This window comes from Nocardioides hankookensis, from assembly GCF_042658885.1.
Taxonomy (GTDB): domain Bacteria; phylum Actinomycetota; class Actinomycetes; order Propionibacteriales; family Nocardioidaceae; genus Nocardioides; species Nocardioides hankookensis.
This window is the reverse complement of sequence record NZ_JBHSRJ010000002.1, coordinates 336907-393078: the sequence shown is the minus strand read 5'-3', so window position 1 is coordinate 393078 and position 56172 is coordinate 336907. Positions and strand designations below refer to the sequence as shown.

The 56172-nt window shown below is 70.1% G+C and carries 54 protein-coding genes and 3 tRNA genes (2 of these 57 cut by a window edge); 16 read left to right on the top strand and 41 right to left on the bottom strand.

Annotation, left to right across the window (positions count from 1 at the left end; all coding sequences use genetic code 11):
- Positions 1-329, bottom strand: the 5' portion of a protein-coding gene (locus tag ACFPYL_RS04800) for a YciI family protein (protein ID WP_379150965.1). 91 nt of this gene lie to the left of the window's left edge; 329 of the gene's 420 nt are visible here — the first part of the coding sequence; its start codon is at positions 327-329; the stop codon falls past the left edge of the window.
- 149 nt (positions 330-478) lie between these two features.
- Here ACFPYL_RS04800 and ACFPYL_RS04795 point away from each other — a divergent pair, with 149 nt between their 5' ends.
- Together ACFPYL_RS04795 and ACFPYL_RS04790 are read left to right on the top strand one after the other, a co-directional pair.
- A complete protein-coding gene (locus tag ACFPYL_RS04795) occupies positions 479-958 on the top strand; it encodes a DUF2975 domain-containing protein (RefSeq protein WP_379150962.1) in 480 nt (159 codons plus the stop codon).
- Positions 958-1164 carry a helix-turn-helix domain-containing protein gene (locus ACFPYL_RS04790; RefSeq protein ID WP_379150959.1) on the top strand — a complete coding sequence of 69 codons (207 nt, stop codon included), beginning with the start codon at positions 958-960 and terminating at the stop codon, positions 1162-1164. The genes ACFPYL_RS04795 and ACFPYL_RS04790 overlap by 1 nt, the downstream gene beginning before the upstream one ends.
- Here ACFPYL_RS04790 and ACFPYL_RS04785 read toward each other — a convergent pair.
- The 7 genes from ACFPYL_RS04785 to ACFPYL_RS04755 form a co-directional block, all read right to left on the bottom strand.
- On the bottom strand, positions 1161-1658 hold the full coding sequence (locus ACFPYL_RS04785; RefSeq protein ID WP_379151173.1) for an O-acetyl-ADP-ribose deacetylase: 498 nt from the start codon (positions 1656-1658) through the stop codon (positions 1161-1163). The genes ACFPYL_RS04790 and ACFPYL_RS04785 overlap by 4 nt on opposite strands.
- Positions 1655-2659, bottom strand: a complete 1005-nt coding sequence (locus ACFPYL_RS04780; RefSeq protein WP_379150956.1) for a DNA topoisomerase IB — start codon at positions 2657-2659, stop codon at positions 1655-1657. Before ACFPYL_RS04780 ends, ACFPYL_RS04785 begins: the two co-directional genes overlap by 4 nt.
- Positions 2643-3590: a hypothetical protein gene (locus ACFPYL_RS04775; RefSeq protein WP_379150953.1), complete on the bottom strand. Its 948-nt coding sequence runs from the start codon at positions 3588-3590 to the stop codon at positions 2643-2645. Before ACFPYL_RS04775 ends, ACFPYL_RS04780 begins: the two co-directional genes overlap by 17 nt.
- On the bottom strand, positions 3590-4801 hold the full coding sequence (locus ACFPYL_RS04770) for a class I SAM-dependent methyltransferase (RefSeq protein WP_379150950.1): 1212 nt from the start codon (positions 4799-4801) through the stop codon (positions 3590-3592). The genes ACFPYL_RS04775 and ACFPYL_RS04770 overlap by 1 nt, the downstream gene beginning before the upstream one ends.
- A 153-nt stretch (positions 4802-4954) precedes the next feature.
- Entirely contained in the window at positions 4955-5950 is a 996-nt protein-coding gene (locus ACFPYL_RS04765) for a hypothetical protein (RefSeq protein WP_379150948.1), read from the bottom strand.
- 170 nt (positions 5951-6120) lie between these two features.
- Positions 6121-8847: an FAD-binding and (Fe-S)-binding domain-containing protein gene (locus ACFPYL_RS04760; RefSeq protein ID WP_379150945.1), complete on the bottom strand. Its 2727-nt coding sequence runs from the start codon at positions 8845-8847 to the stop codon at positions 6121-6123.
- Position 8848: 1 nt separating this feature from the next.
- Positions 8849-10105 (bottom strand): hydroxyacid-oxoacid transhydrogenase, encoded by a 1257-nt coding sequence (locus ACFPYL_RS04755; RefSeq protein ID WP_379150942.1) that lies wholly within the window; start codon positions 10103-10105, stop codon positions 8849-8851.
- A 59-nt stretch (positions 10106-10164) separates the two neighbouring features.
- Between ACFPYL_RS04755 and ACFPYL_RS04750 the strand changes: the two genes are divergently transcribed.
- From ACFPYL_RS04750 to ACFPYL_RS04715, 8 genes are all read left to right on the top strand, one after another.
- Positions 10165-11337, top strand: a complete 1173-nt coding sequence (locus ACFPYL_RS04750) for a glycoside hydrolase family 5 protein (RefSeq protein WP_379150939.1) — start codon at positions 10165-10167, stop codon at positions 11335-11337.
- A 165-nt stretch (positions 11338-11502) separates the two neighbouring features.
- Complete coding sequence (locus tag ACFPYL_RS04745; RefSeq protein WP_379150936.1) at positions 11503-11751, top strand: hypothetical protein; 249 nt, start codon at positions 11503-11505, stop codon at positions 11749-11751.
- The gene (locus ACFPYL_RS04740; protein WP_379150933.1) at positions 11748-13916 is read left to right on the top strand and encodes a glycosyltransferase; all 2169 of its coding nucleotides are present in this window, start codon (positions 11748-11750) and stop codon (positions 13914-13916) included. Before ACFPYL_RS04745 ends, ACFPYL_RS04740 begins: the two co-directional genes overlap by 4 nt.
- Positions 13913-15652 carry a hypothetical protein gene (locus ACFPYL_RS04735; protein ID WP_379150930.1) on the top strand — a complete coding sequence of 580 codons (1740 nt, stop codon included), beginning with the start codon at positions 13913-13915 and terminating at the stop codon, positions 15650-15652. Before ACFPYL_RS04740 ends, ACFPYL_RS04735 begins: the two co-directional genes overlap by 4 nt.
- A complete protein-coding gene (locus ACFPYL_RS04730) occupies positions 15652-16674 on the top strand; it encodes a hypothetical protein (protein WP_379150928.1) in 1023 nt (340 codons plus the stop codon). Before ACFPYL_RS04735 ends, ACFPYL_RS04730 begins: the two co-directional genes overlap by 1 nt.
- On the top strand, positions 16671-17810 hold the full coding sequence (locus ACFPYL_RS04725; RefSeq protein WP_379150926.1) for a hypothetical protein: 1140 nt from the start codon (positions 16671-16673) through the stop codon (positions 17808-17810). The genes ACFPYL_RS04730 and ACFPYL_RS04725 overlap by 4 nt, the downstream gene beginning before the upstream one ends.
- Positions 17810-19267: a substrate-binding domain-containing protein gene (locus ACFPYL_RS04720; protein ID WP_379150923.1), complete on the top strand. Its 1458-nt coding sequence runs from the start codon at positions 17810-17812 to the stop codon at positions 19265-19267. Before ACFPYL_RS04725 ends, ACFPYL_RS04720 begins: the two co-directional genes overlap by 1 nt.
- Positions 19264-20313, top strand: coding sequence for a hypothetical protein (locus tag ACFPYL_RS04715; RefSeq protein ID WP_379150920.1), 1050 nt, complete (start codon positions 19264-19266; stop codon positions 20311-20313). Before ACFPYL_RS04720 ends, ACFPYL_RS04715 begins: the two co-directional genes overlap by 4 nt.
- A gap of 246 nt (positions 20314-20559) precedes the next feature.
- On the opposite strand, the gene ACFPYL_RS04710 is transcribed toward ACFPYL_RS04715, so the two are convergent.
- The 27 genes from ACFPYL_RS04710 to ACFPYL_RS04580 all read right to left on the bottom strand — a co-directional run bounded on the left by ACFPYL_RS04710 (position 20560) and on the right by ACFPYL_RS04580 (position 48837).
- A complete protein-coding gene (locus ACFPYL_RS04710) occupies positions 20560-20775 on the bottom strand; it encodes a hypothetical protein (protein WP_379150917.1) in 216 nt (71 codons plus the stop codon).
- 63 nt (positions 20776-20838) lie between these two features.
- A complete protein-coding gene (locus tag ACFPYL_RS04705; protein ID WP_379150914.1) occupies positions 20839-21060 on the bottom strand; it encodes a hypothetical protein in 222 nt (73 codons plus the stop codon).
- Between the two features lie 39 nt (positions 21061-21099).
- Complete coding sequence (locus ACFPYL_RS04700) at positions 21100-21975, bottom strand: NUDIX hydrolase (RefSeq protein ID WP_379150911.1); 876 nt, start codon at positions 21973-21975, stop codon at positions 21100-21102.
- Positions 21976-21985: 10 nt separating this feature from the next.
- A complete protein-coding gene (locus ACFPYL_RS04695; protein ID WP_379150908.1) occupies positions 21986-23221 on the bottom strand; it encodes a geranylgeranyl reductase family protein in 1236 nt (411 codons plus the stop codon).
- A gap of 12 nt (positions 23222-23233) precedes the next feature.
- Positions 23234-24268: a hypothetical protein gene (locus tag ACFPYL_RS04690; protein WP_379150905.1), complete on the bottom strand. Its 1035-nt coding sequence runs from the start codon at positions 24266-24268 to the stop codon at positions 23234-23236.
- 14 nt (positions 24269-24282) lie between these two features.
- Positions 24283-24777 (bottom strand): DUF4232 domain-containing protein, encoded by a 495-nt coding sequence (locus tag ACFPYL_RS04685; protein ID WP_379150902.1) that lies wholly within the window; start codon positions 24775-24777, stop codon positions 24283-24285.
- Positions 24778-24867: 90 nt separating this feature from the next.
- Positions 24868-28752: a DNA-directed RNA polymerase subunit beta' gene (locus ACFPYL_RS04680; protein ID WP_379150899.1), complete on the bottom strand. Its 3885-nt coding sequence runs from the start codon at positions 28750-28752 to the stop codon at positions 24868-24870.
- An 81-nt stretch (positions 28753-28833) separates the two neighbouring features.
- Positions 28834-32322 (bottom strand): DNA-directed RNA polymerase subunit beta, encoded by a 3489-nt coding sequence (gene rpoB / locus ACFPYL_RS04675; protein WP_379150896.1) that lies wholly within the window; start codon positions 32320-32322, stop codon positions 28834-28836.
- A gap of 212 nt (positions 32323-32534) precedes the next feature.
- Positions 32535-33305, bottom strand: a complete 771-nt coding sequence (locus ACFPYL_RS04670) for a J domain-containing protein (protein ID WP_379150893.1) — start codon at positions 33303-33305, stop codon at positions 32535-32537.
- Positions 33302-33898 carry a hypothetical protein gene (locus ACFPYL_RS04665; protein WP_379150890.1) on the bottom strand — a complete coding sequence of 199 codons (597 nt, stop codon included), beginning with the start codon at positions 33896-33898 and terminating at the stop codon, positions 33302-33304. The genes ACFPYL_RS04670 and ACFPYL_RS04665 overlap by 4 nt, the downstream gene beginning before the upstream one ends.
- The gene (locus tag ACFPYL_RS04660) at positions 33895-35181 is read right to left on the bottom strand and encodes an MCE family protein (RefSeq protein ID WP_379150887.1); all 1287 of its coding nucleotides are present in this window, start codon (positions 35179-35181) and stop codon (positions 33895-33897) included. The genes ACFPYL_RS04665 and ACFPYL_RS04660 overlap by 4 nt, the downstream gene beginning before the upstream one ends.
- The gene (locus ACFPYL_RS04655) at positions 35178-36608 is read right to left on the bottom strand and encodes an MCE family protein (protein WP_379150884.1); all 1431 of its coding nucleotides are present in this window, start codon (positions 36606-36608) and stop codon (positions 35178-35180) included. The genes ACFPYL_RS04660 and ACFPYL_RS04655 overlap by 4 nt, the downstream gene beginning before the upstream one ends.
- Entirely contained in the window at positions 36605-37729 is a 1125-nt protein-coding gene (locus ACFPYL_RS04650) for an MCE family protein (protein WP_379150881.1), read from the bottom strand. The genes ACFPYL_RS04655 and ACFPYL_RS04650 overlap by 4 nt, the downstream gene beginning before the upstream one ends.
- A gap of 1 nt (position 37730) precedes the next feature.
- The gene (locus tag ACFPYL_RS04645) at positions 37731-38696 is read right to left on the bottom strand and encodes an MCE family protein (RefSeq protein ID WP_379150878.1); all 966 of its coding nucleotides are present in this window, start codon (positions 38694-38696) and stop codon (positions 37731-37733) included.
- Positions 38693-39727: an MCE family protein gene (locus tag ACFPYL_RS04640; RefSeq protein ID WP_379150876.1), complete on the bottom strand. Its 1035-nt coding sequence runs from the start codon at positions 39725-39727 to the stop codon at positions 38693-38695. The genes ACFPYL_RS04645 and ACFPYL_RS04640 overlap by 4 nt, the downstream gene beginning before the upstream one ends.
- Positions 39724-41025 (bottom strand): MCE family protein, encoded by a 1302-nt coding sequence (locus ACFPYL_RS04635; RefSeq protein WP_379150873.1) that lies wholly within the window; start codon positions 41023-41025, stop codon positions 39724-39726. Before ACFPYL_RS04635 ends, ACFPYL_RS04640 begins: the two co-directional genes overlap by 4 nt.
- A gap of 5 nt (positions 41026-41030) precedes the next feature.
- Positions 41031-41858 (bottom strand): MlaE family ABC transporter permease, encoded by an 828-nt coding sequence (locus ACFPYL_RS04630; protein WP_379150870.1) that lies wholly within the window; start codon positions 41856-41858, stop codon positions 41031-41033.
- A gap of 5 nt (positions 41859-41863) precedes the next feature.
- Complete coding sequence (locus ACFPYL_RS04625) at positions 41864-42649, bottom strand: MlaE family ABC transporter permease (RefSeq protein ID WP_056156678.1); 786 nt, start codon at positions 42647-42649, stop codon at positions 41864-41866.
- Positions 42650-42664: 15 nt separating this feature from the next.
- Positions 42665-43618 (bottom strand): ABC transporter ATP-binding protein, encoded by a 954-nt coding sequence (locus ACFPYL_RS04620; RefSeq protein WP_379150866.1) that lies wholly within the window; start codon positions 43616-43618, stop codon positions 42665-42667.
- 250 nt (positions 43619-43868) lie between these two features.
- The gene (gene rplL / locus ACFPYL_RS04615) at positions 43869-44264 is read right to left on the bottom strand and encodes a 50S ribosomal protein L7/L12 (protein ID WP_379150863.1); all 396 of its coding nucleotides are present in this window, start codon (positions 44262-44264) and stop codon (positions 43869-43871) included.
- A 78-nt stretch (positions 44265-44342) separates the two neighbouring features.
- Positions 44343-44996 (bottom strand): 50S ribosomal protein L10, encoded by a 654-nt coding sequence (gene rplJ, locus ACFPYL_RS04610; RefSeq protein WP_379150860.1) that lies wholly within the window; start codon positions 44994-44996, stop codon positions 44343-44345.
- A gap of 206 nt (positions 44997-45202) precedes the next feature.
- Positions 45203-46162 carry a D-2-hydroxyacid dehydrogenase family protein gene (locus ACFPYL_RS04605; protein ID WP_379150857.1) on the bottom strand — a complete coding sequence of 320 codons (960 nt, stop codon included), beginning with the start codon at positions 46160-46162 and terminating at the stop codon, positions 45203-45205.
- A gap of 72 nt (positions 46163-46234) precedes the next feature.
- On the bottom strand, positions 46235-46960 hold the full coding sequence (rplA, locus tag ACFPYL_RS04600) for a 50S ribosomal protein L1 (RefSeq protein ID WP_379150854.1): 726 nt from the start codon (positions 46958-46960) through the stop codon (positions 46235-46237).
- Between the two features lie 59 nt (positions 46961-47019).
- On the bottom strand, positions 47020-47448 hold the full coding sequence (gene rplK / locus ACFPYL_RS04595) for a 50S ribosomal protein L11 (RefSeq protein WP_379150851.1): 429 nt from the start codon (positions 47446-47448) through the stop codon (positions 47020-47022).
- Positions 47449-47576: 128 nt separating this feature from the next.
- Complete coding sequence (nusG, locus tag ACFPYL_RS04590) at positions 47577-48428, bottom strand: transcription termination/antitermination protein NusG (RefSeq protein ID WP_379150849.1); 852 nt, start codon at positions 48426-48428, stop codon at positions 47577-47579.
- 48 nt (positions 48429-48476) lie between these two features.
- Positions 48477-48725 carry a preprotein translocase subunit SecE gene (gene secE / locus ACFPYL_RS04585; RefSeq protein ID WP_379150846.1) on the bottom strand — a complete coding sequence of 83 codons (249 nt, stop codon included), beginning with the start codon at positions 48723-48725 and terminating at the stop codon, positions 48477-48479.
- A gap of 39 nt (positions 48726-48764) precedes the next feature.
- A tRNA-Trp gene (locus ACFPYL_RS04580) sits at positions 48765-48837 on the bottom strand.
- 160 nt (positions 48838-48997) lie between these two features.
- Between ACFPYL_RS04580 and ACFPYL_RS04575 the strand changes: the two genes are divergently transcribed.
- Genes ACFPYL_RS04575 through ACFPYL_RS04560 form a run of 4 tightly spaced genes read left to right on the top strand, consistent with a single transcriptional unit; the run spans position 48998 to position 52272 of the window.
- Complete coding sequence (locus ACFPYL_RS04575) at positions 48998-50290, top strand: aminotransferase class I/II-fold pyridoxal phosphate-dependent enzyme (RefSeq protein WP_379150843.1); 1293 nt, start codon at positions 48998-49000, stop codon at positions 50288-50290.
- An 11-nt stretch (positions 50291-50301) separates the two neighbouring features.
- Positions 50302-51318: an adenosine deaminase gene (locus ACFPYL_RS04570; protein WP_379150841.1), complete on the top strand. Its 1017-nt coding sequence runs from the start codon at positions 50302-50304 to the stop codon at positions 51316-51318.
- A gap of 13 nt (positions 51319-51331) precedes the next feature.
- Positions 51332-51859 (top strand): DUF4190 domain-containing protein, encoded by a 528-nt coding sequence (locus ACFPYL_RS04565; RefSeq protein WP_379150838.1) that lies wholly within the window; start codon positions 51332-51334, stop codon positions 51857-51859.
- On the top strand, positions 51856-52272 hold the full coding sequence (locus tag ACFPYL_RS04560) for a DUF4190 domain-containing protein (RefSeq protein WP_379150835.1): 417 nt from the start codon (positions 51856-51858) through the stop codon (positions 52270-52272). The genes ACFPYL_RS04565 and ACFPYL_RS04560 overlap by 4 nt, the downstream gene beginning before the upstream one ends.
- Here ACFPYL_RS04560 and ACFPYL_RS04555 read toward each other — a convergent pair.
- From ACFPYL_RS04555 to ACFPYL_RS04545, 3 genes are read right to left on the bottom strand one after another with little or no spacing between them, the layout of a single operon-like run.
- Positions 52269-53291 (bottom strand): UDP-N-acetylmuramate dehydrogenase, encoded by a 1023-nt coding sequence (locus ACFPYL_RS04555; protein ID WP_379150832.1) that lies wholly within the window; start codon positions 53289-53291, stop codon positions 52269-52271. The genes ACFPYL_RS04560 and ACFPYL_RS04555 overlap by 4 nt on opposite strands.
- Positions 53284-53664: a MaoC/PaaZ C-terminal domain-containing protein gene (locus ACFPYL_RS04550; protein ID WP_379150829.1), complete on the bottom strand. Its 381-nt coding sequence runs from the start codon at positions 53662-53664 to the stop codon at positions 53284-53286. The genes ACFPYL_RS04555 and ACFPYL_RS04550 overlap by 8 nt, the downstream gene beginning before the upstream one ends.
- A complete protein-coding gene (locus ACFPYL_RS04545; protein ID WP_379150826.1) occupies positions 53661-54059 on the bottom strand; it encodes an FAS1-like dehydratase domain-containing protein in 399 nt (132 codons plus the stop codon). The genes ACFPYL_RS04550 and ACFPYL_RS04545 overlap by 4 nt, the downstream gene beginning before the upstream one ends.
- Before the next feature lie 17 nt (positions 54060-54076).
- On the opposite strand from ACFPYL_RS04545, the gene ACFPYL_RS04540 reads away from it, so the two are divergent.
- On the top strand, positions 54077-55039 hold the full coding sequence (locus ACFPYL_RS04540; protein ID WP_379150823.1) for a hypothetical protein: 963 nt from the start codon (positions 54077-54079) through the stop codon (positions 55037-55039).
- A gap of 66 nt (positions 55040-55105) precedes the next feature.
- On the opposite strand, the gene rpmG is transcribed toward ACFPYL_RS04540, so the two are convergent.
- From rpmG to ACFPYL_RS04525, 3 genes are all read right to left on the bottom strand, one after another.
- The gene (rpmG, locus tag ACFPYL_RS04535) at positions 55106-55276 is read right to left on the bottom strand and encodes a 50S ribosomal protein L33 (RefSeq protein ID WP_379150820.1); all 171 of its coding nucleotides are present in this window, start codon (positions 55274-55276) and stop codon (positions 55106-55108) included.
- Positions 55277-55319: 43 nt separating this feature from the next.
- Positions 55320-55396, bottom strand: a tRNA-Met gene (locus ACFPYL_RS04530).
- A gap of 57 nt (positions 55397-55453) precedes the next feature.
- A tRNA-Thr gene (locus tag ACFPYL_RS04525) sits at positions 55454-55526 on the bottom strand.
- A gap of 30 nt (positions 55527-55556) precedes the next feature.
- On the opposite strand from ACFPYL_RS04525, the gene ACFPYL_RS04520 reads away from it, so the two are divergent.
- Positions 55557-56172 carry the 5' portion of a thioesterase family protein gene (locus ACFPYL_RS04520; protein WP_379150817.1) on the top strand. The gene runs 224 nt beyond the window's last position, so the window shows 616 of its 840 coding nt (coding positions 1-616); its start codon is at positions 55557-55559; its stop codon lies off the right edge, out of view.

The following is a 56172-nucleotide window of genomic DNA, read 5'->3' as shown; positions in this document are numbered from 1 at the left end:
ATCTCCGTCTTGATGCCCGGCCGGGTCATCGGCAGCCGCTTCGCCCACTCGACCGCCTCCTCCTTGGAGGCGACATCGAGGATGTAGTAGCCGCCGAACAGCTCCTTCGTCTCGCCGTACGGCCCGTCGGTGACGACCGGTGGCGTCGACGAGTAGTCCACGACGACGCCCTGCTCGGCGTCGTCCAGGCCCTCGGCCGCCACCAGCACCCCGGAGGACGCGAGCTCGTCGTTGAAGCGACCCATCGCCTCGAGCATCTCCTCGAAGTCGACGTCCGCGAAGGACGCCACGGCCTCGTCGTTGCCCCGCATGATCAGCATGTATTTCATAGCTCCGCCTTCATCGGTCTGACTTTCGGAGGGATCGCCGTCCGACCCTCTCACCCAGCAGACGAACGGCGCGGGCCGCAGATCGACGCGGTCCGACGAGACTCTTGAAATCTATTGATTTTCGATAGATATCGAGCGACCATCGATCCATGACATGGGAGAAGCGGGCCGTCCTGCCCCTCCGGATCTGCCTCGTCGTCCTCTTCGGGGTGCTGCTGGTCTTCCAGACCCTGTCCCTGCCGGGACAGTTCCGCTACCAGGCCGAGCAGCACCCCGAGGACGCTGACGCGCGCTGGGTCCTGACCGGCATCGCGGTGTTCCTGGTGCTCTGCGTGCAGGTCGTCGTGGTCGCGACCTGGAAGCTCCTCAGCCTGGTGTCCGCGGACCGGATCTTCACGCCGGACGCGCTGCGCTGGGTCGACGTCATCCTCGGCGCCATCGGGGCCGCCTGGCTGGTGGTGCTCGCGATGTTCCTCTGGGTCGGATTCCACGCCGACGACCCCGGTGCGCCGATGCTCCTCCTGCTGGTGCTGGTCAGCGGCACCGTGCTCGGGCTGCTCATGGTGGTGATGCGGGCCCTGCTGCGCCAGGCGACCACGCTGCGCACCGACATGGACGCGGTCATCTGATGGCGATCGTCGTCCGCATCGACGTGCAGCTGGCCAAGCAGAAGATGAGCGTCGGCGAGTTCGCCGAGCGGGTCGGCCTCACCCCCGCCAACGTCGCCGTCCTCAAGAACGGCCGCGCCAAGGCGGTGCGCTTCAGCACCCTGGAGGCGATGTGTCGCGTGCTCGAGTGCCAGCCCGGCGACCTGCTCGAGTGGGTCGAGGACTAGCCCAGCGCCGCGCGCACCAGCTCGTACGTCGCGGCATCGAAGGCGACGATCCGCGCCTCGGTGACCGAGGTCGTCGCCGAGCGGAAGACCTCGAGCGCGCAGGCGATCGCGTCGTCCTTGGGCCAGCCGTAGACGCCGGCGGAGACGAGCGGGAAGGCCACGGACCCGGCGCCCAGCTCGTCGGCGACGGCGAGCGCGCGCGAGTAGCAGGAGAGCAGCAGGGCACGGTCGGTCTCGCCGGCGTTGCGGTTGGGGCCGACGACGTGGATCACCCACTGCGCGGGCAGGTCACCGGCGGTCGTCCAGCCGGCGTCGCCGGTCGCGAGGCCGGCGGGGAATCGGCGTACACAGTCCTCGAGGATCGCCGGCCCGCCCGCCCGGTGGATCGCGCCGTCGACACCACCACCGCCGCGCATCGCGTTGTTGGCGGCGTTGACCACCGCGTCGACGTCCTGCCGGGTGATGTCGCCCTGGACCGCGGTGACCTCCATCAGCTCTCCTTGATCAGCCTCAGCGTCGCCCGCTCCAGCGCGGCCTGCCGCTCGTCCACCGTGTCATACCGGCGCGACGTCGCGCGCTCGATGGTGCGGCCCTCCTCGTAGGCGTCGATGACGCGCGGGTCGACGTACGACGAGCGCGCCAGCGTCGGCGTGTTCCCGAGGAACGACGCGACCTCCTTCATCGCGCCGGCGACGGCACGCTTGCGCGAGGCCTTGGTCTCGCCGGGCTCGGGCGTCTCGGCCAGCGCGGCTGCCGCGAGCACGGTGGCGTGCCAGGTGCGGAAGTCCTTGGCGGTCGCCTCGAGACCCGTCGACTGCCGCACGTACTCGTTGACCAGCGCCGGCAGCACCGAGCGCCACGACCGACCGTCCTTGTAGGACAGCAGCCGCAGGTCGGAGCCGCGCCGGCGCCGCATGATCTCGACCGCGGCGATGACGACGGCGTCGTCGATCTCGATCTCGTGCTCGACCCCGGACTTGCCGACGAAGGCGAAGACCAGCCGGTCCTGACGCCGGCGCACGTGCCGCCGCTCCAGGGTGGTCAGCCCGAACGAACCGTTCTCGTCGGCGTACACGTCGTTGCCGATCCGGAAGTAGCCCAGGTCGAGCAGTCGTACGGCGACGGCGCACGCCCGTTCGAGCGGCATCCCCTCGCGGCCGAGGTCGGCGATGACGAGCTCGCGCGCCTTGGTCAACGCCTTGCCGAACTCCAGCATCCGGTCGAACTTCTCCGCGTCCCGCCGGGTGCGCCAGTCCGGGTGGTAGAGGTACTGGCGCCGCCCCGCGTCGTCGGTGCCGACGGCCTGCAGGTGGCCGTTCTCGTACGGCGTGACCCAGACGTCCGTCCACGCCGGTGGGATCACGAGGTCGCGGACGCGCTGCGCGTCCTCCTCGGGCAGCCGGTCGCCCTGCTCGTCGAGGTAGACGAAGCCGCGGCCGGCCCGGCGACGGGTCCAGCCGGGCTGGTCGGGAGACGTCCTACGAAGCCTGACCACGACGGAGCAGTAGCCACCCGCCACCGACGACAAACGCGATCCCGCCGCCGACCAACCAGGGCCAGACCGGCTGCTGCTGCTCCTGGGGCGTCGGCTCGCTCTCGACGGCGGCAGCCGGCTGAGGCGGCTTCATCGCCGCGGCGACGTCCTTCGGGAGCCGCATCCGCAGCACGTCGGTGAACTGGCCCTCGGTGCTCAGGTAGAGCTGGTCGTCCGGACCGACCGAGATCCCCTCGCCCTGGTCCTGGGTCGGCAGCGGGAACGAGGCGAGCGGCTCGTGGTCGGGGAAGGAGTAGACCGTGGCGTTCGTGTAGCCGCGGACGACGTAGTGCTTGCCGTCGGGGAAGAAGGACCCGTCGGTCGCGAAGGTGAAGCCGTCGGCGACCGCCTTCAGCTCGTTGGGGTGGTCGGCCGACAGCCTCCGCGGGGCGGCGTACGTCGTGCCGCCGAAGATGTCCTTGGAGACCACGAAGAGCTGACCGGTCCGGGGGTTCGCCATCAGGGTCTCGGCGTCGTGGGCGCGGTCCGGGTAGACGAGCTGGTACGTCGCGGGCGTGACCTCGCGGTCACCGACGCCGTACGGCACCCGTCGCACGGTGATCGAGTCGCGTGCGCGGCTGTTGTCGCCGGTGTCCCCGACCCACACCTCGCCCGGGCCCGCCGGCGCGAGCGACTCGTCGTCGACGGGCTCGTCGGCCCACGACGTCACGCCGACGGTCCGGCCCGTGCGGGCGACGGCGAACACCCGGCCGCTGTCGCCGGAGTCGTTGACGGTGACGAAGAGGTCGCCGTCGGCGACCAGCCCGCTGGACTCGACGATCTCGGGGTCCTGGAAGGTCAGCTCGACCTTCGCCTTCGGTCCGCTCGGGGCCGCCGCCGTCCCCAGCACGAGGGACAGCGCGGCCGCCGCACCGAGGACGCGGTCGAGCATCAGACGTCGAGGAGCTCGGCCAGCTTGGGGTGCAGGCCCCAGGCGGTGACGAGCTCGTCGTACTCCTTGCGGACCGACCCACCCTTCACCGGACCGCCCGTGCGCACCGCGCGGAGCATGGTGTTGCGCGGGGTGTGCTGGCTCTCGACGAACTGCACGACGTCGACCCGGTAGCCCTGGAGCCGCATCAGCGACGCCCGCAGCCCGTCGGTCAGGGTGTCCGCGAGGCGCTCGCGGAGGATGCCGTGCCGGGTGAGCATGGCGTACGGCGCGGGGGTCGGCGCCTTGCGGATCTGGGCCGCGATGTCGTGGTGGCAGCAGGGCGCGGCGAGCACCAGCTGCGCGCCCCAGCCGACCGCCTGCGCGAGGGCCTCGTCGGTCGCGGTGTCGCAGGCGTGCAGGGCGAGGACGACCTCGGGCGCCGGGTCCAGCTCGACGCCGCCGATGGTGCCGACCACGAAGTCCGCCTCGACGCCGAGCTCCCGCGCGACCGAGCTGTTGTGCTCGCGAGACTGCTCCTTGACGTCCACGCCCGTCAGCCGCACCGGCAGCTTGCGGACGCCGGTCAGGAAGCGCTCGGCGGCGAACGTCAGGTAGGCGTTGCCGCAGCCGAGGTCGACGATCCGCAGCGGCTCCTCGACGGTCGGCCGGCGCAGGTGGCCCTTGTCGATCGCCTCGGTGATCGACGAGTCGAGCAGCCGCAGGAACTCCTCGACCTGGCGGTACTTCGCCTGCCGGCTCGGCTTGATCCGCCCCTCGTCGTCGGAGATGCCGAGGACGATGAAGACCGGGTCGTCCTCCGGCAGCAGCCGCTGCTTCGCCTTGTCGTGGCCACGCGTCGCCTCGACCGGGGCGGACCGGTCCGTGGTGCGCACGGTCGCCGCGAGCTTCGACGTCACCCGCAGCTGGTGGCTCTGGGTGACCGTGTCGACGTGCCACTCGCCGTACGGCTCGTCGAGCAGCGCGTCGACGGCGTCGCGCGCCGCGTCGCCCACGGCATGGTTCTCGGTGAACGCCTGGGTCTGGTCGTACGTCGTGATCTGCAGGTGCCGCCCGGCCTTGAGGTCGACGTAGCGCAGCTCGGCGCGCCGCCAGGTGGGCTGCTCGCCCTTGCGCCGTCCCGAGGCGACCGCCTTGACCAGCACGGCGGGGTCGAGCAGGTAGGACCTCAGGCGGTTGAGCTCGCGGAGCAAGGGCTGGGGCTCGGACATCAGACCACCGCCGCGATCACGACGACCAGCAGGAGTGCCGCCAGCGCGATCGGGATGACGAGACGACGGTGCCGGGGATTCACACCTGAATTCTAGGAGCGAAGCGCTCGGCGACCTGCATCGCCTGCGTTCGGTGGCGTCACGAAGGCAAGTCTAGGGAGGTCCGGAGCAAGCAGCAGTAGCAAGCCGCCGACCGTCGTCCTCGGACTCCGGCGGCGTCGGCGCGAGTTCAACGAGCTTGCCCCTCTCGAACGATGCCAGATAGACCGCCGGGTCGCCGCTCGGGTCGTCGACCGCCAAACAACTGGCAGCGGCGAGCTCGGCTCTTCCGGTCCCGTTGGGCAACACAGCCGCTGCACTCGATGCAGCCCACTCGCCATCGAACCCGTCCGAACGTGAGTTCACGCTGATAGCGGAGTACTCGTAGCCGTCGATCGGAGCAAAGACCCGGACGGCGTATCCGATGAGCGTGGCGTTCGCTGATTCGACGGTCAGGGCTGCCGCGACCGTCGACGTGATGGTTGCCGTGAAGTCAGGAGTGCCGGGCTGCGCCGTTCCCCCTAGGTCCTCACATCGCGAGTGCGGCTTGCTTCCGAGGTCGCTCAGCGCCGCTTGATCCAGGAGCTTTGCCGAAGAGATGAGGTAGTCGCGATCGTGGACGAGCAGCCACCGGGTATCGAGGCTGTCCGTCTTCTTGTCCGCGATCGGCATGCCGATGCAATAACCGTCGAACCCGAGCGTGCAGCTGCCGGGGAATCTGTTGACCTGCGGGAAGTCAGTCCCGGGGCCTGACCGCGCGTTGACCCCTCCGACCTGTGTTTGAGCGAGAAAGCGGGCACCCACGACCGGAACTCCTGGGCAGGCCGGGGCGGCCGCGACGTACGGCGTCGCGGGCAGAACCAGCTGAACTACGCCGACGGCAGCCACGGCAGCGGCCAGCGCACCACCCACGAGAAGCACACTGCTGCCGTAGTTCGACGAGTTCTCGTTCGGCGCGTCCTGTCGTCTGTAGGCGGACGCCAGCGCCACGCCCGTGATGAGGATCGCCGCGGCGAGGACGACGTTGGCGTTCCGCTCGTTGGCTTCTCCGTAGAGCAGCTCGTACTTGAAGGTCAGGATGCGCGCCAAGCCCAGCAGCACGGTTGCCACCAGAAGAACGCCGACCAGAGTCAGCCGCGACGACCGCCAGGCATGTTTCGACGCTCCCATGCATCCATAACGCGCAGGGAACGGCCGTGTCACGCAGCGTCGATGCGACACACCCAGCGGTGCACTGGCAACCGTTCTCGACCGAGTACAGGAAAGGTTCGGTTGCTGGCTCACCGCCGCCGCGGGGATGGCGAGACCGCGCGCGAGGCGAAGAGCTCGGCCAGGTGCATCGTCGGCTGCTGCGCGAGGTCGTCGAGCTGGACCCGGCAGGACATGCCGTCGGCGAGCACGACCGCGTCCGGGTTCGCCCGGACGGCGGGCAGCAGGTGCGTCTCGGCGACGGCGACCGAGACCTCGTAGTGACCCTTCTCCATGCCGAAGTTGCCGGCCAGCCCGCAGCACCCGGCGACCTGCGTGACGGCGGCGCCGGCCTTCTCGAGGATCCGCTTGTCGGCGGCCCAGCCGAGGATCGAGGTGTGGTGGCAGTGCGGCTGCGCCACGACCTCCACCCCGGTCAGGTCCGGCAGCGGCAGGTCGAGCCGCTCGACCAGCTCGGCGAAGCTCAGCACGCCGAGGTTCGCGCCGGTCAGCTCCGCCGCGTCGCTGCGCAGGGTCGCCAGGCACGACGGCTCCAGGCCGACGACCGGCACGCCGGAGTCGACGTACGGCGTGAGCGTGCGCACCGTCCGCTCCATGATCGAGCGCGCCTGGTCGAGCTGGCCGGTGGTCACCCAGGTGAGCCCGCAGCAGGCGTCGTCGGCGATCACCCGCGCCGTCACGCCGACCGAGGCGAGGTAGTCGATCGCCGCGTGCCCGTTGCCCGGGAAGAAGTGGTCGCTGAAGGAGTCCGCCCAGATCCACACGTCCGGCACGACGTCGGGCGTGCCCACCGATCGCCGGAGCGTCCTCGGCGCGAACGCCGGGATCGAGCGGCGCTGGTCGATGCCGGCCGTGGCCTTGGCCAGCCGTGCGACCGGCCCGAGCCGCATCATCCGGTTGGCGACCGGCGCCATCGGGGCGGCCAGCGCGGCCCACTTCGGCAGCCGGCCGAGCAGGTAGTGGCTGCGCGGGCGCTTCTCCCCCAGCACGTCGTGCTTCTGGTGCAGCGCCTCGGCCTTGTACGTCGCCATGTCGACGCCGGTCGGGCAGTCGGACGCGCACCCCTTGCAGGCCAGGCAGAGGTCGAGCGCCTCGCCCACCGCCGGGTCGGCGAGCCCGCCGACGAGCTCGCCGTCGAGCGCCTCCTGGAGCACCCGGGACCGGCCGCGGGTGGAGTCCTTCTCGTCCCGGGTCGCGAGGTACGACGGGCACATCACGCCGTTGGTCTTCGGAGCCACGCACTTGCCGACGCCGGTGCAGCGGTGCACCGCGTTGCCCAGCACCCCGCCGTCGTGGACCAGCTTGAGCCCGGCGTTGACCGGCTGGCGAGGCCGGGGGGCGCGCAGGTCGGCGTCCAGCGGCGCAGGGTCGACGATGTTGCCCGGGTTGAGCAGGTTGTCGGGGTCGCAGATCGCCTTGACCGCGCCGAACAGCGCCAGCGACTGCTCGTCGTACATGACCGACAGCAGCTCGGACCGCGCCCGGCCGTCGCCGTGCTCCCCCGACAGGGAGCCGCCGTGCCCGCGGAGCTTGTGGGCGCAGGCGGTCAGGAAGTCGCGGAAGACCCTGCTGCCATCCGGGTCGGTCAGCGGGAAGTCGATGCGCACGTGCACGCAGCCGTCGCCGAAGTGGCCGTAGGGCACACCGTCGAGGTCGTGCTCGCGCAGCAGCTCGTCGAAGTCGCGCAGCCAGGCGCCGAGCCGCTCCGGCGGCACCGCGGCGTCCTCCCAGCCGGAGTACGCCGGGCGCGAGAGCGACCGGGCCGCGAGCCCGGCGCCGTCCTCGCGGATGCGCCAGAGCGCGGCCGCCTCGCGCGGGTCCTCGACCAGTCGGTGCTCGAGCGCGTCGGAGGCGGCCACCACGGCGGCGGTCTCGGCCGCCGGCACCTCGACGAACAGCCAGCCGGCACCGCGCGGCAGCTCCGGCGCGCCCGACACCAGGTCGACGATCCGCGAGTCCAGGCCCTCGCAGGCGGTCATCCCCGGGGCCACCGCCAGCAGGGCGGGTACGGCGTCGGCCGCCTCCGCCATCGACGGGTAGCCGAGCACCACCAGGTGCCGGTCGGGGTCGTCCTCGACGAGGCGGACCGTCGCCGACCGCACGATCGCGAGCGTGCCCTCCGAGCCGACCAGGAAGCGGTCCAGCGACCGCCCGTTCTCCGGCAGCAGGTGCTCGAGCGAGTAGCCGCTCACCTGGCGGGTGAACCGGCCGAACGTCGTACGGATGTGCGCCAGGTGCTGGTCGACCAGCGCCCCGAGCCGCGCCTCCACGTCCACCGCTCCGGGGCCGTGGACCACGTCGAGGCCGAGCACGTTGTCCGAGGTCCGGCCGTAGGCGAGCGCCCGCGACCCGCACGCGTTGTTGCCGATCATCCCGCCGATCGTGCAGCGGGTGTGCGTCGAGGGGTCCGGCCCGAACCGCAGGCCGTACGGCGCGGCCGCGCGCTGGAGGTCGGCGTGCACGACGCCGGGCTGGACGACGGCGCTGCGCGCCTCGGCGTCGATGGAGACGACCTGGTTGAGGTGCTTCAGCGTGTCCACGACGATGCCAGTCCCGACCGCGTTGCCAGCGATCGAGGTTCCTGCTCCACGCATCGTCACCGGCGCGCCCGTCTCGCCGGACACCTCGAGGACCGCGGCCAGCTCGTCGGTGTGCCGAGGCCGCACCACGACCTGCGGGACGACCCGGTAGAGCGAGGCGTCGGAGGAGTAGAGGGCCCGAGTGAGCGTCGAGTCGTCGACGTCGCCGATCCCCCGACGACGCAGCTCACCCGCGAGGTCGGAGGGCGTCTGCGTCACGTCACCAGTGTTCCATCGACCGGCGGAACACCTCGGCCAGGTCCTCGTCCGTGGGACTCTTCGGCGCGGTGGCCAGCAACCGCTGCTGCTGGAGGGCGCCGCCGACGAGGCCCTGGACGTCGGCCTCGCCGTACCCGATCTCGGCCAGGCCGCTGGGCAGCCCGATGTCGCGCATCAGCGCGGTGATGACCGTCGGGAGGGCGTCGGGCCCCGTGCCGGCTGCGGGGTCGAGCAGCCGGGCGGCGTGCAGGTGCCGGTCGGGCGCGGCGTCGAAGGTGAAGCGGAAGGCCTCGGGCGCCGTCAGCGCGACCGCCATCCCGTGCGGCACCATCGGCTCGTCGGGGTAGCCCTCCGGGCTGTAGTCCCGCACCCGGCCGGCGATCGGGTAGGCGTTGGCGTGCGGGATGTGCACGCCGGCGTTGCCGAAGCCGAGGCCGGCGAAGGTCGCCGCGAGCGCCATCTGCTCGCGCGCCTGCGTGTCGGACCCGTCGCGCACCGCCGACCGGAACGCCCCGGCCAGCAGACCCAGCGCCTTCTCCGACCACAGGTCGGCGATCGGGTTCGCCCCGCAGTAGGGCACCCGCTCCTCGGGACGCTTGGCGTCGAAGTCGGCGTACCAGCGCGCGGTGTAGCTCTCGAGGGCGTGGCAGAGGATGTCCATCCCGGCCGCGGCGGTGACCATCGTCGGCTGGGTCACCGTCAGCGTCGGGTCGACCACGGCGCTCGTGGGGCGCAGCGCCGGGTGGCTGATGCCGGTCTTCACGTGCAGGGAGAGCACGTCGAGCACGCAGATCGTGGTGCTCTCGGAGCCGGTGCCCGTCGTCGTGGGCACGGCGACGAGCGGCAGCAGCGGCTGGGTGGGCGACTGCGCCTTCCCGACCGGGGCATTGACGTAGTCCATCAGCTCGCCCGGGTTGGTCGTCAGCAGGTTGACCGCCTTGGCGGTGTCGATCGCCGAGCCGCCGCCGACCGCGAGGATCACGTCGAAGGGTCCCGCGTCGCGGGCGAACCCGATCGCCTCGCTCAGCGATGCATCCGTCGGCTCCACGTGCACGCCGTCGTACGTCGTGACGCTGAGGCCGGCCGCGGCGACCTGCTCGGCGATCCGCTCCGGATGACCTGTGGCGGCGACCCCTGGGTCGGTCACCAGGAGCACGCGGCGGGCACCGCTGCGCGCGAGGTCGGGCCCGATCTCGGCGGCCGCACCCGGCCCGAACTTGAGGGCCGGCGCGGCGTACGTGAAGACGGTCTCACCCATTCGGTCACCATAGAGGCAGGACCTGCCCGTACCATTCCTCGTTGGAAGAGGGGGGCTTCATGCGGCACGCGCGTTGGATCGTGCCGGTGGCAGCGGTTGTCGTGCTGCTCACCGGCGGTGCGATCTATGCCGAGCGCCGCGACTCCGCGCCCTCGGATCCCGGGGTGGAGACCGGGGCCCCGCAGCCCGTCGTCGACGGCAACCGGCTCGTCGACCAGCGCAGCGACGCCACCTTCGTCCCGCGCGGTGTCAACTGGAGCAGCTTCGAGTACGCGTGCGCCCAGGGCTGGGGGATGTCGTCGCTCGACACGCTCAGCGACCCCGACGCCGCGAACAGCGAGGCCAAGGCGATCGCGTCCTGGGGCGCCAACACCGTCCGCCTCCCGCTCAACCAGGACTGCTGGCTGGGCACCCGGGGCGCACCCGTCAGCGACCAGTTCGAGGAGCGCACCGCCGCCGGCTACCGGGCGAGCGTGCAGCGCTTCGTGACGGCGCTCAACCGGCAGGGCATGGTCGTGGTCCTCGACCTGCACAGCCGCAAGCGCATCGGGCAGCCCGAGTTCGGCAACGTCGCGATGCCCGACTCCGAGTCGCTGTCGTTCTGGCGCTCGGTGGCCGGCGAGTACCGCGACAACCCCTCGGTGATGTTCGACGCCTTCAACGAGCCGTACTCGAGGTACGACGCCCTCGACAACCTGGTCTTCGACCTGACCTGGGAGTGCTGGCGCGACGGCGGCTGCGAGGCGCCGGTCGAGGACGACCAGACCCCCACCAACGGGCTGACCACCTACACCGTGCAGGGCATGGCCTCGGTCGTCCGCGAGATCCGCGACGCCGGAGCGCACCAGCCGGTGCTGCTCGGCGGCCTCGACTACGCCAACGACCTGTCGCGCTGGCTCGACTACGCACCCGAGGACGACCAGCTGGTGGCCTCGTTCCACAGCTACGACTTCAAGAAGTGCGCCGACGAGAAGTGCTGGGACAGCGTCCTCGCCCCGATCGCCGACCGGGTGCCGGTGCTCACCGGCGAGCTGGGCGCCGACGACCCGCTGGACGGCTACGTCACCCGCTACCTGGCCTGGGCCGACAAGCACGGGATCGGCTCGCTGTTCTGGGTCTGGGCGGACCACCCGGCCGACCCGATGGCGCTGGTCAAGGACGTCACCGGCACGCCGACCGAGTACGGCGTCCTCGCGCGTCGCTACCTGCGGTCGACCGCGGACGACAGCTGACCGAAAACCCCCTCCAGGCGACGCTCAGGCGGTCGAACCGCCCCTCCACACTTGTTACCCGACTGTGGATCGCGTGTTGAGCCCCCGTCGATCACGCCCGGATAGCCTTTTTTCAGCTTGAGGGGACATCTCGGGTCGCAACGCGACTATCCAAGGGGACAACACATGAACGTGCACGCCGGTCAGGCGGGCCCACAGCGCATGTCGATGGGGGCAGCGATGCTGCGGGTCCTGTTGACGCTGCTGCTCTTCTTCGTCGTCTTCATCCCGTTCCTCATCGCTCCGCTGCTGACCCTCGGCGCCGGCTACCTCGTCTACGTCGTCTGGCGCTCGCGCGGCAGCCGGCCCCGCTCGGTGACGCCCGGGTCGCCGGCGGCCCCCTCCGCCTCGGGATTCGGAGCAGGCACGTCATGACCACCACCGCGAACCCCCCGACCTCTACGACGACCGCGGCGGCCGCCCCGGTCCGCGCCCGCCTCGGCGACGGCGTCTCACCCGACCTCGGTCGCCTCCTGCCCGAGGGCATCTGCCGCACCTTCCGGGTGCTGCCGTACGCCGTGGCCGACGGCGTCGTGCTCGTCGCCGCCGCCGACGTCCAGGACACGATCACCCAGCGCGTCGTCGCCGAGCGGATCGACCGTCAGGTCCAGCTGGTGCGCCACACCGGCAACGAGGTCACCGAGGCGATCGACGCGGTCTACCCGCCCCTCGAGGGCCAGATCGAGACCGCCGACGAGCGTCGCTCGCGCGTCCAGCTCGCACGGATGCTCACGAGCAGCGGCCTGGTCACCAACGAGCAGCTCCAGGCGGCCATGCTCGAGTACTCCCGGACCGGCGACCCGCTGGGCGACATCCTGGTCGCCCACGAGTCGATCTCCGAGGACGTGCTGGTCGCAGCGCTCTCCGAGCTCTACCAGATGCAGCGGGTCGGCCTCGCCGACTTCGCGCCGGACCTCGAGGTCGCCCGCCGGCTGCCCGAGCACCTCGCCCAGCGGCTCCAGGCGATCCCGGTCGCGGCGACCTCCGACCTGGTGCTGCTCGCCACCGCCCGGCCGCTGGACCCCGAGCAGACGCTCGACGTCGAGGAGGCCCTCGGGTCGCCGTTCCGGCAGCTCCTCGCCAACCGCACCGAGCTCGACCAGCTGATCCAGGAGGTGCACAGCGAGCACTACGCGTCGATCTCGACCGTCTCGCTGATGGAGTCGCAGCCCGAGGCCTCGGCCCACGTGGTCTTCGCCAGCAACCAGAAGGCCCTGGCCGTCTGCGTCGGGATCGTCGTCGTGCTCAGCGCGATCTTCTGGCCGATGGCCACGCTCATCGGCATCGTCGCGGTGCTGTCCCTGGTCTACCTGCTGGTCTCCTGCTACAAGTTCCAGCTCACCTTCCGGGCGCTCGGCACGCACCTCGAGACCGACGTGACCGACGAGATGGTCGCCGCCCTCGACGACCGCGACCTGCCGATGTACACGATCCTGGTGCCGCTCTACAAGGAGGCCGGCATCGTCCGCCGCCTCGTCAAGGGCATCAACGGGCTGGACTGGCCGCGCACCCGACTCGACGTGAAGCTCCTCTGCGAGGAGGACGACGTCGAGACCGTCGAGATGATCAAGTCGCTGAACCTGCCGCCGCACTTCCACCTCGTCGTGGTGCCGGACAGCCAGCCGAAGACCAAGCCGAAGGCCTGCAACTACGGCCTCCAGCTCGCGACCGGCTCCTACTGCGTGATCTTCGACGCCGAGGACCGGCCGGACGCCGACGAGCTCAAGAAGGCGTACCTCGCCTTCCAGACCGTGGCCTCGAACGTCGCGTGCATCCAGGCCAAGCTCAACCACTTCAACCAGGACCAGAACCTCCTGACCGCGTGGTTCGCCAACGAGTACTCGATGCACTTCGAGCTGGTGCTGCCGGCCATGGGCGCGGCGGGCTCGCCGATCCCGCTCGGTGGCACCTCCAACCACTTCATCACCTCGGTGCTGCGCGAGCTCGGCGCCTGGGACCCCTTCAACGTCACGGAGGACGCCGACCTCGGCATCCGCCTGCACCGCCAGGGCTACCGGACCGCGATGATCGACTCGACGACGCTCGAGGAGGCCAACTCCAGCGTCCCGAACTGGATCCGCCAGCGCAGCCGTTGGATCAAGGGCTACTTCCAGACCTGGCTCGTGCACATGCGCAGCCCCGGCACCCTGGCCCGGGAGACCGGCGTCCGCGGGTTCCTCAGCTTCAACCTCACGATGGGCAACGCCTTCGTGCTGCTGATGAACCCCATCTTCTGGGCGCTCTCGACGCTCTACATCTTCACGCAGGCAGGGTTCATCCAGCAGATGTTCCCCGGCTTCGTCTTCTACGCGGCCAGCGCCCTGCTCTTCATCGGCAACTTCGTCTTCGTCTACCTCAACGTCGCGGGTAGCCTGCAGCGCGGCGAGTTCGGCATCACCCGGACGGCGCTGCTGTCGCCGCTGTACTGGGGCCTGATGAGCTGGGCCGCCTGGAAGGGCGCGATCCAGCTCTTCACGAACCCCTTCTACTGGGAGAAGACCGAGCACGGTCTCGACGACGGTGAGGGTGACGAGCTGTGACGGCGACTCCCGAGACCACCAACCCCGAGGCCGCCGAGGTCACCCTCGTCGCGCCGGACGCCGACAAGGCCGCCGCCCACATCGAGGCGTCGAAGGCCCGCCGTGCCTCCCTGGTGCAGTCCATCCACCGGCGCACGCCCGACATCACCCGCCGCCCCTGGGAGAGCCTGGCGATCTTCGTCGGCTTCACCGGCTTCTACATCTGGTTCGGCTACTGGCTGGTCGTCAAGATGCACGTCGTCGGCTTCGAGACGCTGGACCGCCTCAACCGCGCGCTGATGATCTGGCACAACGACCCGGCCAAGCTGTCGGCACTCGGCTTCGACTACCCGCCGCTGGCCACGCTGCTGATCTCGCCGCTGGCGATCTTCCCGGCGGTCACGTCGTCGCTGTGGGCCGTGCCGATCGCCTCCGCGGTGTTCGCCGGCCTCACCATGCTGGTGCTGAACACGATGATGCGCCGCGCCCAGCTGCTCACCCCGCTGCGGTACGCCGCGCTGCTCGCGCTCGGCCTCAACCCGCTCTTCCTGCTCTACGCGTCGGGCGGTGCCCGTCAGTTCATCTGGATCGCCTTCGTGGTGGTCGCGATGGGCGGGATCATGGCCTGGTACATCACCGCGGACGTCCGCTTCGTGATGCTCGCCGGACTGGCCTTCTCGGTGGCCGCGCTCTCCGGCTACGGCAGCCTGCTGTGGTTCGTGCTCACCGCGCTGATGATCGGCTCGATCCTCGCCAAGCTCGGTGCCGACGGCAGCGAGGTGGAGGGCACCACGGTCGGCTTCGCCGTCCCGACGGCGTACGTCATCGCCCTGTGGTGCGTCTTCAACCTGATCCTGCTCTCGAAGCCCTTCTACTGGATCAGCGGCGCCAGCGACGCCGGCGGCGGTGACCCGGGCACCTTCACCGGCGTCGAGCTCCTCCACGACACGCTGTCCTTGGTGCTGTACGGCGCGCCGATCGCCTTCGTGGTGCTGCCCGTGCTGATCTTCGTCGGCATCGCCCGCAACAACCCGCTGTCCCTCTGGCTCGGGGTGCTGCTCGCCGCGGCCATCGTGTCGCCGGCCCTGTCCGTCGCGTTGCACCTGACGGACTCGCCGATGCAGATGCGCAACGCGCTGCCGATCCTGCTCTTCTCCGTGATCGGAACCGTCTGGATCGCCCGCTCCGCGGAGTCCAACAACTTGCTCGTCAGCATCGCGCTGATCGTGGCGCTGCTGCTGAGCATCCCGTGGACGTTCCAGGCGATGAAGACCTACCGCTACCAGAACCTCGAGTCGAACTTCGCCGCGGCGATCTCGACGCGCGACTCCCAGGAGGGAGCCACGACGGCGAGCGGGTCCAAGGTCGGAGTCCGGGACGAGCAGGCGACGGCGGAGTACATCACCTCCAACATCACCAACCCGAACTCGATCCTCACCGACAACGCGCAGACGTACGGGGTGATGCTGATGACCGGTCGCCCGGACCTCTTCGTCGACCGGGTCGACAAGAGTGACGGTCCGTGGAAGGCGATCGCCGCCGACCCGGCGCAGTACGTCGACTACATGCTGCTGTTCACCGGCGGCGGCGACCTCCTGGCGCAGACCTACCCGAACGCCGCGGACGGCTCGGACCCACGCCTCCCGGTCATCTACCGCACCGACCGTTACGTGCTGGTCGGTGTGCCCGCCAACTTCGATCCCGACGGGGGCTCCTCCCTGTCCACCCAGACCAGCACGAACGGGGCGAGCCAGTGATGGACCAGAAGGCGAACCCCATCCAGGCGGCGCCCAGCGTCGATGACCTGCTGGCGCTCGACGCCGACTCGCGGGTCGGCAAGGTCGACTTCGCGACCCGCCTGGTCGCCGTCCCCGACCCGACTCCCGACGACGAGGAGCGTGCCCCGGAGACCACGGCGACGACGGTCCTGCCGCGCCGCCGCGTGGTCGAGGTGGTGCCGGCCCCCGAGACCGAGACCGAGGTCGAGGCGGAGGCGGAGGCGGAGGCGCAGGTCGAGGCCGAGGCGGTCGTGGAGCCCGAGCCCGTCGTCGAGGCCGCGCCGGAGAAGCCGGCCCGGGCCCGCAAGCCCGCTGCCAAGACCGCGAAGACGACCACGCGCAAGCCCGCGGCCCGCAAGACCGAGGCCCGCAACCACCCGTCGATGACCAAGCCCACCCGGCAGAAGTCGGCGGTCGAGCCCGCCGCGGTGACGCCGCCCGTCGCCCCGCCGATCATGCCGATCGCCAACCTGTCCGGGGACGCCGTCGCCGAACCCGCCTTCGCACCCGCCTTCGCACCCACAGAGACCGCCGTGAGCCAAGCTGCCCTGACCGAGCCCGTGTACGCCGACCAGACGCCGACCCGGCGGATGCCGGCGGAGCCGGTCCGGCCGACCCCGGCCGACCCGGTCGTCGACGACACCACCTACCTCGGCGCGACGGTGCAGGCGGTCGCCGACGCGGCGATCGAGCGGCTCCGAGACGCGGAGAACGCGACCCTGCACCACCTCGCCGCGCTCGAGGCCGAGGCGGCCCGCCGCGCCGAGCTGCTGACCGCCCAGGCCGAGCTCGACGCCGAGCTCATCCGCATCACCGCGCGCCGCGAGGCGCACGCGATCATCAGCGCCGCCCGCACGCAGGCCGGACTCGGCGCCCCGTCCGCCCAGTCCAACCGGGACAGCCGGCAGCTGGCGGAGATCAGCGACGCCGTCTCGCGCTTCGCCGAGTCGATCGAGTCGACCCTCACCCCTGCGCACCACGGTCCCGGGGACCACGCATGAACACCCGTCGCCGCGGCGCGGCCGGCGCTCTCGCGCTCGTCGTGATCAGCGCGCTCGCTCTTGCCGGCTGCTCGGGAGACGCCAACGGCTCGGACAGGTCGTCCGACCTCGAGGTCCTGGTCAACCCGACCGACGCTGCCGGCTCGGTGGCGGTGCCCGAGCGCCGCTTCTTCGCCGCCGACTCACCGTGGAATTCCCGCATCGACGGCGCCCCGGCCGACAAGCGCTCGTCGCAGATGATCAGCCTGGCGCGCGAGCGGGTCGGGGTGACGCAGTCGGCCGACGGCTCGATCCACACGCAGCGCCGCATCGTCAACGAAGGCGTCTACATCAACACCGAGCGCTGGACGACCGCCCTCGCGGCCGGTGGCCAACCGACCAAGCTGGTCTGCCGGCAGCTGGTGTGCGGCGACGGTGCGGAGACGACGACGCTCAACGTGCCCACCGACGTCGACCCCGATCCCCGCTACGACGGCTGGTTCACGATCTTCGACATCGACCAGCCGGTCGCCTACGACCTGTGGCGCGCGCGTCGCGAGGACGACGGCAGCATCTCCTACCAGTTCATGCGCAAGTGGGACCTCGACGGCTCCGGCTTCCAGGCACCGCAGTCCGTCAGCGCCCGTGGGTCCGGGCTGCCGCTCTTCGCCGGGCTGATCCGGCCCAAGGAGCTCCAGGCCGGCCTGATCAACCACGCGCTCGCGATCAGCGTGCCCGGACCCGCCTCCAGCGTGTTCGTCCAGCCCGCCTCGGCCACCGACGGCAACGGCCGGATCAGCTCGCTGCCCGAGGGGGCACGGATCCGCCTCAAGGCCAACATCGAGGTCCCCCAGCCCACCGACCCGGTCACCGGCAAGCCGATCAAGATGACCCCGCAGCAGCAGCGGATGGCCGACGCGATCGTCGCCGCCCTGCGCACGTACGGCGCCATCGTGGTCGACCGCGCCGCCGTACCCACGCTCTACGCCCAGCGCGACGTCACGTCCGACATGATCGCCGGCAACGAGCTGATCGGCCTGCACCTCGACGACTTCGAGGTCGCCGCCATGGGCCCCCGTCACCGATTCACGCCGGGGTCCAGCTCTGCCGACGCCACCCCCCTCCCGTCGGCCTCGGCCAGCTCGGAAGGCAACTGATGACCACCCCACGTAGGTTCGGCCGCTCGGCGGCTCTGGTGCTCGCCCTGTCCGGCGCCCTGGTGCTCACCGCGTGCTCGCAGGACGAGAACCGGGACGCCAGCGACCTGGTCGCCGACGCCCAGGCGCAGGACTACCGCGCCCAGCAGGCCGCCCAGCAGCAGATCAACAAGGCGAACGCCGCACTGCCCGACCGCCCGGCAGGGCAGCTCGACATCGACGGCACGACCACGTTCTCGCTGACCCAGGACGAGGTCGACCACTACAACACGACCGGCAGCTCCACCACGGTCAACCTGCGCAGCAACAACCAGGACCAGGCCTTCCAGGAGCTGTGCTCCGGCAAGATCGACCTGGTCAACTCCGAGCGCCCGATCACGCGCAGCGAGTGGGAGGCCTGCCAGGCCGTCGGTCTCGACGTCGTGCAGTTCCAGATCGCCTCCGACGGGATCGTCGTGGCGATCAAGTCGGAGTCCGACGTCGGCGGTGACTGCCTGTCGACCGACCAGGTGCAGGAGACGTGGCGCGCCGGTTCGCCGATCGTCAACTGGAAGCAGCTCGGGTTCGACGACGTGCCGCTCGAGGTCGGCGGGCCGTCCGGGCGTTCGTTCCCGGTCGAGTTCCAGACGTTCGGCAAGACGGTGCTCGGCTCCCCGGCGCCCAGCCAGACCGACCTGCGGTCCGACTACTACAGCTACGACAAGTTCGACCAGGCCCGCGCGTTCATCAACGGAGGCACGCGACGGGCCAAGATCGCCCAGGGCTACTCGGAGATGGCCCGACAGCTGGGGTTGCGCAAGTCCGAGATGGTGACTGCCAAGCAGGTGCTCGTCGACGCGCGCCTCGAGCTCGAGACCGCCCTCGCCGAGCGCGCCAAGGGCATCCGCGACAAGCGCAGCGACGCCGACCAGGCCAAGGACGCCGCCCGCGTCGACGCCGCGCGGCTCGCTCGCACCAAGGCGTCCGACGACTTCCAGGCCGCGCACAAGCGGTTCCAGAAGGCCCAGAAGATCGCCACCCGCGCCGCGGACGCCAAGCGGGTCGTGGAGCGCAGCACCGGCCACGTCATCTATGCCCGGTTCAGCTCCTACGAGCTGTTCGAGGAGGAGCTCCGGCCCTTCGAGATCACCACGCCGGACGGTCACCGCAACTGTGTCTTCCCGAGCCAGACCACGATCTCGAACGGCATCTACCCGCTCTCGACCCAGGTCCTGGTCACCACGACCACCCGGTCCCTGGAGCGAGACGAGGTCAAGGACTTCCTCAAGGACTACCTCAACCAGTCGCAGGACGCCGCGAACGCGGCGGCCATGATCGCGCTGCCGGACGAGACCCTGCGCCTCGAGCTCGAGTGGCTCGACGGGCGGCACCAGCCGGTGCTGGTCGTCCCCGAGGAGGACGAGGTCGAGCCCACCGACGACCCCGACGCCACGGACGTGGGCACGCCGGCGCGATGACCACCCCGACGACCACCCGCCTGCTGTCGGTCGGCACCGGGCTCCTGCTCCTCGCCGGCCTCCTGGCGACGCTGGGCCCCGTGCCGTCGTACGGCGAGCGCGCGGCCTCGGCCCGCAAGGTCGTCACGGTGCAGAAGGACAAGCGCATCGTCGTGAGCTGGAAGGGCGAGCGGAAGCGCCGCGTCTACCAGAAGAGCGCGAGCGTGCCCGGGATCGGCGCGGTCGACCTGGTCTGCCGCCCCAACAGCACGCAGGTCCGGATCCGGCCCAACAGCCGCTCACCCGAGACCCAGATGTGGATGGCCAAGTTCGAGACCAAGGGCGGCAAGGACGTCGTCGCCGTCAAGAACGTGCGCGTGTACACCTACGCGACCGCTGCCGACGACGGCCGTGGTGGCACCGGCCCGAAGGCCAACGAGGGGCTCAACCAGAAGGGCTCGATCGAGGACTTCCAGAAGGGCAACGCGTACGGCGTGATCAGCCAGCGCCCGAGCCGCGCGCAGGCCGGGCTCGGTGCCCCGACGACCCCGATCACGTCGTTCAAGCTGAACTGGTGGTGGGAGCGGTTCGACTACCCGGGCCACCAGTACTGCAACATGTCGCTGACGCTGCACACCGACACCCCCCGCCAGTTCGGTCTGAACTGGCACGGCACGACCGAGGGCATGGCCCAGACCACGAGCACCACGACGATCCCCGGGGTCGGCGACGCGATCGTGACCTGCGAGCCGGGCAGCAACACCTACGACCAGACCGTGGCCTTCCGGCCCGCCGGCAACAAGCCCGAGACGTCGTTCCTCGACTACGAGTACATCCAGGGCGAGGGCGACGTCGACCTCCACGTCGACCACGTCGACGACCTCGACTACGACCCGGTCACCGGCCTCCTCGGCCCCGTCGACCTCCCCCGCAACGGCATGATGCGGCTCTGGGTCTCGGTCAACGGCGTCAAGCGCGCCTACGTGCTGTCGTCGTACTACGTCGTCAACAACGACCAGAACCCCGCGCTCAACCTCTGCGAGATCGCCGCCACTCCACTCCCCTGAGCCTCGGGTCGGCCGCACTCGGTGGTTGAGGTGCGAGCGCAGCGAGCCTCGAAACCACCACAGCCCGCGGGTCGGTCTGTGGTCGCGCGCCGACAGGCTTCCTACACGGGTACGACCGGCTCGTGATTGCGGTCGCTTCCCGGCACACGGTGGTTGAGGTGCGAGCGAAGCGAGCCTCGAAACCACCACCACGTATCCCGCCCCTCGCGTCACCCACGGCGACCACCACGAACCGCGGCGCTGAACTCATCGCCCCGGCGGGTCAGCCCGATCGGCCCGGGGCCGCCACCGGTACCAGAGCACGAGCGCTCCGCCCGCGAACCACAGCGCGGACACCACCCGGAAGAGGATGGTCTCGGACGAGAAGAACGACTGGCCGGCGAGGAACATCACGAACAGCACGAAGCCCGTCATCAGGTAGCCGGAGAGCGGCTGGACTCTCCTCGGGGCATCACTCGGCACGGGATCGATCGTCACACACGCTCCGTCGCTCGTCGCCCGATCCGCGCGTGCGGTCGGCGCGGGTCAATCGACGTCCGGGGACCAGTAAACCGTTGCGGCCCACCACGGGCCATTCTCCGTGATGTCCTGGTGGATGGTCACGTCCAAGATGTCCATCGGTCGGAGGTCGAGCTCCTCGATCCGCGTGGCGACGCGGCGCAGGAGGTGGGGAAGGTCGTTCTCGTGTTCGCCGTGGCGCTCGTTGGCGATCGAGAAGTGCCTGCTCGGATAGCCCTCAAAGCTCATCCGCGCATGGTGACAGAGTTCGGGTTCCGCGTGCAGTGCCTACGACGACCGCAGCGCCTCGCGCACCAGGTCGAGCACCGGGAGTGCGCCCGACTCGACATCGGCGACCGGGACCCAGGCGACGGCGTCGGAGGTGCCGTCGACCTCGGTCAGGACCGGCTCGGCATCGTCGGCGACGGTCACCGCGAAGGCCATCGCCACGGCGTGGAAGTCCTCGTAGCGACCCGAGGGCGCCGTCCCGCTGAAGTGGTCGTCGTGCACCGCGACCAGCTCTCCGACCGTGCCGTCGAGGCCGCACTCCTCGCGCAGCTCGCGGAGCACCGCGGAGCGCGGCGACTCACCGTGGTCGACGCCGCCACCGGGCAGCGTCCAGGAGCCGGTGTGGAAACCGCGTTCCGAGATACGGGTCAGCAGCACGTCGCCACCGCGGCGTACGACGGCGTAGGCGCCGAGCCGCTGGTGCCGGAACGGCCGGTGGTCCGCGAGCGCCTCGAGCACCATGGGTGCGACGGGGACGGTGCCGTCGAGCACGTCGGACACCGGCTTCCAGTCGGCGGCCATCGTCGAGCCGCCGACCTCGACCACCTGCGGCTCGGGTGCGTCGGGCGCGACCCAGCCCTCGTAGACGATGCGCAGCGCGTGCGCGTCGACCCGGCGGCCGTCGCGCCAGACCCCCGGCAGGTGCGCGGAGTAGACCCGGGCCGTCTCGCCGACCGTGGCGTCCAGCCCGGTCTCCTCGTGGATCTCGCGGACGACGGCGTCGCGAGGGTCCTCACCGTGGTCGAGTCCGCCGCCGGGCAGGGTCCAGAGCTCGTCCGGGGTGACCGACGGCGCCAGCCGGCTCAGCAGGATGGCACCGTCACGCAGGATCACGGCGTACGCCGCGACCCGCTGCCGCTTCGGCAGTCCGCTCATCGGGGTCGGCTCACGAGAAGGGCGGCCGATGGTCGCGGGCGAGCGAGCGGCGACCGGCCCAGCGCCAGACCCGCGCGGCGCGGTCGCGGTCCTCGTCGGTGACGAGGTTGCCCATCCAGCGCAGCGCCAGCGTCATCAGCCAGTCGGACCGCATCCCGACCGGACCCAGCGCCGGCAGCACGCGGGGCACGGTGACGAGGCCGGCGAGCCGTCGGGCGATGGAGAACGACTCGCCGTAGTGCTCGGTCAGCAAGGCCGGCCAGGCCCGGGTCAGGTCGTCCTGCTCGTCGAGCATCTCGGCGACCAGCCGCCCGGTCTCGAGCCCGTAGTCGATGCCTTCGCCGTTGAGCGGGTTCACGCACGCGGCGGCATCCCCGATCAGCGCCCAGTTGCGACCGGCGACGTGCGAGACCGCGCCGCCCATCGGCAGCAGTGCCGAGGTGGGCATCCGCAGCTCGTCGCCGAGCTGGAACTCCTCGCGCAGCTGGCCCGCGTAGTGCGCCATCAACGGCTTCACGGCCAGGTCGGTCGGGCGCTTCGCGGTCGCGAGCGTGCCGACGCCGAGGTTCACCTCGCCGGTGCCGAGCGGGAAGATCCAGCCGTAGCCGCTGAGGATCGCCCCGTCCTGGCCACGCAGCTCCAGGTGCGAGCTGATCCACGGGTCGTCCGACATCCCGGAGGCGACGTACGACCGGCCGGCCACGCCGTAGACGGTCTCCCGGTGCCACTCGCGGCCGAGCACCTTGCCGAGCGGGGACCGTACGCCGTCGGCGACGACGAGCCGACGGCAGGCGATCTCGACCGGACCGGCGTCCGTCTTGAACACGACGGCCGACACCCGGTCGCCGTCGCGTCGTACGTCGACGGCGCGGTGCCCATCGACGGCGGTCGCCCCGGACTTGATCGCGGTGGTGCGCAGGTGGTCGTCGAGCTCGGTGCGGGCGACGGCCGATCCCCAGTCGGGGAGGGTGCCCCCGGGCCAGGGCAGCAGCAGCGTCTGGCCGAAGCCGTGGGCGCGCAGACCTTGGTTGACCGTGTGCGCGCGGAGCCAGTCCTCGAGGCCCAGCCGCTGGAGCTCGCCGATCGCCCGCGGGGTCAGGCCGTCACCGCAGGTCTTGTCCCGCGGAAAGACCGCGGCGTCCGCGAGCACCACGTCCGCACCGGAGCGAGCAGCCCACGCGGCGGCCGCCGACCCCGCCGGGCCGGCGCCCACGACGAGGACGTCGGTCTCGGTCGGAGTGCTCATCCTCCGATTGTCTCAGCGCACGACCGAGTCGGTCACGCTGGGTCGCCGCGCGCCGAGGAAGAAGATGCCGGGCAGTCCCTGGGTCTCGAAGCCCCGACTGACGTTGCGCTCCAGGGTGGAGTGCCGGACCCGCATCGTGCCGGTCCGGTCGTTGCTCACGAAGAACACCGCTCCCCCGCCCTCGTTGGCGACGTTGCTGCGGATCAGCGTGCCGCCGAGGTCGAGCGTGAAGCGGTTGCCGTCGAGGTAGATCGCTCCGCCGCTGCCGCCGCCGGGCGTCCCGGAGCGAGCCGGGTTGGCCCCGTGGCCGATCGCGCGGTTGCCGACGAAGGTGCTGTTCAGCACCCGCCACGACACCCGGATGCTGCTCAGGGCCGCACCGTTGCTGCACCGGCCGCCGCGGAACTCGCTGCCCACGACGTACACCGGCTGGTCGCGGTGCTGGTCGAACACCCGCACCGCCGCGCCGCCGAGGTCGGGGCCACGGCGGTCGCAACTGTTGCCGAGGAAGCGGGAGTCCACGATCTTCAGCCGGCCACCCCGGGCGAGGATCGCGCCACCACCGCCGCCCTCCTCGTGCTGCCCGGTCGCGTTCCCGTGCGCGAGCGTCAGGTGCTGCACCACCAGCTGTGGGAAGGGCTGGTCGTCGCAGTGCGACGTGGTCCAGTGCTGCCGGCGGTCGCAGGTGTCCTGGTAGAGGATGCGGCGCTTCCCGCCCCCGTCCAGGGTCACCAGGCCGCCGCCGTCGATCACCACACGGCGCGACTCGTTGAGGACCTTCGCGGTCCTCGTCATCCGGATGGTCACGGGGTCCGGACCGCAGTCGAACGTGATGACCCCGCCGGCCCGCACCGCCCGCACCACCGCTGCCGACGTGCAGCTCCGAGCGGTCCCACGGCCGACGACGTGGTCCGGGTGCGAGGTGTCGACGGCGCGCCCGTCCTTCGGGACCGGCACCGGCTGCACACCCCGCCCGGCGGCGTACGACGGCGGCGCGGCGCCGAGCACGGTGACGGCCAGGACGACGGCGAGGAGGACCCGAGTCATCCGTCGAGGCTAGTTCATGGGCGGACGTAGGCCCGGTGCGCGAGCAGGTGCACCCGGTGGTTGCGGCATCCCGTGGTCGGGTGCGCCACGAACTGTGCGCGCGTCTCGTCCGGCAGGTAGACCCAGAACCCGTCCACGTGCTCCGGGCGGCAGCGGCGCCTCGGGTACGGCGCGACGTCGGTCGCCGCCACCTCGCTCACCACTCGCTGGCCGGGGCGCACCACGATGCGGCGCACCGGACCGGCGGTCCGCGTGGCCGCGGCGCCGACCTGGGTACCGTCGCCTCCCCCGACGTACGACAGCCCGCCGTACCCCCGGATCGAGCACGCCGCGTCCGACACGTTGCGCAGCACGATCCGGCCGTACTCGTGGCTCATCCCGCCATCGGTGCTGCGGTACGACGCCACCAGCTTGGCATTCGTGCACTCCGGTGCCGCTGCCTGGGCAGGACCGCCCACGACGGTCAGCGGCCCGGTGGACAGCAGGAGGATCATCAGCAGCTTGGTCATGTCAGTGGGACGCCCGGACGCGCGACCGAGTTGCCGGGAAATGCCGAAGGCCCCACCACCCGAGGGTGATGGGGCCTTCGTACGACCGGATCAGTTCTGGTACGAACCGAAGTCGAAGTCGTCCAGGGCGACGGCCTGGCCGCCACTGCCGAACTCGTAGTCGTAGGAGTCGTAACCCGTGACGGAGTACGCCGCGGCGCGGGCCTCCTCGGTGGGCTCCACCCGGATGTTGCGGTACCGCTCGAGGCCGGTACCCGCCGGGATCAGCTTGCCGATGATCACGTTCTCCTTCAGACCGCGCAGCGAGTCCGAGCGGCCGTGGATCGCCGCGTCGGTGAGGACGCGGGTGGTCTCCTGGAAGGAGGCCGCCGAGAGCCACGACTCGGTCGCCAGCGAGGCCTTGGTGATGCCCATGAGCACCGGACGACCCGAGGCCGGCTTGCCGCCCTCGGAGACGACCCGACGGTTCTCCTCCTCGAAGCGACCCCGGTCGACGAGGTCGGACGGGAGCAGGTGGGTCTCGCCGGACTCGATCACCGTGACCCGGCGCAGCATCTGCCGGACGATGATCTCGATGTGCTTGTCGTGGATCGACACACCCTGGCTGCGGTACACGGCCTGGACCTCGTCCACCAGGTGCTCCTGCGCCCGGCGGACACCCAGGATCCGCAGGACGTCCTGCGGGTCGGGGGTACCGACGGTGAGCATCTGGCCGACCTCGATGTGCTGACCGTCCGCGACCAGCAGGCGCGACCGCTTCGAGACCGGGTACTCCTGGACCTCGGAGCCGTCGTCCGGCGTGATCAGGATCTTCCGGGTCTTGTCGGTCTCGTCGATCTCCACGCGGCCGGCGGCCTCGGCGATCGGCGAACGACCCTTGGGCGACCGGGCCTCGAAGAGCTCGACCACGCGGGGCAGACCCTGCGTGATGTCGTCCGCCGAAGCCACACCACCGGTGTGGAAGGTGCGCATGGTCAGCTGCGTGCCGGGCTCACCGATCGACTGGGCCGCGATGATGCCGACGGCCTCGCCGATGTCGACGAGCTTGCCGGTGGCCAGCGAGCGGCCGTAGCACTTCGCGCAGGTGCCGGTCTTGGCGTCACAGGTCAGCACGGAGCGGACCTTGACCTCCTCGATGCCGGCCGCGATCAGCTCGCCGATCTTGACGTCGCCCAGGTCCTCACCGGCGGCGGCGAGGACCTCGCCGGTCGTCGGGTGGGTGACCTCGGTGGCCGCCGAGCGGGCGTACGCCGCGGTCTCGGCGTTCTCCGCCTTGACCACGCTGCCGTCCTCGAGCTTCTCGCCGATCCGCTTGGGCAGACCGCGCTCGGTACCACAGTCGTCCTCGCGGATGATCACGTCCTGCGAGACGTCCACCAGACGACGGGTCAGGTAGCCCGAGTCGGCGGTCCGCAGAGCGGTGTCCGCCAGACCCTTGCGGGCACCGTGCGTCGCGATGAAGTACTCGAGGACGGTCAGGCCCTCACGGAAGTTGGACTTGATCGGGCGCGGGATGATCTCGCCCTTCGGGTTGGCCACGAGGCCACGCATGGCCGCGACCTGCCGGATCTGGTTCATGTTTCCAGAGGCACCCGACTCGACCATCATGTAGATCGGGTTGGCGCGGTCGAACGTCGTCTCCATCGCCTTGCCGACCTCGTTGGCCGCCTGGGTCCAGATCTCGATGAGCTCCTGGCGGCGCTCCTCGTCGGTGACCAGACCACGCTCGAACTGGGTCTGGACCTTCGCTGCCTGGGCCTCGAAGCCCGACAGGATCTGCACCTTCTCCGGCGGCGTCGTGACGTCGTCGATGGAGACGGTGACACCCGAGAAGGTGGCCCAGCGGAAGCCGGTGTCCTTCAGGGCGTCGAGCGAGGCGGCGACCTCGACCTTGGTGTAGCGCTCGGCCAGGTCGTTGACGATCGCGCCGAGGGCCTTCTTGCCGACCTCGTAGTTCACGTACGGGTAGTCGGCAGGCAGGGTCTCGTTGAAGATCGCGCGGCCCAGCGTGGTGTCGAGCGTGATCGTCTGACCCGGCTCGACCTCGTCGCCCGTCTCCAGCGGCGGGACGACGTCGTTGAAGCGGATCTTGATCGGGCTCTGCAGGGTGATCTCACCGCGGTCGAAGGCCATGATCGCCTCGGCCTGGTTGGAGAACGCGCGACCCTCACCGGGCTGGTTCGGGCGCTCGGTCGTCAGGAAGAACAGGCCGATGATCATGTCCTGGGTCGGCATGGTCACCGGACGGCCGTCCGACGGCTTCAGGATGTTGTTGGTCGACAGCATCAGGATCCGGGCCTCGGCCTGCGCCTCGGCCGACAGCGGCAGGTGCACCGCCATCTGGTCACCGTCGAAGTCGGCGTTGAACGCCGAGCAGACGAGCGGGTGGATCTGGATGGCCTTGCCCTCGATCAGCTGGGGCTCGAAGGCCTGGATGCCGAGGCGGTGCAGCGTGGGCGCACGGTTGAGCAGCACCGGGTGCTCGGTGATGACCTCTTCGAGGACGTCCCACACCACGGCGTACCGGGCACCGGAGGTGGCCCGCTCGACCATCCGCTTGGCGGACTTGATGTTCTGCGCGTGCGACAGGTCGACGAGGCGCTTCATCACGAACGGCTTGAAGAGCTCGAGCGCCATCTGCTTGGGCAGACCGCACTGGTGCAGCTTCAGCTGCGGACCCGACACGATGACCGAACGGCCCGAGTAGTCCACGCGCTTGCCGAGCAGGTTCTGGCGGAAGCGACCCTGCTTGCCCTTGAGCATGTCGGACAGCGACTTGAGCGGGCGGTTACCGGGACCGGTGACCGGGCGACCGCGACGGCCGTTGTCGAACAGCGAGTCGACGGCCTCCTGGAGCATCCGCTTCTCGTTGTTGACGATGATCTCCGGCGCGCCGAGGTCCAGGAGCCGCTTGAGGCGGTTGTTCCGGTTGATGACGCGGCGGTAGAGGTCGTTCAGGTCGGAGGTCGCGAAGCGGCCACCGTCGAGCTGCACCATCGGGCGCAGGTCCGGCGGGATGACCGGGACGGCGTCCAGGACCATGCCCTGCGGCTTGTTGCCGGTCTTGCGGAACGCGTCCACGACCTTGAGCCGCTTGAGGGCGCGGACCTTGCGCTGGCCCTTGCCGGTGGCGATGGTCTCGCGCAGCGACTCGACCTCGGCCTCGGTGTCGAAGTCCTGGAGGCGCTTCTGGATCGCCGTGGCGCCCATGTAGCCCTCGAAGTACTTGCCGAACCAGTTCTTCATCTCGCGGTAGAGCATCTCGTCGCCCATGAGGTCCTGGACCTTGAGGCTCTTGAACGTGTCCCACACCTCGTTGAGGCGGTCGATCTCGCGCTGGGCACGGTCCCGGAGCTGCTTCATCTCGCGCTCGGCGCCGTCCTTGACCTTGCGGCGCTGGTCGGCCTTGGCACCCTCCGCCTCCAGGGCGGCGAGGTCCTCCTCGAGCTTCTTCGCGCGGTCCTCGACGGCGGAGTCGCGGCGCTTCTCGAGGCGCTCGCGCTCGAGCCCGACCTTGCCCTCCAGGGAGGACAGGTCCTTGTGGCGCGCGTCCTCGTCGACCGAGGTGATCATGTACGCCGCGAAGTAGATGACCTTCTCGAGGTCCTTCGGGGCGAGGTCCAGCAAGTAGCCGAGGCGGCTCGGCACACCCTTGAAGTACCAGATGTGGGTGACGGGGGCGGCGAGCTCGATGTGGCCCATCCGCTCACGACGCACCTTCGACCGGGTGACCTCGACGCCACACCGCTCGCAGATGATGCCCTTGAAGCGCACGCGCTTGTACTTGCCGCAGTAGCACTCCCAGTCCCGGGTGGGACCGAAGATCTTCTCGCAGAAGAGACCGTCACGCTCGGGCTTGAGCGTGCGGTAGTTGATCGTCTCCGGCTTCTTGACCTCGCCGTGGCTCCACGTGCGGATGTCGTCCGCGGTGGCCAGGCCGATCCGAAGCTGGTCGAAGAAGTTCACGTCGAGCACGGTGGCTGCAACCCTTCGGTAGTTCTAGAAATCTGAGTTGAGGGGGGCGGAGGCGGGGCCGGCCGGAGCCGGCCCCGCGACTCACACCTCTTCGACCGAGCTGGGCTCGCGACGGGACAGGTCGATGCCGAGCTCCTCGGCGGCGCGGAAGACGTCCTCCTCCGCGTCGCGCATCTCGATGGCCGTGCCGTCCTGGGACAGCACCTCCACGTTGAGGCAGAGCGACTGCATCTCCTTGACGAGAACCTTGAACGACTCGGGGATGCCGGAGTCGGGGATGTTCTCGCCCTTCACGATGGCCTCGTAGACCTTGACGCGACCAGGCACGTCATCGGACTTGATCGTGAGCAGCTCCTGCAGGGCGTAGGCGGCGCCGTACGCCTCCATCGCCCAGACCTCCATCTCGCCGAACCGCTGGCCGCCGAACTGGGCCTTACCGCCCAGGGGCTGCTGCGTGATCATCGAGTAGGGGCCGGTGCTGCGCGCGTGGATCTTGTCGTCCACGAGGTGGTGCAGCTTCAGGATGTACATGTAGCCGACCGACACCGGGTCCGGGAACGGCTCGCCGGAGCGGCCGTCGAACAGGTCCGCCTTGCCGGTCGCGTCGATCATCCGGACGCCGTCCCGGTTGGGGTTGGTCGCCCCGAGCAGGCCGGTGATCTCGTCCTCGCGGGCGCCGTCGAACACCGGGGTCGCGACCCGGGAGTTCGGCGCGGCCTTGTCCGCGTGGATCTTGATCAGGCGCTTCTTCCAGTCCTCGTCCTTCGGACCGTCGTGCAGGTCCAGGTCCCAGCCCTGCTTGGCGAGCCAGCCGAGGTGGAGCTCGAGGATCTGACCGATGTTCATCCGTCGCGGGACACCCAGCGGGTTGAGGATCACGTCGACCGGGGTGCCGTCCTCCATGAACGGCATGTCCTCGATCGGCAGGATCTTCGCGATGACGCCCTTGTTGCCGTGACGGCCGGCGAGCTTGTCACCCACGGAGATCTTGCGCTTCTGCGCGACGTAGACGCGGACCAGCTGGTTCACGCCCGGCGGCAGCTCGTCGCCCTCCTCGCGGTCGAAGACGCGGACGCCGATGACCGTGCCGGACTCACCGTGCGGCACCTTCATCGAGGTGTCGCGGACCTCGCGCGCCTTCTCACCGAAGATCGCGCGGAGCAGCCGCTCCTCCGGGGTCAGCTCGGTCTCGCCCTTGGGCGTGACCTTGCCGACCAGGACGTCACCGGTCTGCACCTCGGCGCCGATGCGGATGATGCCGCGCTCGTCGAGGTCGGCCAGCATCTCCTCGGAGACGTTCGGGATGTCCCGGGTGATCTCCTCGGGGCCGAGCTTGGTGTCGCGGGCGTCGACCTCGTGCTCCTCGATGTGGATCGAGGTGAGGATGTCCTCCTGCACCAGGCGCTGGCTGAGGATGATCGCGTCCTCGTAGTTGTGGCCCTGCCACGGCATGAACGCCACCAGCAGGTTGGTGCCGAGCGCCATCTCCGCGTCGTCGGTGCACGGACCGTCGGCGATCGGCGAGCCGACCTCGACGCGGTCACCCTCGGAGACCAGGGGACGCTGGTTGATGCAGGTGCCCTGGTTGGAGCGCTTGAACTTGGCCAGCTTGTAGGTCGAGTAGGTGCCGTCGTCGTTCATCGTCTCGACGAGCTCCGCGGACACCTCCTTGACGACACCCGCGTTGGTCGCGACGACCACGTCGCCGGCGTCCACCGCGGCGCGGTACTCGATGCCGGTGCCGACCAGGGGCGAGTCGCTCGTGATGAGCGGCACGGCCTGGCGCTGCATGTTGGCACCCATGAGCGCGCGGTTGGCGTCGTCGTGCTCGAGGAACGGGATCAGGGCGGTCGCGACCGACACCATCTGGCGCGGCGAGACGTCCATGTAGTCGACCTCGTCGGCCAGGACCTCGGAGACCTCACCGTCACGCTGACGGACCAGGACGCGCTCCTCCTGGAAGCGGCCCTTGTCGTCGATGACAGCGTTCGCCTGGGCGATGACGTACTTGTCCTCGTCGTCGGCGGTGAGGTAGTCGATCTTGTCGGTGACGCGGCCCTTCTCGACCTTGCGGTACGGCGTCTCGACGAAGCCGAACGGGTTGATCCGTCCGTACGACGCCAGCGAGCCGATCAGGCCGATGTTCGGGCCTTCCGGGGTCTCGATCGGGCACATCCGGCCGTAGTGCGACGGGTGGACGTCACGGACCTCCATGCCGGCGCGGTCACGGGACAGACCACCCGGGCCGAGGGCCGAGAGACGACGCTTGTGCGTCAGGCCCGCGATCGGGTTCGTCTGGTCCATGAACTGCGAGAGCTGCGAGGTGCCGAAGAACTCCTTCAGCGCAGCGACCACCGGACGGATGTTGATGAGGGACTGCGGCGTGATGGCCTCGACGTCCTGGGTCGTCATCCGCTCGCGGACCACCCGCTCCATGCGGGCCAGGCCCGTGCGGAGCTGGTTCTGGATCAGCTCGCCGACCGTGCGCATGCGCCGGTTGCCGAAGTGGTCGATGTCGTCCGCGGCGATCTCGAGGGCACCCTGGGGCGCCTCGACCTCGGTCTGGCCGTCGTGCAGCGCGACGATGTAGCGGATCGCGGCGACGATGTCGGACACGGTCAGCGTCTGCTGGTCGAACGCCTCGACGAGGCCCAGCTTCTTGTTGACCTTGTAGCGGCCGACCTTCGCGAGGTCGTAGCGCTTCGGGTTGAAGTAGTAGTTGTTCAGCAGCGTCTGCGCGGCCTCACGCGTCGGCGGCTCGCCGGGACGCAGCTTGCGGTAGATGTCGAGCAGTGCGTCGTCCTCGCCCTGGGTGTGGTCCTTCTCCAGGGTCAACTCGATCGACTCGTAGGCACGGCCGTCGGTGCTGTTGGGGTCCGCGAACTCGCGACGGATGTCCTCGATGGTCAGGCCGAGGGCCTTGAGGAGCACCGTGACGTTCTGCTTGCGCTTGCGGTCCAGGCGGACGCCGACGAGGTCGCGCTTGTCGATCTCGAACTCGAGCCAGGCGCCACGCGACGGGATCAGCTTCGCGGTGTAGATGTCCTTGTCGGACGTCTTGTCGGCGGTGCGCTCGAAGTAGACGCCCGGGGACCGGACGAGCTGCGAGACGACCACACGCTCGGTGCCGTTGATGACGAAGGTGCCCTTGGGCGTCATGAGCGGGAAGTCGCCCATGAAGACCGTCTGGCCCTTGATCTCACCGGTGTCGTTGTTGGTGAACTCCGCAGACACGTAGAGCGGTGCGGAGTAGGTGAAGTCCTTCTCCTTGCACTCGTCGACCGTGTACTTCGGGTCGTAAAAGACCGGGTTCTCGAACGAGAGCGACATGGTCTCGGAGAAGTCCTCGATCGGCGAGATCTCCTCGAAGATCTCGGTCAGACCGGACTTCTGGGAGACGTCCTCACCCGCGTCGAGGCGGCGCTGGACGACGTCCTGCCAGGCCTCGTTGCCGACCAGCCAGTCGAAACTGTCGGTCTGGAGGGAGAGAAGCTGTGGAACTTCGAGTGGTTCGGAGATCTTTGCGAAAGAGATGCGGCGGGAGTTACCGGAAGTGGTGCGCGCGGCCAAGAGGTGTCCTTCGACGGTTACGCTGTGAGATCGGCGTCGGCCCACCACAGAACCAGCCACCGGGCAGGCTGGAGCGCATTTGAGAGCGGACGCAAAGGAACAGGCTACCGCACGCGCGCAGCCGCCACAAACCCCGGTCTCAGATCACCGGAGCGGCGTTGGCGTCGATCATGAACTCCCGGGGCGGTCAGGTCAAGCACCGCCGCCGTTGCTCAGGTGTCGAGGCCGGACACCAGCCAGTCGCCGTCGACGTTCTCCATCGTCACGGTGACCCAGTTCTTGTAGACGACCGGCTGCTTCTCGGCCTTGTTGGTGCGGGTCTGGTCGACCAGCAGGAAGACCTGGACGCGGTCGTCGTCGGCGCGCACGACCCCGGAGCTGACCAGCCGCGCGTCGACCTTGGTGCCGGTCGACGGGGCGTTCGCGGCGATCACGCCGTCGAAGAGCTTGTCGTACTCCTTGCGGTAGCTGCCGGTCAGGTAGCCCTCGGCGGCCGCCTTCGAGTCGTCCAGGTGGGCCGCGTCGTAGGACAGGATCGGCACGATCGCGCGCTCGGCGGCCGAGCGCGCTGCGGTCGAGGCCTGGTCGACGGACCGGTCCGAGGGGACGGTCGCGGCGACCACGGCGGCACTGCCGGCGACCAGCAGCGTGAGGACGGCAACACCGACGAGGAGCCAGCCGGGGACGACACGTCGCTCGCGGGCGGGACCGCCCGCGGCCACCAGCTCCCGCTCCGGCGCGGGCCCGGGTTCCGGCTCGGGTTCCGGCTCCGGGGCGGGCTCGGGCTCGACAGCCGCCAGCTCGGCGTCGTACGCCGCGCGACGCTCGGGGTCGAGCAGCACCTCGGCGGCCCGGTTGAGCGGGCCGAAGCGACGGTCGGTCGGGTCCAGGTCGGCGATCGCGGCGCGCCAGGCGGCTCGCACCTCGTCGGCCGGGGCGTCGGGGGCGACGCCGAGGAGGTCGTACCAGCTGGGGGTGTTCACTGGCCGTCCTCCGTCTTGACCGGGGCGTAGTCGTCGACCAGCCACTCGTCACCGGAGCGGACCAGGTCGACCTCCCACCGGAGCACGTCGGCGTCCGAGTCGACCCGCTTGGCGGCGTCCTTGGGGTGCTGGGGGTCCGGGTAGCTGCCCGTGAACGTCGCCGCGACGATGACCTTGGCGGAGTCGGCGTCGACGGACTCGACGCCGGTTCCCAGGACCTTCACCGCGCGGGCGTAGCCGGCCTGGGCGACCGTCTGCTCGGCGATCGGGAGCCCGGACTTCTCGAAGTCGGCGGCGAACTTCGGGGTGATGACCGCGGCCACCTGCTTCTGGTAGCCCGGCAGGTGCCCCTGCGCGTCGAGGTCGTCAGGACCGTAGGTGTTCAGGCGGAGCACGAACTGCTCGGTCTGCCGGAGCACCGCGTCGCGCTCGGACTGCGCTCCCCCGGCATCGCCCTGGCGCTGCGCGAGCAGCCAGACCAGGACTCCGGCGGAGGCGAGCAGGGCGAGCACGAGCACGCCGAGCAGGACCAGGCGGAAGCGCCCGTTGGGCGCACCCGTCGGCTCCTCGGTGACCGGCTCGGCGGCGGTCACTTCTGGCTCTCGGTCAACGGCTGGAGAAATAGCCATTTCCACGTGTCCTCTCCGAAGCTCTTCGGGGCGAGCGTGCCGGGCTGCGAGCTGGCCGCGGCCACGCGGTCGCCCCAGCGGAGCCGGCCGCTGTCGGGGTCGTAGGAGGCGACGGTCGGCGGGCGGTACGCCGCGCCGGCGCGCTTCAGGTTCTGGACGCCTCGCGGGTTGCTCTGCGAGGCGGGCTCCGTGCAGCCGGCCTTGGTGTTCATCGGCCGGTTGCTGCCGTCCTGCGGCGGGCGGGTGTCGGTGCTCTCGTAGCCGCGGTGGCAGACCGGGTTGGTGGTCAGGATGAGGCCGAAGTGCGCGTCGTAGAGGCCGGTGTCGGGGGACTTCGAGACGACGGTGAAGCCGCCCTCGACGACGTACGGGTAGATCACCAGGATCTGCTCGATGCCGGGCAGGTGCTTCACGATCACGTCGCCGGTGGTGACCAGGTTGTTGAGCAGCTCGGCGAGGTCGACGCGGTTCTCCTCGAGGAAGGTCCGCAGCTGGTTGGCCGTCGCCGAGCCCTGGTCGATCACCTCGCGCAGGTCCTTGTCGGAGCCGGCCAGCGACCCCGTGAAGAGGCTGAGCTGCTGGGCGAAGGTGCGGATCGCGCTGGCCTTGTCGGACTGCGTCTGGAGCACCGTGTTGCTGTCGCGGATCAGGGCGGTGGTGGTCTCGAAGTTGGCGTCCGCCTCGTTGATGAACGAGTTGCCGGTGTCGATGATCCGCTGCAGGTCGGCGCCGGTGCCGGCGAACGCCTGCCCGAGCTCGTCGACGGTCGTGGCCAGCGATTGCTTGTCGACGGACTCGACGGTGTCCGAGATGTCGCCCAGGAACTTCTCGGTCGCGATCGGGGTGCGGGTGTCCGCCATCGCGATCTCCGAGTTCTCCCCGAGGTACGGCGCCTTGTCGGTGCGCGGCTGGAGCTCGACGTACTGCTCACCGACGGCCGAGCGGTTGCCGACGACCGCGAGGGTGTCGGCCGGGATGTCGTCGTCGGCGTTGTCGATGTCGAGGTAGGCGTCGACGCCGTCGTCGGTGAGCACCAGCTTGCCGACGCTGCCGACCTGGACGCCGCGGTAGGACACCTCGCCGCCCTCGTAGATGCCGCCGGAGCGTTCGAGGTGCGCCACGACCGTGTAGTGGTCGTCGAAGAACACCCGGTCGAGGCGGGCGTAGCGGGCGCCGACGTAGCTCACGCCGAGCAGGGTGATCGCCACGAAGACGAGCAGCTGGAGTCGGGTGCGACGGGTGATCATCGGGTGCTCACCATCCCCGGGACGAGGAGCTGGACAAGGGCGGGGTCGAACGCGCGGCTGAGCTGGCCCATCGTCGGGCCGCGTGACCGGGTCGCGCCGACCGGTGCCCGGCCGAGGCCGAGCAGGTCACCGAGGATCGGGATGGACGGGGCCCCGGAGGGCTGCGACAGCGGCAGTCCGGGCACCGCGGGCAGGCCCGGCACCTGGGCCAGCGCCTGGCAGACGACCGCGTCGCGGTTGGCCGGCTTGAGGCAGGCCTCGCGCAGCTCGGTGAGGCCCTGGAGGGTGCTCATCAGGCGCTTGCACGGACGGCTGGTCAGGTCGCCGCTGGCTAGGCAGCGCGTCAGCAGGTCGACGACCTTGGTCGGCTCGAGGTCGCCGGGCAGCAGCGTCGGGAGCTTTGTCGGGACGCCGGTGATGCCGCCGGACAGGTCGACGTCGAGCTGGATCGACAGGTTGGTGTAGTCGCCCATGTGCAGGTTGCGAGCCACCTGCGGGTCGCGACCCACGACCTCGTCGACGAACGGGTAGGTCAGGAAGACGTTGAAGGACTTCACGAACGCGTCACCGGAGTTGGCCAGCTCGGTCAGCACCGGGTTGAGCTGGCGCAGCGACTCGATGGTGCCGGCCTTGGAGGCGTCGATGACGCGGACGCCGACCGCGCTGAGCTGGTCGAGCGAGCGCAGCATCTTCACCAGGTCGCCGCGCTGCTTGTCGAGCGAGGTGAGCGCGCTCGGCAGCTCCTCGAGTGCCGCGTCGATCGAGCCCTGCTGGTCGCGGACCGACTTGGAGAGGCGGTTCACCGAGTCGATCGCCGTGACGATGTCGTCCTTGTTGTCGTCGAGCTGCGTCATGAAGATGCGGATCTGGTCGAGCACGGAGCGGGTCGCGCCCTCGCGCCCGTCGAGTGCCTTGTTGACCTCGGTCGCGATCGTCTTCAGCTGGGCGACGCCGCCGCCGTTGAGGACCAGGCTCAGCGCGCCCAGCACCTCCTCGACCTCCGGGTTGCGTCCGGTCTGGTCGAGCGAGAGCTCGGCGCCGTCGGCGAGCGTGCCCTGGGGGGCGACGTCCGTCGGCGGGCTCAGGGACACGAACTTCTCGCCGAGCAGGCTGGTCTGCCGGATCTCGGCGATCGCGTTCGCCGGCAGGTCGACGTCCTTGCGCAGGTCCATCGTGACGACGGCGTGCCCGTCCTCGAGCTTGATGTCGGTCACCTGCCCGACGCTGACGTCGTTGACCTTGACCGTCGTCTTCGGCACCAGGTCGAGGACGTCGCGGAAGTCCGCGGAGACCGTGATGGCGTCGTCGCCGACGTCGGTGCCGCCGGGGAGCGGGAGCTTGTAGACGTCGAGGTCGCAGCCGGTGAGCAGCAGGACGCCGACCAGGGCGCCGACCAGGGCGCGCAGGACCGTGCGGGGCCGGGTCATCGCTTCGCCTCCACGAGTCCGCCGAGCGTGGCGTCGAACTTGTCGCCCGACGTCTTCCCGTTGGGGGCCGAGCGGCCCAGCGCCTGCTTCACGAGGTTGCACAGCGCGCCGGAGCTGTCGGCCTGGCCGACGATGCCGCACAGGAACGACGACGGGTCGCCGGTGACCTGGTTGACGACCTCGCCGAGGTTGGCGTTGGTGTCGAGGGTGCCGGCCTCGGGGTTGTAGGTGAGGGCCAGGTTGTTGAGCGCGAGCGGCGCCGAGTCGAGGATCTGGTCGAGCTCCGAGCGCCTCTTGACCAGGACCTTCGAGACCCGGTTGAGGCCCGAGATGTTGCGGCCCAGCGCGTCACGGTTCTCCTTGACGAAGCTCGACACCTCGCCCAGGGCGGTCGCGAGGTTGCGCAGCGCCGCGGACAGCTCGTCGCGCTCGCCGGACAGCATCGTGGACACGTCGGACAGCGAGTCGTTGAACTTGCGGACCGTCGTGTCGTTGGTGGCCAGCGTGCCGATGAAGCCCTCGAGCTTGCGGGCCGAGCCGAAGAGCTCTTCCTTGTTGTCGTCGAGGGTGGCGCTGAGCTTGCTGAAGTCCTTGATGGTGGTGTTGAACTTCGCGCCCTGGCCGCCGAAGTTGGCGGCGGTGGTCTCGAGGAGGTCGGTGAGCGCGCCCTCCTTGTTGGCACCGGTCGGTCCGAGAGCGACGGTCAGGTCGTCGATGCTCGTGTAGATCTGGTCGAGCTCGAGCGGGACCGCGGTCCGGTCCTCGGAGAGGGTCGCGCCGTCGGCGAGCACCTTGCCCCCGTCGTACACCGGCGTGAGCTGGACGTAGCGGTCGCCGACGACCGACGGCGCGATGATCACGGCCTTCGCGTCGTCGGGGACTTGGACGTCCGCGTCGTAGTGCATGGTCACGACGACGTCGGTGCCGGAGGGCGTGACCTTGTCGACGGTGCCGACCGGGACCCCGAGCACCCGGACGTCGCTGCCCTCGTAGATCGAGATCGTCCTGGGGAAGTGGGCGGTCAGCGTCTTGGAGTCGTCACCGCGGAACATCGTGAACGCCGCCGCGACCAGCAGCAGCACGAGCACGGCGGGGACGACGGCCCGCTTGAGCATCGCCATGTCAGCCACCCACCTGCGGGACCGGCGGCAGGTTCTGGATGTAGGTGTCGAACCAGGGACCGCCACCGAGGGTGCTCGCGAACACCCGGTAGAACGGCGCCATCAGCCGCAGGCTGTTGTCGAGGTTGTCCTCGTTCTTGTTGAGCACGGCCAGCACGTTCTCGAGGTGGTCGAGGGCGGGCTTGAGGTCGTCACGGCTCTGCCGGATCAGCGTGGTCAGCTCCTCGGAGAGCCCGCTCGTCGACACGAGCAGGTTGTGGACGGCCTCACGACGGGCCACCAGGGCGCGGAAGAGGACGTCGGAGTCCTTCATCAGCCCGACGATGTCCTGGTCGCGGTCGTCGAGGACAGTCGAGACCTTGTCGAGGTTGGTGAGCAGGGTGTTGATCTGGTCGTCGCGCTTCGCGATGTTCGAGGAGAGCGCCGAGACGCCGGAGAGCGCGGCGCGGAACTCCTCCGGGGTGTTGCGGGTCAGGTCGGCGAGGGTGCCGAGGGACTTCGCGAGCTGGTCGGTGTCGATCCGCTCGGAGGTCTGGGCGAGGCCGGAGAACGCGTCCACGACGTCGTACGGCGAGCTGGTCCGCTCGACCGGGATCTCGTCGCCCTCGGCGAGCTGGCCGGGGCCGGCGGGCTCGAGCGAGAGGTACATCGCGCCGAGCAGCGTCTTCACCTTGATAGCGGCGTTGGTGTCCTTGCCGAAGCCCGAGTCGGTGTCGACGCGGAAGGTGACCTTGACGTGGTCGCCCTCGAGCCCGACCGACTCCACCTTGCCGACACGGACGCCGGCGATCCGGACCTCGTCGTTGGCCTTGAGGCCGCCGGACTCGCTGAACGCGGCGTAGTAGGTGTCGCCGCCGCCGATGACCGGCAGGTCCTGGGCGCGGAAGGCCGCCATCACCAGCAGGGCGACGACCGCCAGGCTCACCGCCCCGACGATGACGGGGTTGCGTTCGCGGAAGGGCTTCATCCGAGATCACACCTGTCGCTGCCGGTGTTGTAGTCGACCGGGACGGACTGGCCGCCGGGCAGTCGCACGCGACCCTGGAAGTGGCAGAGGTAGAAGTTGAACCAGGAGCCGTACGTCGCCGTGCGGCCGACCTTGTTGAGCTTGATGGGCAGCACCTGGAGCGCGCGGTCCAGCTCGGCCTTCCCGTTGTCGAGGTTGCCGGACAGCCGGCGCAGCTGCTTGATGTCGCTGACGAACGGCTCGCGGATGCCGGAGACGAGACCGGCCGTCTGCACGGACAGCTCGGAGATGTCGTCGAGCGAGCCGAGGATCGCCTGACGGTCGTCCTTGAGGCCCCCGACGAACGTGCGGAACGTCGTGATCAGCTGGCTGAGCTGGTCGTCGCGGTCGCCGATGTGGTCGAGGACCGAGTTGAGGTTGTCGATCAGCTCGCCGATCACCTGGTCGCGGCCGGCCAGCGTCGAGGTCACCGACGCGGTGTGGGAGAGCAGCCCCTCGAGGGTGCCGCCCTCACCCTGGAAGACCTGGATGATCTCGTAGGAGAGCTGGTTGATGTCGGCCGGGGACAGCGCCTGGAAGAGCGGCTTGAAGCCGTTGAAGAGGACGGTCAGGTCGAGCGCGGGAGAGGTCTGGGCGACCGGGATCGTGTCGCCGGGCTTCAGCTCGCCGGTGTCCCCGATCTCGTCGGACAGGGAGATGTAGCGCTGGCCGACCAGGTTGCGGTAGCGGATCGACGCGTGCGTCGCCTTGCTGAGCGTCTGGCTGTCCTCGACGGAGAAGGTGACCCGCGCCCGGGTGCGGTCGACGACGTCGACGCTCTTGACGGTCCCGACCTTCACGCCGGCGATCCGGATGTCGTCGCCCTTGACCACGCCGGTGGCGTCGACGAAGACCGCGCGGTACTCGTGCTTCGGCGAGAACGAGATGTTGCCGATCAGCACGACCAGGACCGAGGTCGCGAGCGTCGTCACCAGGACGAAGATGATCAGCTTCACCAGGTCGGAGGTGGTACGGCGGTCGAGGAGCTTCATCGCAGCGACACCTCCGCCCCCCGGGCCATCGGGCCGACGAGCAGCACGCCGAGGTCGGGGACGTCGGCGGTGCTCACACCGAGCGCCGGGGCGAGCAGCGAGCGCAGCAGGGCGGTCTCCTCGGGGCTCCCGGGCACGCTGGACCGGAAGTTCGCGTTGGGCGCGACCCGACTGGTGCCCTTGCCGGTCGGCTCGTCGACGCCGTCGTCGAAGTTCGGCTGGTGCCGGACCGGGTTGGACTGGTTCCACGGTGGGTTCGGCAGGTGCAGGCAGCTCGGGCCCCGGTCCTCGCCGAAGTGCGGGGTGTCGTTGGCGTCGTACGGACGGGGCTGGTGCGGCAGCGTCTCGAGGACGATGTGCAGCGTGAAGCCCCGGAACGCCTCGGCCTGGAGCTTGCCGGCGTTGACGATGCCGCGCGTCAGGCAGTTGTACTCGGGCGCGTACTTCGCGAACACGCGCAGCTGGTCCTGGCCGACCTGGCTGAGCCGGATCAGGTTGTCGCCGTTCTCGTCGAGGAAGTCGGTCGCGGTGTCGGAGAAGGCCGACACGTCGTCGAAGAGGGCGTGCAGCTTCTCCTCGCGACCCTCGAGGGTGCCGGTCGTCAGCACCGTGTCGTCGAGGATCTGCGCGATCTGCGGCATCACCGCGGCGTAGTTGTCGGACACCTGGGAGGTGAGTCGGAGGTCCTCGATCAGCGCCGGGATCTGCGGGTTGATCTTCTTGAGGTAGCCGTCGAGGGTCTCGATGTTCTCGCCGAGCTGGTCACCGCGGCCGTCGAGCGCGGTCGAGAGCGCGTTGAGCGTCTGGTTGATCTGGGCGGGCTGGACGGTGCGCAGCAGCGGGTAGAGGTCGGAGAGCACCTGCTCGACCTCGGTCGACACCACGGTGCGCTTGATGGTCGCGCCCGGCTCGATGTGGTCGGCGGCCGGCTCGTCCGGCACCACCAGGGACACGTACTTCTCGCCGAAGAGCGTCTTCGGCACGATCGACCCCGTCACGTCGGCCGGGATCGTGTCCAGCTCGCTCGGGAAGATGCCGAGGGTCACGTTGGCGCCGTCGCCCTCGCCGTTGGCCTCGAAGCCGAGGACCTCGCCGACGATGACGCCGCGGATCTTCACGTCGGCACGTTCGGGCAGCTGGAGGCCGATCGTCGAGGTCTGGAGGGTCACCTCGTCGTAGTCGGTGAACTTCTTGGTGAAGATCGCGAACGTCAGGTAGACGCCGGCGACCAGCATCGCCAGGAAGACGATGCCCATCACCTTGGGAGCCGCTGAGCCGCCGAGGGTGCTGCGTGCCATCCCGCTCACCCACCGATCCGGACGGTGGTGGTCGCGCCCCAGATCGCCATCGAGAGGAAGAGGTCGATGACGTTGATCGCGACGATGCTGGTGCGCACCGCGCGGCCGACCGCGACGCCCACGCCGGCGGGGCCGCCGGAGGCGTTGTAGCCGTAGTAGCAGTGGATCAGGATGACGGTGACCGCGAAGACCAGGACCTTGCCGAAGGACCAGAGCACGTCGCCCGGCGGCAGGAACTGGTTGAAGTAGTGGTCGTAGGTGCCCGGGCTCTGACCGAAGAACTGGGTGACGGTCAGGCGGGTCGCGAAGTACGACGAGAGCAGGCCGACGACGTAGAGCGGGACGATCGCGATCAGCCCGCCGATGATCCGGGTCGTCACCAGGAACGGCAGGGACGGGATCGCCATCACCTCGAGGGCGTCGATCTCCTCGGAGATCCGCATCGCACCGAGCTGGGCGGTGAAGCCGCAGCCGACGGTCGCGGCGAGCGCGATGCCGGCGACCAGCGGCGCGATCTCGCGGGTGTTGAAGTAGGCCGACACGAAGCCGGAGAACGCCGACGTGCCGAGCTGGTTGAGCGCGGCGTACCCCTGGAGGCCGACCTCGGTGCCGGTGAAGAAGCACATGGCCGTGATGACGCCGACCGTGCCGCCGATGACCGCCAGGGCCCCGGAGCCGAGGGTGACCTCGGCGAGGATGCGGAGGATCTCCTTCTTGTACCGGCGCAGGGTGCGCGGGGTCCACGCCAGCGCCCGGACGAAGAACAGCAGCTCCGCCCCGAGGTTGTCGAGGAACTTGGCCGGTCGGTCGTAGACGGCCCTCATGTTCGCCATCGCGGTCAGCCGGTCTTCGGCGGGACGAGCTGGAAGTAGATCGCGCTCATCACGAAGTTGACGATGAAGAGGAGCATGAAGGTGACGACGACGGACTCGTTCACGGCGTCGCCGACGCCCTTCGGACCACCCTTGGCGTTCATGCCCTTGTAGCAGGCCACGATCGCGGCGATCAGGCCGAAGACCAGGGCCTTGAGCATGCCCTGCCACAGGTCGGGCAGCTGCGCGAGCGCGGTGAAGCTCGCGATGTAGGAGCCTGGGGTGCCGTCCTGGAGGACCACGTTGAAGACGTAGCCGCCCGAGACGCCCACGACGCTGACCAGGCCGTTGAGGAAGAACGCGACCAGCATGCAGGCGAGGACCCGGGGTACGACGAGGCGCTGGATCGGGTCGATGCCGAGCACCATCATGGCGTCGAGCTCCTCGCGGATCTTGCGCGCACCGAGGTCGGCCGCGATGGCCGACCCTGCCGCGCCCGCGATCAGCAGGGACGTGGCGATCGGCCCGGCCTCGCGGACCACGGCGAGCACCGCCGCCGAGCCGGTGAAGGACTGCGCACCGAATTGCTTGATGAGGCCGCCGACCTGGAGGGCGATGACGGCGCCGAAGGGGATGGCGACCAGGGCGGTCGGGATGATCGTGACCGAGGCGATGAACCACGCCTGCTGGATGAACTCACGAGTCTGGAACGGACGCCGGAAGAGCCCGCGCGCGACGTCGAGACCGAAGGCGAAGAGGTTGCCGGCGGTCCCGATCGGCGCGAGGGCGCGCTGGGCGGTGGACGAGGACATCAGGACACGCTTCCGTCAGCCACCGGTGACCATCGACATGTTCTCCTGGAACGACCCAGGCGGCGGTGTGATGCCGTTGTCGCGGCACCAGGCCCCGGGCTCGCGCTGGCTGCGGCGCGGCATGCCGTTGGAGGGCTCGAGCTGGAGCGGGATCGGCGGCAGCGGCGGCATGTCGAGGTCCTTCTCGGCCTCGAGCTCGTCGGCGTCCTTCTCCTCGGACATGCCGATCGGGCCGACGGTCTGCGCGTTGAGGAACTGGCGCACGACCGGCTCCTCCGACGACAGCAGCATCTCGCGGGGACCGAACATCGCGAGGTGGCGGTGGTAGAGCAGGCCGATGTTGTCGGGGACGGTCCGGGCGGTGTTGATGTCGTGGGTGACGATCAGGAAGGTCGCGTCGATCTGCGCGTTGAGGTCGATGAAGAGCTGGTTGATGAACGACGTGCGCACCGGGTCGAGGCCCGAGTCGGGCTCGTCGATCAGCAGGATCTCCGGATCCAGGACCAGGGCCCGGGCGAGGCCGGCGCGCTTGCGCATGCCGCCGGAGATCTCACCGGGGAGCTTGTCCTCGGCGCCCACGAGGCCGACCAGGTCCATCTTCTCCATGACGACGTCGCGGATCTCGGACTCGGACTTCTTGGTGTGCTCCCGCAGCGGGAAGGCGACGTTGTCGAAGAGGTTCATCGAGCCGAACATCGCGCCGTCCTGGAACAGCACGCCGAAGAGCTTGCGGATCTCGTAGAGCTCCTTCTCGGAGCAGCTCGCGATGTCGGTGCCCTCGATCATGATCGAGCCCTCGTCGGGCTTGAGCAGACCGATCAGTGCCTTGAGGAAGACGGACTTGCCGGTGCCGGAGGGGCCGAGCATCACGGAGACCTCGCCCGCGGGGATCGTCAGCGTGACATTGCCCCAGATCAGCTGCTTGCCGAACGACTTGCTGAGGTTGTCGACCTTGATCTCTACACCCATGAGCGTCTGTCCCTCCTCGTCACTGCACGCGCCACGGCGCGTTCGGACCGGTCCCCATCCCCCTGACCGGTACCAACGGGTAGCCACCGGCGAAGTTACGCGCGAGTTTCCTTCCCGTTGTGCGGGCGGCTACACCTCCTGGAGGTGAAGGTCTGGACCGATCTGTCGCGACCGGTGCCGGCGGAAATGACACGAGGGGCGGCCACCTTCCGGTGACCGCCCCTCGTGGGGTGCAGCTAGGACAACAACGTCACTTGACGGTGACGGTGGCGCCGGCGGCCTCGAGGGCCTCCTTCGCCTTGTCGGCGGCAGCCTTGTCGACCTTCTCGAGGATCGCCTTCGGAGCGGCCTCGACGAGGTCCTTGGCCTCCTTCAGACCGAGCGAGGTGAGGCCGCGCACCTCCTTGATGACGTTGATCTTCTTGTCGCCGGCCGACTCCAGGATGACGTCGAACTCGTCCTGGTCGGCACCAGCGTCCGCGGCACCGCCAGCGGCGCCGCCGGCGGCCGGGGCGGCAGCAACGGCGACCGGGGCAGCGGCGGTGACGCCGAAGGTCTCCTCGAACTGCTTCACGAACTCGCTGAGCTCGATGAGGGTCATCTCCTTGAACGCGTCGAGGAGCTCGTCGGTGGTGAGCTTCGCCATGGTGGCGTTTCCTTCCATTCGGTGGTCCGGGCGACGGTGGTCGACCGGACCGGGTTTCAGGTGGTGTGTCGCTGAGGCTCAGGCCTCAGCGGTCTCCTCGTCGGAGGCAGCCTCGGCGACGGGCTCCGCAACGGGAGCCGCCTCCTCGGCGGGAGCCTCGTCAGCGGCGACCGGCTCGGCCGAAGCCGCACCAGCACCACCTGCGAGGATCGAGGGGTCCTGCTCGGCCTTCGCCTGCAGCGCACCCGCGAGACGGGCGGCCTGGGCGAGAGGAGCGTTGAGCAGGTAGACGGCCTGGCTGAGCGACGCGAGCATCGCGCCGGCCAGCTTGCCCATCAGCACCTCACGCGACTCGAGGTCCGCCAGCTTGGCGATCTCGGAACCGTCGAGGGGCTTGCCGTCCAGGACGCCACCCTTGATGACAAGGGTGGGGTTGGCCTTGGCAAAGTCACGCAGACCCTTGGCGGCCTCGACCACGTCGCCGTTGATGAAGGCGATGGCGGTGGGGCCGTTCAGGAGGTCGTCCACGCCAGAGATGCCGGCCTCGGAGGCGGCGATCTTGGCGAGCGTGTTCTTGACCACGGCGTAGCTGGCGTTCTCGCCGAGGGAGCGCCGCAGGTCCTGCAGCTGCTTCACGGTGAGACCGCGGTACTCGGTCAGCACAGCACCGGCGGAGTCGTTGAACGAGTCAACGATCTCCGCGACGGCTGCCTGCTTGTCTGCCCGCGCCATGGGTCTCCTTCCGGTGGTAGACCCCGGCGTCCCGGTCCCGGAAAGACGAACGCCCCGAGCGCAGGCTCAGGGCGTTGGATGATCCGGGGATCTTGCTCTGTCACCTACGCAGGCCGTCCGCTTCGCGGATCCTTCGGTCGTGCTGCGGTGCAGCATGACAACCGGCGGTCTTTGGTTTCAGGAGGAACAGTACGGCGCCCTGCGGGTCAGGACAAATCGGTGAGGACCCGGACCGGGCTCCCCGCGATCCAGGCGGCGACGTCCTCGACCGCCTCGGTGAAGAAGGTCCGGTAGTTGCCCTCGGTGACGTACCCCAGGTGCGGCACGGCGAGGACGTTGTCGAGCTCGAGGAGCGGGTGCTCGCCGGGCAGCGGCTCGACGTCGTACACGTCGAGGCCGGCGCCCGCGATGCCGCCCGAGCGCAGCGCGTCCAGCAGGGCGCCGGTGTCGACGAGACCGGCCCGGGCGGTGTTGACGAGGTACGCCGTGGAGCGCATCGCCGCGAGCTCGGGCGCCCCGACGATGCCGCGGGTGGCGTCGGCGAGCACCAGGTGCAGCGAGACCACGTCGGAGCCCGCGAACAGCTCGGCCTTCGGGACGAGGCGGGCGCCCGCCGCGGCGGCCCGCTCCTCGGTGAGGTGCGGGCTCCAGGCGAGCACCTCCATGTCGAAGGCCCGGGCGACCCGGGCGACCCGCCCGCCGATCCGGCCCAGCCCGACCAGGCCGAGGGTCGCACCGGCGAGGTCGGTCCCGACGGTCGACTGCCAGGGCGTCGACGCATCGGCGAAGAGCTCGGACTCGGCGACCAGGTGCCTCGACAGCGCCAGGATCAGCGCCCAGGTCAGCTCCACCGTCGGCGTCGCCAGCGAGCCGGTCCCGCAGACGGTCACGTCGTAGTCGCGGCAGGCCTCCAGGTCGATCGACGCGTTGCGCATCCCCGTGGTCACGACCAGCCGCAGCGACGGCAGGAGGCCGAGCAGCGTGCGGGTCAGCGGGGTGCGCTCCCGCATCAGCACCAGCACCTCGACGCCCTCGAGGAGGTCGGCGAGGACGTCCTCGTCCGCCACGTGGTCCTGCACCGCCGAGACGGTGACCCCGTCCAGCGTCGACCAGTCGGCGTACGTCGTCGCGACGCCCTGGTAGTCGTCGAGGATCACGCAGTGCACGCGCACAGCCTCTCAAATGCACGGCGACCCGCCCGAGAGCCTCGGGCGGGTCGTCGTGGTTGCTTCAGTCGGTCAGGCCTGCGCCTGCGCCTCGTCCTCGACCGCGACATTCTTGGTGCGGTTGGGGTCGACCTGGACACCGGGGCCCATGGTCGTGGAGACGGTGACCTTCTTGATGTAGCGGCCCTTGGAGCTGGCCGGCTTCAGACGGAGCACCTCGTCGAGCGCCGCGGCGTAGTTCTCCGCGAGCTGGACCTCCGAGAAGGAGGCCTTGCCGATGATGAAGTGCAGGTTGGCGTGACGGTCCACGCGGAACTCGATCTTGCCGCCCTTGATGTCGGACACGGCCTTGGCCACGTCCGGCGTCACGGTGCCGGTCTTCGGGTTCGGCATGAGGCCACGCGGGCCGAGCACGCGACCGAGACGGCCGACCTTGCCCATCATGTCCGGGGTCGCGACGACGGCGTCGAAGTCGAGCCATCCGCCGGCGACCTTCTCGACCAGCTCGTCGCCACCGACGACGTCGGCGCCGGCCTCACGGGCGGCCTCGGCCTTGTCGGCGTTCGCGAACACGAGGACGCGGGCGGTCTTGCCGGTGCCGTGCGGCAGGTTGACGGTGCCGCGCACCATCTGGTCGGCCTTGCGGGGGTCGACGCCGAGACGCATGACGACGTCCACGGTCTCGTCGAACTTCTTCTTGCTCGTGGTCTTCGCGATCTTGATCGCGGCCAGCGGGGCGTGGAGCTCGTCCTTGTCGAACGTGTCCGCCGCCGCGCGGTAGGTCTTGCTGCGCTGCATGTGCTTCTCGTTTCTCTTGAAAAGAATGTGGTTAACGGGCCAGCGCGGCCCTCCCACGGTCAGTCGGTCGTGACACCCATCGAGCGGGCGGTGCCCTCGACGATCTTCATGGCTGCGTCGATGTCGTTCGCGTTCAGGTCGGGCAGCTTGGTCTGGGCGATCTCGCGCACCTGGTCCTTGGTCAGCTTGCCGACCTTCTCCGTGTGCGGGGTGCCCGAACCCTTCTTCAGGCCGGCGGCCTTCTTGATCAGCTCGGCGGCCGGCGGGGTCTTGGTGATGAACGTGAACGTGCGGTCTTCGTAGATGGTGATCTCGACCGGCACCACGTTGCCGCGCATCGACTCGGTCTGCGCGTTGTAGGCCTTGCAGAACTCCATGATGTTCACGCCGTGCGGACCGAGAGCGGTACCGACGGGCGGAGCGGGAGTAGCGGCACCGGCCTGGAGCTGCACCTTGACGAGCGCGGCGATCTTCTTCTTGGGAGGCATCGTGCTTCTCTTTCTGTTCTCGTGGTCATGACGAGGACGTACGTCGCGCGTCCTCTGCCACCTGCTGCTGCCCAGCGTGCTCGGGCAACCTGTCTATTGTGCTGCGCGCTCCGAGGAGCGCGAAATCGTCAGACTCGCTGGATCTGCGAGAACGACAGCTCGACCGGGGTCTCCCGGCCGAAGATCTCGACGAGCGCCTTGACCCGCTGCGACTCGGCGTTGATCTCGGTGATCGTCGCGTGCAGCGTGGCGAACGGGCCGTCGACCACCATGACGGAGTCGGACACGTCGAAGTCGGCGACCTCGACGGGCTTCTTCGCAGCGGCACCGGACGACGCGGTCGGGGTGCCGGCGGCGGCAGCCTCGGCCTCGGCGCGGGCGACGACGGCGGGGGCGAGCATGCTCTCGACCTCGGACATCGACAGCGGCACCGGCTGGTGGCTGTGGCCGACGAAGCCGGTCACGGACGGGGTGTGGCGGACCGCGGACCAGGACTCGTCGGTGAGGTCCATGCGGACCAGGACGTAGCCGGGGAGAACGGTGCGCTTGACCATCTTGCGCTGGCCGTTCTTGATCTCCGCGACCTCCTCGGTGGGGACCACGATCTCGTGGATGTAGTCCTCCATGTTGAGGGAGATGATGCGGTTCTCGAGGTTCGACTTCACCCGGTTCTCCATGCCGGAGTAGGTGTGCACGACGAACCAGTCACCGGGCTTGGCCCACAGCTCGCGGCGGAACACCTCGAGCGGGTCGTCGTCGCCCTCGTCGTCGCCGGCGTCGTCACCCTCGGGGCCCTCGTCGCCCTCGGCCTCGGACATCTCGAGGCTGGAGGCGCCACCGTCCTGGGTGTCGTCGAGGCCCAGGGCCTCGTCGCTGTCCTCGTCGGTGACCTCGGCGTCCAGGCGCGGGTCTTCCTCGATCTCGGGGCCGTCGTTCGGCTCGCCGTACTGGTCCTCGAGGGTGGGCTCCTGCTCAGACACGTCCTGCTCCATCACGTTGGGTGCTGCTGTGGTCGATCCGCCGGTCGGTCAGGATGACGAGCCGCCCGAGAAGACCTCGAAGGCGAGCTTGCCGAAGCCCAGGTCGAGCAGCGAGACGAGCGTCATCATGAAGATCACGAACACCATCACCACGATGAAGTAGGTGATGAGCTGTTCCTGCGTCGGGTAGACGACCTTGCGGAGCTCGGCGACCACCTGGCGGTAGAACGTCGGGATGCTGGTGCGCTTGTGGGCGCTGCCGCCCCGCTCACCGTGGACTGCCTTGCTGTCCGGCACTCCGGTCACACCCTCTCGATTCGAACCTGACTGACCTTGCAGGGCACGAGGGACTTGAACCCCCAACCTTCGGTTTTGGAGACCGATGCTCTGCCAGTTGAGCTAGTGCCCTCCGGTGGACCCTGCACCGCCGAAACCGTTTCCGGGCGCGGCCGAGCATCTGGCTGATCCACCAAACCGGGAGTCTACGGTCCTCGTGGTCGGGAGCACCAATCAGGTCTGTCCGCGGACCGCCCCGGTCGCGCGCGGGCCGGCTCTGACACGATGGGAGGGTGAGCGAGCAGCAGCCCCCCACCCACCGACTTGCCGACCTCTCCCCCGCCGAGCTGGCCGACTTCCGCCAGACCCAGCAGACGGCGTACGACGCGCTCGTCGCCGCGGGCCTCAGCCTGGACCTCACGCGCGGCAAGCCGTCGGCCGAGCAGCTCGACCTCTCCGACGGGCTGCTCGCGCTCCCGACGACGACCACGACCCCCGACGGCGTCGACGCCCGCAACTACGGCGGCCTCGCCGGGGTCACCGAGCTGCGGGCGATGTTCGCCGAGCTGCTCGGCCTCGAGATCGACCAGCTGTCGGCGCAGGGCACCTCGAGCCTGACGCTGATGAAGGACGTCCTCTCCTACCTCTGGCTCAAGGGCGGGGTCGACTCCGACCGGCCGTGGGGCGCCGAGGAGAAGGTGCGCTTCGTCTGCCCGGTGCCCGGCTACGACCGGCACTTCACGCTGCTGGAGTGGTTCGGCATCGAGATGATCCCGGTGCCGATGACCGACGACGGCCCGGACGCCGACGCGGTCGCCGCGCTGGTGGCCGACGACCCCACCATCAAGGGCATGTGGCTGGTCCCGACGTACGCGAACCCGACGGGCCAGGTCACCACGCAGGAGGTCGCCGAGCGGCTCGCGTCGATGCCGACCGCGGCCCCCGACTTCAAGATCTTCTGGGACAACGCCTACGCGCTGCACCACCTGACCGCCGAGGAGACCAAGACCGCCGACGTCGTGTCGCTCGCCGCGGTCGCCGGCCACCCGCACCGCCCGGTCGTCTTCGCGTCGACGTCGAAGATCACCTACGCCGGCGCCGGGGTCTCGTTCGTCGGCGGCTCGCGGGAGACGGTGACCTGGTTCCACGCCAACCTCGGTCTCGGCTCGATCGGGCCCGACAAGGTCAACCACCTGCGGCACCTGGAGTTCTTCGGCACCCCGCAGGGCGTCCGCGACCACATGGACAAGCACCGTGCGCTCCTGGCCCCGAAGTTCGCCGAGGTGGAGCGGATCCTCTCCGAGCGGCTCGGCGGCCTCGGCATCGCGACCTGGACACACCCGCGCGGCGGCTACTTCGTGAGCCTCGACGTGCTGCCCGGCACCGCGTCGCGGGTCATCGAGCTGGCGAAGGCGGCCGGCGTCGCGCTGACGCCCGCGGGCTCGGCCTTCCCCTACCGCCGCGACCCCGACGACACCAACATCCGGCTCGCGCCCAGCTTCCCGACCCTCGACGAGGTCACCGGGTCCATGGACGCGGTCGCCACCTGCGTGCTCCTCGCGGCGGCCGAGAAGCTGGGCGGCTGACCACCGCCACGATGCGCGATCTCCTCGAGCTCCCCAAGGCGCACCTGCACCTGCACTTCACGGGGTCGATGCGGCACTCGACGCTGCTCGAGCTCGCGGCGCGCGACGGCATCGCGCTCCCGGACCAGCTCGTCGAGGAGTGGCCGCCGACCCTGTCGGCCGCCGACGAGAAGGGCTGGTTCCGCTTCCAGCGCCTGTACGACGTCGCCCGGTCGGTGCTGCGCACGGAGGACGACGTACGCCGGTTGGTGCGTGAGGCCGCCGAGGACGACGTGCGCGACGGCGGCCGCTGGCTGGAGATCCAGGTCGACCCGAGCGGGTACGGCGCCCGCTTCGGCGGCATCACCGAGTTCACCGACCTCGTGCTCGACGCCGTCCGCGAGGCGTCGGAGACGACCGGCCTCGGGATGGCCGTGGTGATCGCCGCCAACCGCACCCGGCACCCCCTCGACGCCCGCACGCTCGCTCGCCTCGCCGGTCAGTATGCCGGGCGGGGCGTCGTCGGCTTCGGCCTGTCCAACGACGAGCGGCGCGGCAGCACCGCCGACTTCGCGTCGGCGTTCCGGATCGCCGACCGGGCGGGCCTGCTCCTCGCGCCGCACGGCGGCGAGCTGCGCGGGCCCGAGCACATCCGGGTGTGCCTGGACTCGCTCGGCGCGGACCGGCTCGGCCACGGGGTGCGTGCGGCCGAGGACCCCGCCCTGCTCGACCGGATCGTCGAGGCGGAGGTCGCCCTGGAGGTCTGCCCGGTCTCCAACGTCGCGCTCGGGGTCTACTCGGACCTCACCTCGGTGCCGCTCCCGACGCTGCTCGCCGCCGGCGCCACGGTCGCGCTCGGGGCCGACGACCCGCTGCTCTTCGGCTCCCAGCTGGCCGGCCAGTACGCCACGATGCGCGCCGCCCACGACCTCGACGACGCCCGGCTCGCCGAGCTGGCGCGGATGTCGGTGCGAGCCTCCCGGGCACCCGACGACGTCCGCGCCACCACGCTCGCGGACATCGACAGGTGGCTGGCCGCTCCCGCCTGACAAGATGGCGCGCATGACGACCGGTCCGGAGAACCCCTACGGCGAGCAGGACCCCGGCACGCCGCCCGCCCCCTCGCCGTACGGCGCACCGCCGCCGTACCAGCAGCAGCCCCCGCAGCAGCCCCCTCAGCCCCAGCCGCCGTACGGGAACCCGTACCAGCAGCAGCCCTACCAGCAGCAGGGCTACGGGCAGCCGGGGTACGGCCAGCCGGGCTACCCCTACGTGTCGCCGACGCCGCCGACCGACGGGCTCGCGCTCGGCTCGATGATCACCGGCATCGCGGCGCTGGTGCTGTCCTGCCTCTACGGCATCGGCCTGCTCGCGTCGCCGGTCGCGATGGTGCTCGGCAAGGTGTCGATGAACCGGATCAAGCGATCCCAGGGCCAGCTCGGCGGTCGAGGCATGGCCCTCACCGGCTTCATTCTCGGCATCATCGGGACGGTGCTGCTGGTGCTCGCGATCGTGGTCATCGTCATCATCGTGATCGTCGCGATCAACGACCCGGACGCGTTCGACGAGGCCGGCGGGCTGATCGCATGACGACCGGTCCGGAGCACCCGTACGGCGCGCCGCAGGAGCCGGGCCAGCAGCCGCCCCCGCCGCCGTACGGGTACGGCGGCCAGCCGTACGCCTACCGGCCCCCGGTGCCCAAGCACCCGTCGGCGACGACGGCGATGGTGCTGGGCATCATCGGGCTGGTCGGGATCCTGGCCTGCGGCGGCGTGACGCTGGTGCTGTCGCCGTTCGCCTGGGCGATCGGCAGCCGCGCCGTCAAGGAGATCGACGCCGCACCGCCGGGCACCGTGGGTGGGCGCGACGAGGCCAACAGCGGCCGGATCATGGGCATCATCGGCACCGTCCTGTTGGTCCTCGCGGCGCTAGCGGTCGTGATCCTGGTCGTCGCGCTGGTCGCCGTCGGGAGCAGCAGCTCGTCATACGACAGCGGCTACTAGAGCGCGCAGCCGACCAGGACGGGCTCGTTGACGAGCACGATCCCGAACCGCTCCGCGACCCCGTCGCGGACCTCGCGGGCCAGCGCGAGCAGCTCGTCGGTCGTGGCGCCGCCGCGGTTGGTGAGCGCCAGCGTGTGCTTGCCCGACAGCGCGACACGGTCGGAGCCGTAGCCCTTGGTGAAGCCTGCGTGCTCGATCAGCCAGGCTGCGCTCGTCTTGACCCGTCCGTCGGGCTGCGGCCACGCCGGCGCCCCGTCCGGTACGACGTCCGCGTCGACGACCGGGTTGGTGAAGAACGAGCCCGCGCTCCAGGTGTCGTGGTCGGCCGGGTCGAGCACCATGCCCTTGCCGCGCCGCAGCCCGAGCACGGCCTGGCGCGAGTCGGCCAGGGGGGCCCGCTCGCCGAGCTCGACGCCCAGGGCGCGGGCGAGCTCTGCGTAGGCGACCGGTGCGCCGAGGTCGCCCTGGCGGAGCTGGAAGGTCACCGACAGCACGACGTGGCGCGAGGGGTCCTGCTTGAAGCGGGAGGTGCGGTAGCCGAAGAGACACTCCGCGTTGGCGAACGTGCGGACGCCGCGCAGGGTCCGGTCCCAGACCCGCACGCGGGCGATGGTCTGGCTGACCTCCTGGCCGTAGGCGCCGACGTTCTGGACGGGCGTCGCGCCGACCGACCCCGGGATGCCCGAGAGCGCCTCGATGCCCACCCACCCGCGCTCGGCGGCCAGGGCGACGACGTCGTCCCACGTCTCGCCGGCAGCGACGGTGACCGTCGCCCCGCCGCAGGTGGGCTCGTCGTCGGCGTCGATCTCGGCGCCGGTGGTCGCGACCTCGACGACCGTCCCCTGGAAGCCACCGTCGGCGACGACCAGGTTGCTGCCGCCGCCGAGCACGAGGACCGGCTCGCCGGCGGTGTCGGCGTCGACCAGCGCGTCGGTCAGCTCGGCCTCGGTCGTCGCCCGGACCCAGCGCTCGGCGGGGCCACCGAGCCGGAGCGTCGTGTGGTCCCTCAGGTCAGGCACGCAGGACAGCCTTCGGCATCCCGAGGACCTTCTGCCCGCCGCAGGTGACGGTGAGGGTGACCGTGGTCAGCCCGTCCTCGTCGGCAGGCTTCGCCTCGCCGGCGACCTCGATGTCGACGCCGCCGTCGGCGGGGACGACGACCGGGTTGGTGAACTTGCAGCCGAAGGTGACCACCTCGGCGCCGGGGTACCAGGTCGCGACCGCACGCGCGGCGAGCGCCATCGTGTACATGCCGTGGGCGATCACGCCGGGCAGCCCGACGCTCGTGGCGACGGCCTCGTCCTGGTGGATCGGGTTGTGGTCGCCGCCGGCCTCGGCGTAGCGGACCAGGTCGGCGCGGGTGATGGTGAAGGTCTGCGGCTCCAGGTTCACGCGGCACCCCGGTGGACGAGGGTCGCGCTGGTCGTGCAGACCAGGGCGCCGGAGCCGTCGGTGATCGCGCTCGTGGTGCCGATGATGTCGTTGCCCGCGATCTGGCGCAGCGAGGTGACCGTCAGGGTCGCCGTCAGCACGTCGCCGGGGACGACGGGGCGCTCGTAGGCGAACTTCTGGTCGCCGTGCACGATCCGGAAGAGGTCGACCTGCACCGCCTCGAGGAAGGCGTTCATCGCGTCGAAGGCCACGACGATCGGGTACGTCGGCGGCGCCGCTCCCCCGGCGTACTCGCCGGCGGTCGCCTCGGTGAAGTCCCGGACCTTCTCCTCGGTCACCTCGTAGGGTCTCGTGGGTGGGAAGGTCCGACCGACGAGCTCTTGGTCGACTGGCATGCGTCCAACTTAGCGTTGTGCTCGCGCTCACCTGGCTGGCGGCCGGCTGCACCCCGGCTGACCCCGACGACGCGCCGCAGGTCGAGACGCACACCCGGAGCGGCTGCGGTCCGCTGACCCCGGCCCGGGTGGCCGGACCGGTGCCGGCGTACGTCGAGGGCGGGGTCGACCGGTTCCCGAACGACCACGCAGCGTGCGCGGCGACGTGGCTCGGCGTCGCGCGCACGGGGTTCGTCGCCCAGGGGGTCGCGGTCCGGGGGCATGCGGCGTGGGTCAGCGGCTTCGACGGCGACGGTCGCGAGGGCCACCTGTGGTGCACCGTGGTCCGCACCGACCTGCGGACCGGGATCGCGCAGGACCGGCGGGTGCTCAGGGACGTCCCACTCCCCGAAGGCACTCGGTCCTGCCGGCACGCGGGCGGGATCACCGTCGACGACCACGGGCTCTGGCTGGTTGAGGCCGCCCGGCTCTGGCTGCTCGACCCGGAGACCCTCGACGTGGAGCACTCGTGGTCGCTGCAGGGCGGCGTCCGTGGGTCGTTCGCGGTCGTCGACGACGACGGTCGCCTGGGCGTCGGCGCCTACCGGTCGGCCCGCCGCGGCTGGCTGGACTGGCTCGACCCGGACGCGCTCGTCGCCGGGAGCGCAACGGTCATCGACGAGCGCGACGTGCTCGATCACGTGGTCGGGCCGTCGCACGCGCAGGGTGTCTTCTGGGGACGCCTCGGCAGCCGCCAGCCAGGCCTGTGGTGGGCCCGGTCTAACACGCGCTGCGGGGTCCTGGTCGGAGCGTCGGGTCGACGTGGCTTCGTCCCGGGCGCCGAGGGCATGGCGCCGGCGGGGCGCGACGGGATGTGGGTGGTCAGCGAGTCCGGGAGCCGGCGCTACCAGGAGGCCGGCGGACGGCCCGTCGTACCGACCCTGGTGCGGCTCGACGTCGCCGACGTGCGGTCGTGGCAGCGCCCGGAGTGCTCGATCTGAGGTTCGCACTGAAATGCCGAAGGCCCGCCGGACCGGGGGTCTGGCGGGCCTTCGGAGAAGACTGGATCAGCGCGTCTCGCGGTGCATCGTGTGCTTGCGGTCGCGCGGGCAGAACTTCATCATCTCGAGCCGGTCGGGGTCGTTGCGCCGGTTCTTCTTGGTGATGTAGTTGCGCTCCTTGCACTCGACGCACGCGAGAGTGATCTTGGGGCGAACATCGCTGCTCTTGCTGGCCACGGGAAGTCCTTCGGTCGGTACTGGGTGTCGCTGGGGTCTGTCTTGGTAGCGGGAGCGGGACTCGAACCCGCGACACCACGATTATGAGTCGTGTGCTCTAACCGCCTGAGCTACCCCGCCAAACGGGCGAAGGCACGCAGGAACCAGGGTAACCCGGATCCCGCAAACCTCTCCCAGAGCCCCTTTACGGAATCGAACCGTAGACCTTCTCCTTACCATGGAGACGCTCTGCCGACTGAGCTAAAGGGGCAACGACGGAGAACGATACACAGGGGGATGCGTGAACGAGAAATCGGCCCGGACGAGCCCGTTCTACCGCCTGACGAGCCCCTCCGGGAGGACCTCGGAGGGCGCCGTGGAGGCCTTCGAGTCGCTCCCCACGACGGCCGGTCCGTGGTCCCCCGACAGCCAGCACGGCGGCCCTCCGGCTGCTCTCCTGGCGCGCGCGATCGAGGGTCTCTCGGACGCCCGGATCGGCCGGTTCACGATGGAGCTGCTCGGCCCGGTGCCGGTCGGTCCGGTCGCGGTGAGCGCCTCCGTCCTCCGCGCCGGTCGGTCGGTCCAGCTGCTCGGCGCCGAGCTCCGTGACGTGGCGCGGGACCGGGTCGCGGCCACGGCCCGTGCCTGGATGTTCCCGCGGTCGGCAGGGCCGGGCGGTGACCCCGAGCCCCTCCCGCACTCGCCCGCCGACGGCGCGGAGCACCCCCGCCCGAGCGGCTGGCACGGCGGCTACCTGGACGCGATCGAGTGGCGATGGATCAGCGGCGGCCTCGAGGTCCCCGGCACCGGCACGGTCTGGATGCGCAGCCCCGACCTCGTCGTCGGCGAACCGATCTCGCCGGTCCAGCGCCTGCTGGCGTGCGTCGACTCCGCGTCAGGGGCGAGCGCCGCCCTCG

Bases quoted from the DNA above. Each gene is read 5' to 3' on its own strand.
- ACFPYL_RS04770 (WP_379150950.1), bottom strand. From the start codon at position 4,801: ATGTCCGAGCCCCAGCCCTTGCTCCGCGAGCTCAACCGCCTGAGGTCC.
- ACFPYL_RS04715 (WP_379150920.1), top strand. From the start codon at position 19,264: ATGACCACCCCGACGACCACCCGCCTGCTGTCGGTCGGCACCGGGCTC.
- ACFPYL_RS04755 (WP_379150942.1), bottom strand. From the start codon at position 10,105: ATGGGTGAGACCGTCTTCACGTACGCCGCGCCGGCCCTCAAGTTCGGG.
- ACFPYL_RS04545 (WP_379150826.1), bottom strand. From the start codon at position 54,059: ATGCCAGTCGACCAAGAGCTCGTCGGTCGGACCTTCCCACCCACGAGA.
- ACFPYL_RS04620 (WP_379150866.1), bottom strand. From the start codon at position 43,618: ATGGGTGTAGAGATCAAGGTCGACAACCTCAGCAAGTCGTTCGGCAAG.
- ACFPYL_RS04775 (WP_379150953.1), bottom strand. From the start codon at position 3,590: ATGCTCGACCGCGTCCTCGGTGCGGCGGCCGCGCTGTCCCTCGTGCTG.
- rplL (WP_379150863.1), bottom strand. From the start codon at position 44,264: ATGGCGAAGCTCACCACCGACGAGCTCCTCGACGCGTTCAAGGAGATG.
- ACFPYL_RS04795 (WP_379150962.1), top strand. From the start codon at position 479: ATGACATGGGAGAAGCGGGCCGTCCTGCCCCTCCGGATCTGCCTCGTC.
- ACFPYL_RS04565 (WP_379150838.1), top strand. From the start codon at position 51,332: ATGACGACCGGTCCGGAGAACCCCTACGGCGAGCAGGACCCCGGCACG.
- ACFPYL_RS04730 (WP_379150928.1), top strand. From the start codon at position 15,652: ATGGACCAGAAGGCGAACCCCATCCAGGCGGCGCCCAGCGTCGATGAC.
- ACFPYL_RS04725 (WP_379150926.1), top strand. From the start codon at position 16,671: ATGAACACCCGTCGCCGCGGCGCGGCCGGCGCTCTCGCGCTCGTCGTG.
- ACFPYL_RS04700 (WP_379150911.1), bottom strand. From the start codon at position 21,975: ATGAGCGGACTGCCGAAGCGGCAGCGGGTCGCGGCGTACGCCGTGATC.
- rplJ (WP_379150860.1), bottom strand. From the start codon at position 44,996: ATGGCGCGGGCAGACAAGCAGGCAGCCGTCGCGGAGATCGTTGACTCG.
- ACFPYL_RS04720 (WP_379150923.1), top strand. From the start codon at position 17,810: ATGACCACCCCACGTAGGTTCGGCCGCTCGGCGGCTCTGGTGCTCGCC.
- ACFPYL_RS04645 (WP_379150878.1), bottom strand. From the start codon at position 38,696: ATGAAGCCCTTCCGCGAACGCAACCCCGTCATCGTCGGGGCGGTGAGC.
- ACFPYL_RS04750 (WP_379150939.1), top strand. From the start codon at position 10,165: ATGCGGCACGCGCGTTGGATCGTGCCGGTGGCAGCGGTTGTCGTGCTG.
- ACFPYL_RS04625 (WP_056156678.1), bottom strand. From the start codon at position 42,649: ATGTCCTCGTCCACCGCCCAGCGCGCCCTCGCGCCGATCGGGACCGCC.
- ACFPYL_RS04640 (WP_379150876.1), bottom strand. From the start codon at position 39,727: ATGAAGCTCCTCGACCGCCGTACCACCTCCGACCTGGTGAAGCTGATC.
- ACFPYL_RS04705 (WP_379150914.1), bottom strand. From the start codon at position 21,060: ATGAGCTTTGAGGGCTATCCGAGCAGGCACTTCTCGATCGCCAACGAG.
- ACFPYL_RS04650 (WP_379150881.1), bottom strand. From the start codon at position 37,729: ATGGCGATGCTCAAGCGGGCCGTCGTCCCCGCCGTGCTCGTGCTGCTG.
- ACFPYL_RS04790 (WP_379150959.1), top strand. From the start codon at position 958: ATGGCGATCGTCGTCCGCATCGACGTGCAGCTGGCCAAGCAGAAGATG.
- ACFPYL_RS04690 (WP_379150905.1), bottom strand. From the start codon at position 24,268: ATGACTCGGGTCCTCCTCGCCGTCGTCCTGGCCGTCACCGTGCTCGGC.
- ACFPYL_RS04630 (WP_379150870.1), bottom strand. From the start codon at position 41,858: ATGGCGAACATGAGGGCCGTCTACGACCGACCGGCCAAGTTCCTCGAC.
- ACFPYL_RS04695 (WP_379150908.1), bottom strand. From the start codon at position 23,221: ATGAGCACTCCGACCGAGACCGACGTCCTCGTCGTGGGCGCCGGCCCG.
- ACFPYL_RS04635 (WP_379150873.1), bottom strand. From the start codon at position 41,025: ATGGCACGCAGCACCCTCGGCGGCTCAGCGGCTCCCAAGGTGATGGGC.
- ACFPYL_RS04560 (WP_379150835.1), top strand. From the start codon at position 51,856: ATGACGACCGGTCCGGAGCACCCGTACGGCGCGCCGCAGGAGCCGGGC.
- rplK (WP_379150851.1), bottom strand. From the start codon at position 47,448: ATGCCTCCCAAGAAGAAGATCGCCGCGCTCGTCAAGGTGCAGCTCCAG.
- ACFPYL_RS04660 (WP_379150887.1), bottom strand. From the start codon at position 35,181: ATGATCACCCGTCGCACCCGACTCCAGCTGCTCGTCTTCGTGGCGATC.
- ACFPYL_RS04570 (WP_379150841.1), top strand. From the start codon at position 50,302: ATGCGCGATCTCCTCGAGCTCCCCAAGGCGCACCTGCACCTGCACTTC.
- ACFPYL_RS04740 (WP_379150933.1), top strand. From the start codon at position 11,748: ATGACCACCACCGCGAACCCCCCGACCTCTACGACGACCGCGGCGGCC.
- ACFPYL_RS04655 (WP_379150884.1), bottom strand. From the start codon at position 36,608: ATGACCCGGCCCCGCACGGTCCTGCGCGCCCTGGTCGGCGCCCTGGTC.
- rplA (WP_379150854.1), bottom strand. From the start codon at position 46,960: ATGCAGCGCAGCAAGACCTACCGCGCGGCGGCGGACACGTTCGACAAG.
- ACFPYL_RS04745 (WP_379150936.1), top strand. From the start codon at position 11,503: ATGAACGTGCACGCCGGTCAGGCGGGCCCACAGCGCATGTCGATGGGG.
- ACFPYL_RS04685 (WP_379150902.1), bottom strand. From the start codon at position 24,777: ATGACCAAGCTGCTGATGATCCTCCTGCTGTCCACCGGGCCGCTGACC.